A 55320-nucleotide genomic window follows, 5' to 3' on the forward strand; every position below is an offset into this window, starting at 1 on the left:
CCATGGTCAACGTGACCAATCGTGCCCACGTTCACGTGCGGCTTGGTCCGCTCAAATTTCTCTTTTGCCATTTTTCAATTCCTAAAGAACAAACCCGTGTCACGGTTTAAGGTCTGCACCACACTGCTGGTTCGCCCCGCACGGGGACAGGGCGGCGCGTGGTCGCAGACCGGCTACTGATCAGTTGGGGTCAGAGCACACAAGGTGGTCTGACCCCAATTCATTACTTTGCGCGTGCAGCCACGATGGCTTCGGACACGTTGCGCGGCGCTTCGGAGTAGTGCTTGAACTCCATCGTGTACGTGGCGCGACCTTGCGACATCGAGCGCAGCGTGGTCGAGTAGCCGAACATTTCAGACAGCGGCACTTCGGCCTTGATGGCCTTGCCGCCACCCACCATGTCTTCCATGCCCTGCACCATGCCGCGACGGCTGGACAGGTCGCCCATGACGTTGCCGGCGTAGTCTTCAGGCGTTTCCACTTCCACGGCCATCATGGGTTCCAGGATGACCGGGCTGGCCTTCTTGCAACCTTCCTTGAAGCCGAAGATGGCAGCCATCTTGAACGCCATTTCGGACGAGTCCACGTCGTGGTACGAACCGAAGTGCAGCGTGACCTTGACGTCGACCACCGGGAAGCCTGCCAGCACGCCGGCATTCAGGGCTTCGATCACGCCCTTTTCGACCGCCGGAATGTACTCGCGCGGGACCACCCCGCCCTTGATGGCGTCCACGAACTCGAAGCCCTTGCCGGCTTCGTTGGGTTCGATCTTGAACACCACGTGGCCGTACTGACCCTTACCGCCAGACTGGCGCACGAACTTCCCTTCGGCTTCGTCCACGCTCTTGCGGATGGTTTCGCGGTAAGCCACCTGCGGCTTGCCCACGTTGGCTTCCACGCCGAACTCGCGCTTCATGCGGTCGACAATGATTTCCAGGTGCAGCTCGCCCATGCCGGAAATGATGGTCTGACCGGACTCTTCGTCGGTCTTGACGCGGAACGAAGGGTCTTCAGAAGCCAGGCGTTGCAGTGCAATGCCCATCTTTTCCTGGTCGGCCTTGGTCTTGGGTTCCACAGCCTGTGCAATCACAGGCTCGGGGAAGACCATGCGCTCGAGCATGATGATGGCGTCCGGATCGCACAGGGTTTCACCCGTGGTCACGTCCTTCAGACCCACGCAGGCAGCGATGTCGCCGGCGCGGATTTCTTCCACTTCCAGGCGGTTGTTGGCGTGCATCTGCACGATACGGCCGATGCGCTCCTTCTTGCCCTTGACAGGGTTGAAGACCGAGTCGCCCTTCTTGAGCACACCCGAGTAAACGCGCACGAACGTGAGCTGGCCCACGTACGGGTCTGTCATCAGCTTGAACGCCAGCGCAGACAGCTTCTCGTCGTCGGCGGCCTTGCGGGACGTCGGCTCTTCGTTGTCGTCGGTACCGCCCACGGGAGGAATGTCCACCGGCGAAGGCAGGAAATCGATCACGGCGTCGAGCATGCGCTGCACGCCCTTGTTCTTGAAGGCGGTGCCGCAGAGCATCGGCTGGATCTCGGTGGCCAGCGTGCGCGCACGGATACCCTGCTTGATTTCAGCTTCGGTCAGGTCGCCTTCCTCAAGGTACTTGTTCATCAGCTCTTCGCTGGACTCGGCGGCGGCTTCGAGCATCTTCTCGCGCCATTCTTCCGCTTGCGCCTGCAGTTCGGCCGGGATGTCCTGGAACTCGAACTTCATGCCCTGGGACGCCTCGTCCCAGATGATCGCCTTCATCTTGATGAGGTCGACCACGCCGGTGAAGTTTTCTTCGGCACCGATGGGGATCACGATCGCCACCGGGTTGGCCTTCAGGCGCAGCTTCATCTGGTCGTAGACCTTGAAGAAGTTCGCACCGGTCCGGTCCATCTTGTTGACGAAGGCCAGACGCGGCACCTTGTACTTGTTGGCCTGGCGCCAGACGGTTTCCGACTGGGGCTGCACGCCGCCGACGGCGCAATACACCATGCAGGCACCGTCCAGCACGCGCATGGAACGCTCCACCTCGATGGTGAAGTCCACGTGGCCGGGGGTGTCGATGATGTTGAAGCGGTGCTCGGGGTAGGACAGGTCCATGCCCTTCCAGAAGCAGGTGGTGGCAGCAGACGTGATCGTGATGCCGCGCTCCTGCTCCTGCTCCATCCAGTCCATGGTGGCCGCGCCATCATGGACTTCGCCGATCTTGTGGTTCACACCGGTATAGAACAGGATGCGTTCCGTGGTGGTGGTCTTGCCGGCATCGATGTGCGCGGAAATACCGATGTTGCGATAACGCTCAAGGGGCGTGGTGCGGGACATGGAAATACTCCGAAAAGGGATCGAGCCCGCCACCCTGACTCAGGGAACGCGGGCTCTCGGTTCTGGATGCTCTTATATGGGGGCAGTGCCCCGGATCAGAAGCGGAAGTGGCTGAACGCCTTGTTGGCTTCGGCCATGCGGTGGACTTCGTCACGGCGCTTCATGGCGCCGCCACGGCCTTCGGTGGCCTCGATCAGCTCGTTGGCCAGACGCAGGGCCATGGACTTCTCGCTGCGCTTGCGGGCAGCTTCCTTGATCCAGCGCATGGACAGCGCCAGACGGCGCACGGGCCGGACTTCGACCGGCACCTGGTAGTTGGCGCCGCCCACGCGGCGGGATTTCACTTCCACCATGGGCTTGACGTTGTTGATGGCCACAGAGAAGGTTTCGACCGGATCCTTGCCCGTCTTCTTCTCGATCTGCTCCAGCGCGCCATAAATGATGCGCTCGGCAACCGCCTTCTTACCGCCTTCCATGATCACGTTCATGAACTTGGAGAGCTCGACATTGCCGAACTTGGGGTCCGGCAGGATTTCACGTTTAGGGACTTCGCGACGACGTGGCATTTCTTCACCTCAATATTGCTTCAGTTGGCGTCTTTTCAGACACCGCGAGAGCCATGCAAGACCCTCACTTACTCGACCCGCACGGACGATTCCGTGTTGTGGGCCTTGGCGCTTGCACCACCTGCCTGGGTGGAACAAACCCCGGGAACCGGGCCGATCAGGCCTTCTTGGGACGCTTGGCGCCGTACTTGGAGCGCGACTGCTTGCGGTCTTTCACGCCTTGCAGGTCGAGCGAACCGCGCACGATGTGGTAACGCACACCGGGCAGATCCTTGACACGACCACCGCGAACCAGCACGACGCTGTGTTCCTGGAGGTTGTGGCCTTCACCGCCGATGTAGGAGATGACTTCGAAGCCGTTCGTCAGACGAACCTTGGCGACCTTGCGCAGAGCAGAGTTGGGCTTCTTGGGGGTCGTGGTGTACACACGGGTGCACACACCGCGACGCTGCGGAGAGTTCTCCATGGCCGGGCTCTTGGATTTGGTCTTTTCGACCTCCCGGCCGTGGCGCACGAGTTGGTTGATGGTTGGCATTGAAAAACGTCCCTAAACGTTTGAAAAAAGCGAAAACGGAAATCTCTTCGGAGGAACCCGAAAAGCCCGCTAATGTAGCACGCGCATGGATTTCTGACAATGGAGCCCGGGCGTCGCCGGGCGTGCGCTCACTGGATCCAGAGGCGAATGGCGTCCCAGGCACGCCCGAAGACACCGCTCTCCTCAACCGTGTCCATCACGGAGAGGGGAATTTCGGCCACCGTCGCGCCACTGGCCAGGGTCACCTTGAGGGTGCCGAGGGCCTGGCCACGCGTGAGCGGGGCCACCAAAGGCTCTGGCCGGATCACTTCCGACTTCAGCTTCGCGCCCTCACCCGCTGGCACCGAGATGACCACACCTTCCGGCCGGCCCAGGCGCACCTGCTCAGCCTTCCCCTTCCAGATGCGCGGCGTGGCCACAGGTGTACCGGCAGGGAACAGACGCACCGCTTCGTAGGCCGTGTATCCCCAATTGAGCAATTTCTGGCTCTCGGCCGCGCGAGCGTTCTCGCTGGTGGCGCCCAGCACCACACTGAGCAGGCGCCGCTGGCCTTGCGCGCCCTCGCCCAGACCGGGCACCTGGCGGCGTGCGGTGGCCACAAGGCAATAGCCGGCGGCATTGGTATGCCCGGTCTTGAGACCATCCACGCTGGGGTCGCGGAACAGCAACAGGTTGCGGTTGGTATCGTTGGTCGCCGGCGTTCCGGGGTAGCGATAGCGCTGGATGGAGTAGTAAGCGACGTACTGGGGAAAGTCGGCCATCAGGCGCGTGGCCAGCGTGGCCAGGTCGCGCGCGGTGGTGGTGTGGCCCGCCTCGGTCAGCCCTTCGGGATTTCGGTAGCTGGTGCCTTTGAGCCCGAGCACCTTGCCTTGCTCGTTCATGAGCTGCACAAATCGTTCCACGGAGCCGGCCACGCCTTCGGCCAGCGCCACAGTGGCATCGTTGCCGGACTGAACAATCATCCCCTTGATCAGGTCTTCAACCGGCACCTGCATCTTGGGGTCGATGAACATGCGGGATCCCGGCATTTTCCAGGCCCGCTCGCTCACGCCAAAGGTCTGCGTGAGACTGATCTTGCCGGACTTCAGCGCGTCGAACACGATGTAGGCGGTCATGAGCTTGGTGAGCGACGCAGGTTCGACCGGCTGGTCGGCCTCCTTGGCAGCCAGCACCTGCCCGGAGGTCACGTCCAGCAACAGGTAGGCGCGGGCAGCCACCTCGGGGGCGACGGGCATCTGCGCCATTGCAGGCAGCACGGCAGCCAGAGAGAGGCAGCACATCAGAAATCGGGAGAAGAAGCGACGCAACAAAATCCGGTCCTCGAAAAAGTGGGAAAACAAATGTCCGCAACGCCTTCAGGCGCGCAGGTGACGCACGACCAGTTCCCGCAACAGGGGCAACTGGCCATGAAAGAAGTGACCGCCGCCCGGCACCACCAGCACCGGCAGCACCTGGGGCCGGGCCCAGTCCATCACGGCCGACAGCGGCACCGTGTCGTCTTGCTCGCCATGAACGACCAAGGTTCGGCCGTGGAGTTCCGCTGGAACCGGTGCCGCCTCGAAACGGCTGGCGGCCGTGCCCACCAGCAACACGCGCTGCAGGTCTCGATCAGGGTGCAGGCGCTGCACCGCGAGGGTCGTGACGAAAGCCCCGAACGAGAACCCGGCCAGGCACAACGCGCCGTCAGGTGCCAGCGCGTCCACCACCGCCAGCAGGTCGTCGAGCTCACCACGCCCCTCGTCATAGGTGCCTTCGCTGCGCCCCACTCCACGGAAGTTGAATCGCACGGCGGTCCAGCCATCGAGCACGCAGGCGCGCGCCAACGTCTGAACCACCTTGTTGGTCAAGGTACCGCCGTGCAGCGGGTGGGGATGTGCAATGACAGCGGTGCCGCGCGGCGAAGCCACCGGGCGGTCGATGGCCACTTCCAGTTGACCTGCGGGGCCGGTCAACTCGCGGGTTTCAGTCTGGGCATTCATGAGGAAATGGCAGGTGCCTTCACCGACCCACGTCGGGCGGGGTCACCAGTCGCTGCACCACGACACCATCGCGCAGGTGCGACTGCACGATCTCGTCGATGTCGTGCTCGTCGACATAGCTGTACCAGATGGCTTCTGGGTACACCACAGCGATCGGTCCGCCGGCGCAGCGGTCGAGGCAACCCGCCTTGTTCACGCGCACCTTGCCTACACCCAGAAGTCCTTGCGCCTTGGCCTGGGACTTGCAGCGATCAAAAGCGGCCTGCGCCTTGTGGTCGGCACAGCAGGCCTCGCCGTTGGCGCGCTGGTTCAGGCAGAAGAAGATGTGCCGCTCGTAGTAGGACTTGTTGTCGCTCATGCCGCAGATTCTAGGCCGCCCCGCTCCGCGGGGGCCGGGCCACGGCGCGCAGCCCGAACCACAACGCGGCAAAGGGCCACAACCAGCCGAGCCACTGAGAGAGCCCATGGAACCGGATGAACCGTCCCTGTTCCCATACTTCAAGCGACTGCGCGAAATACGGGCTGTCGGGTGCGCTGTTGAGCAGGGTCAGCGACACCGCCAGGCACAGCAGCATCACCACGTGGCACAACCGCCGGGGCAGCCACAGTGCCAGAATGCCGAGCACCAGTGCCAGGCCCATGCCCAGTTCGGCTTGCGCGTTTATCCAGGCCCAGGCATGCGTCGGGCCGTAGGTCAGCGCGGCGGAGAGGCCGGCCGCGCCAAAGGCGCACAGGAACAGCATGAGCAGGAAAACAGCACGCCGCGCCACCGAGCGCATCTCCCCCAACCCCATGAGGAGCGGCACCAGCAGGCACAAGGCGATGCAGAACGCCTCCGTCAAAGGGCTCAACGGCAACGGCAGCTCCAACCGCACAGGAACCCAGGCCAGGAAAGGTGTCTCATCGAGCACCTCGACCATTCCGGCTTCGAGCCGGTCCCATACCTGCCCGAGACCAAATGGCACGGACAGGGGATACAACAGGGCAAACGGCCACAGAGCCAGCAACACGATGCTGCCGTAAGCCGAGGGCTCGAACCAGTCGGCCCGGAACTGGCTCCATCGGCGCAGCACGCCCAGTCGCTCCATGGCCCAGGCAATCACCGCGCCGATCAAGGTGCCCGCCGAATTGAGCGCCAGGTCGACGTTGGACGGCACGCGCATCGGCAGATAAGTCTGCGTGGTCTCCACCGCCAGGGACAGCAGGCACGGCAGCCCCAGCGCCAACGGCCACGACCAGCGTCCCCAGCCGGACCGCAGCATGGCCAGCGCGAGCAGAAAACCCAGCGGGGCATATCCCAGGAGGTTGGACGCGACTTCGAAACCCGTCCAGTACTGGGGCAGGGGCGCCAACAGGTACGCGAACGGTGACACCCCCTGCACGCGCCATCCCGAAAAGGGATACAGGCTGGCATACACGACCAGTCCGGCGAACAGCAGCGCCAATGGCCAGGCAGAGGAACGGGTGTTCAAAGCGCCAGAGCCCTTGATCAGAAGGGCTTGACGACCACCAGCACCACCACCACGACCAGCAGGACCACGGGCACTTCGTTGAACCAGCGGTACCACACATGGTTGCGGCGATTGCCGTCCATTTCGAAGCGGCGCAACACGCGGCTGCAGGCATGGTGGTACCCCAATACGACCAGCACCGCCGCCAGCTTGGCGTGCATCCAGCCGTTGCCCGGCCCTTTGCCGATGCCGTAACCCAGCCAAAGCCACACGCCCAGCGCAAGCGCAGGCACGGCGAGAAGATGCGTGAATCGCATGAGCTTCTTCGCCATGAGCAGCAAGCGCTCACGTTCAGCCACGCTTTCAGGCGGCACCATGGCCAGGTTCACGAAGATGCGCGGCAGGTAAAAGAGCCCGGCAAACCAGCTGGCCACGAAGACGATGTGAAAGGATTTGACCCAAAGCATCGTGGCAGTGTAGCCCCGCCTCTTGCGGTCGGCGGCGGACCGCAAAAACCGATCGGCCAAAAAAAACCCGGCCTTTCGGGCCGGGTCAGGAAGCCTTTTTGCTGTCACACACTAAGGCACCCGCTCAGGGAGGAAAAGCGGGGAACCGCCTTGCGACGGCCCAGAGAAATGGTACACGAAATGCTCTGAAAACCCAAGAAACCTGTCAGATCTGACATTGATAAAGTTGGATTTTTGCAGTAGCTAAAAGAATTACATCATTTTGGCCAGCTCGAACATGACCGCTGTACCCAATGCTTCGCGGATGTTTCCGCGGCCCACCTTGGCCATGGAAAACTCACCAAAGCCGGACATGTCGAACGAACTGTCGTCGGGCGAGATTTCGACGAATGGAAATTCGTACACCTCACGCAGCAGATCGCGGCGGAAAACCTCGAATTCGTGATCCTTTATCTCGGAGTCGACCACGATGAGGTTGGGCATGCGGCGATGGGTGGCTTCGCGCGCCTGATTGAAGTCGACCACGCTGTCGGAGACGATGCCGATCTCGCGCAGGGCATCGCGCACGTCGGCGCGAATCTGCAACGTGGGCGAAATGGTCAGCACGTACACGCCCGAAAGCGACTTGAACATGGACGAATGGTCGTCCGACAGGTCCACCGCCGAAATGCCATCGACGGCCTGAACGGTCCGGTTGAACATCGCCGTGAAGTTCACGCCTTCTTCGCTCACCGTGCGCTCGATGTCGATGCCGCCAGCGGCCAGAGCGATCTGGCGGACCAACATCCAGCTCACACTGTCGGTAGACGCATGGCTGGAGGGCGGCGATCCGTCGTTGGACACACGCACCTGGAAGCGCGCATGTTCTGGCCAGTGGTTGAGATCCATGCGCACGTCGATCCGATGTCCAAACGGAATGCTCCAGTCGAGCACCGCGTTGACAAAGGCATAGGCCACCGTCGGATCCACCAGAACTTCCACGGGCTTGAGCTTGCGGCGAAGTTCCACCCCCAGGATGGCCAGCTCCTGCTTGCGCTCCTGAAGCACGTCTTCCAGCAAGGCGGCCATGTTCACCTTTTCGTGCGACTGCCGGATGCGACCCCCATGAAACCGGTGAATCTGCTGGGCACTGAGTCCCGCGACCTTGATGCGCTCCGTGGGAATGCTCAGTGCACGATGCTCCAGCTTGCTGATATGGCCTTTCTGCAGCAGCAGATCGATGCTGTTCTGCAGGGCACTCACACCTTCGGTGATCTGATCGGCGAGCCCGGACAAGAGGGTCGGCCAGTGTGCGTCGAGCGTCCAGTTTTCGGAGTCGCGCTCCCCCGCTGGCTGGCTGGCCGGGGAAGACGATGCGCTGGATTTTTTGGTGGGCAACATGGCTGGGGCGATCGCGTGCGGGACGAAGAAGGGTGGCGTTCAATGGGGATGGTTGGAAAATATCACCGCAGCGACTCGACCGAACAGGAACCGGTAGCAGTATTTTCTTCTTACTGTGGAGTTCGCCACACCGCCTCGAGTTTTCCGGGGGTACAAAATAGCGCCATGCACCCCCCTGCCCCCTACCCCCTGAACCGCCCCCGGCGCCTGCGCCGCGACGCCTTCACCCGCGATCTGGTGCGCGAGCATCGATTGAGCCCGGCCGACCTGATCTATCCGGTGTTCGTGCTCGATGGCCAGGGACGGCGTGAGGCCGTGGGCTCGATGCCGGGCGTGGAGCGGCTCAGCCTGGACCTGCTGCTGCCGGTGGCCGAGGATTGCGTGGCACTCGGCATTCCCGTGATGGCCTTGTTCCCGGTGATCGACCAGCGCCTGAAAACCCCGGACGGCAAAGAGGCACTGAACCCCGATGGCCTGGTGCCCCGGGTGGTGAGCGAACTCAAGCGGCGCTTCCCCCAGCTCGGGGTGATGACCGACGTGGCGCTGGACCCCTACACCAGCCACGGGCAGGACGGCCTGCTCGACGAACACAACTACATCCTCAACGATCCCACGGTCAGCATCCTGACGCAGCAGGCGCTGACGCAGGCCCAAGCCGGGGTGGACATCGTGGCGCCCAGCGACATGATGGACGGGCGCATTGGTGCCATCCGGGGCGCGCTCGAAGCCGGCGGCTTCGTGCACACGCGCATCATGGCCTACAGCGCCAAGTACGCCAGCGCCTTCTATGGCCCGTTCCGCGATGCCGTGGGCTCGGCCGCCAACCTCGGCAAGGCCGACAAGAAGGTCTATCAGATGGACCCAGGCAACACGAACGAGGCCCTGCGCGAGGTGGCACTCGATCTGGCCGAAGGCGCCGACATGGTCATGGTCAAGCCCGGCATGCCTTACCTGGACATCGTGCGCCGCGTGAAGGACGAGTTCGCCGTGCCCACCTTTGCGTATCAAGTGAGTGGCGAGTACGCCATGCTCAAGGCGGCCGCGCAGAACGGCTGGCTGGACCACGACGCCGTGATGATGGAAAGCCTGCTGGCCTTCAAGCGCGCAGGGGCCGATGGCATCCTGACCTATTTCGCGCGCGATGCTGCGCGGCTGCTGCGCGGCTGAGTCCATTCCGCCATGCGCATCTTCCACATCCAGCCCGGCTCGGTCAGCGAGTCCACCGCCCTGCCGATGGTGCTGCCCGACAAGGGCTATGTGTGGATTGCCTGCGGACGGCGCGAGTTCGAGCTGGAACAAGGCGCGGTGCAGTCCACCCTGCAGGTGCTTTGCGGCATGACGCTGGTGGACCTGCACATCTCCGATCTGCTCAACAACCAGCTGCCTTCGCACTACGACTACACCTCGCAATACGACATCCTGGTCTTTCGCCGGCTGGCTGCGGGACACAGCGAGACCGACCTGGCCCATCCCGGCGAAATGCTCACGCAGGCCACGAAGCGCGGCGGTCCGCCGGTGCTGCGCCGCATCGACACCAGCCCGGTGGGCTTTGCGGTCTTCGACCGCGTTCTGCTGACCGTGCATCCCGCCGGCTGCCTGGCCCTGGAGCACTACGCCACGCGCCTGCTGTCGGCCGCCACCGCCGCCTCGCGCGCGGCTGGCGTGCACCTGCCGCCCAGCCCGGCCGACCTGATGCTGCGCATCGTGAACCAGATGGTCGATGGCTACCTGGCGCTGCGCCGCGAACTCACGCGCCAGCTCGACCACTGGCAGACCGAACTGCTGCAACCCAAGGCGCGATTCAGCAACTGGGGCTCGCTGCTGGATGCGCGCATCTCGCTGCACCAGCTTGACGAGATCTGCGAAGACCAGCGCTCGGCCATTCAGGACTGGATCGAGGCCATTGCCACCTGGGAGCCCAACGAATCCATTGGCGGACAACGTGGGCTGGAATTGCTCAAGGTGCGTTCACGCGACGTGCTGGAGCACATCGAACGTGTGGTGCACCATGTCCGGCGGCTCGAACAGAACGCCGAGACTGCCGTGCAGATGCATTTCTCGGCACAAAGCAACCGCACCAACGACATCATGCGCACGCTCACCGCGCTCACCGCCATCTTCCTGCCGCTGAACCTGATCGCAGGCATCTTCGGCATGAATTTCCAGTTCATCCCGCTGCTGCACCAGCAGACCGGGTTCTGGTGGGCTTTGGGCTCCATGGCGCTGACTGCCGTGGTGCTCGGTGTGCTGTTCTGGCGCAAGCGCTACCTGGTGCGCTCGGCACGCTGAGGCCTCAAACAAAGGCCGGGGTCAATCCCTCATTGATCATCACGCGCTGCAGCGCCGGGCGCGCCAGCATGCGCTGCAGATAAGGCCCGAGGTGCGGCCGCTCGCGCGCGGGGCGCACCGGCGAGTCAGCCGAAAAGTGGCGCGTCCAGCGGCACAGCGTGAACACGTAGGCATCGAGCAGCGTGTACGACTCACCCATGAACCACGGTCCACCATGGCGCGCCAGCTCGGCATCGAGCAGATCGAGCTGCACGCCAACGCGCCGCTTGGCCGTTGCCTTGACCTCGTCCTTCGTGGCGCTGCCGTCGTCGACCCACCTGTGGGGATAGAAGTAGACGATGAGCGTGGCTTGCAGTGTGTTGGTGAGCCACATGAGCCATTTGTAGGCGTGCGCGCGCTCGACACTGCCCAGCACCGGCATGAGTCGCGCCTGCGGATGCGTGTCGGCCAGGTGCAGGCCGATGGCCGCGGTTTCGTATAGCACCAGCCCGCCGTCCACCAGCACCGGGATGAGGCCGTTGGGGTTGAGCGCGCGGTAGGCCGGCGAATCGAGTGCGCCGTTTTCACGGTCGATCAGCACGCGTTCGTAGGGAACACCCAGCTCTTCGAGCAGGATGTGCGGCACCATGGCCGCCGTGCTGGGGTAGAAGTGCAGCTGGATCATCGGGGGGACGGAGTCGGAACGCCAAAGAGCGCGGCGCCATTGTCCCAGGCGATCTTGCGCGCCACGTCCGCCGGCAGCCCACCGAGCCAGGTGCGGTAGCCCTTCATGAGGTCGTCGTAGTACAGCCAGCGCTGGTTGACCCAGGTGTCCGAGCCGATCATGAAACGGTCCGGGTACTTCAGCAGCAGCGTGCGCCACTCCGGGCAGAGCTGGCCGTCGCCGCAAGTGAGCCCCGGGCGGTAGGAGAGTTCGCCCATGAGTTTCGGGTAGCGCGCGAACAAGGCGTCCACGCGCGCCACCGGGCTGCCTCCTATCCCCGTGTGCGCCCAGATCAGACGCATCTTCTGACCCTTGGACGGCGTGTTGGCCATCAGCAGGTCGATCGCCACGTCGTCCACGTGCGCGAGGATCGCCAGGTCTTTTTCCTCGGCCAGCGCCATGAGCTGTTTCGCCACCGGGCCGTTGGCGTTGGCGCTGTCGTACAGGTGGAATTCGCCCAGGCCCCGGTACGGCCCGGCGGGGGTCCCGCGCTTGAGCTCGGTGTTCACCATGTCGACGATGGTCGGGTCCCGGAACCAGTTGTTGTAGTCGGTGCGGTCACGGTAGAGGCGCACGAAGGGTACTACTGCCACGCCGGCCGCGCGGGTCTGATCGCGTGCGTTGGCCAGCGCCTTGGTGCCTTCGTTGGGTCGCGAATTGGCCACGATGGCACGCACGCCATTGCGCTTCATGCGGTCAAGCACGTCCGCCATGGGGTGCGGGCAACCCGGCGCGGGCGCGTCGTGCACACAGGCTTCGTCGTTGTAGTGCAGGTGGGCGTCGAACAGCGGACCGTTGTAGTCGGCTGCTGCTGCAAACGAGCAAGCTCCGGTCAGCAACCCCAGCGAAGCGGCGGCGCGCCACATGGCATCAGCTCAGGTGCTGCGCGAAGAAGCCGATGGTCCGTTCGCGCGCCAGCTTTGCCGCGGCCTCGTTGTAGGACCCCCGTTGGTCGCAGTTGAAGCCGTGGTTGGCGTTGTACACGTGCACCACCACCTCGGGGTGCGCCTTCTTGAACGCTTCCACGGTGTCCAGCGGAATCCAGTGGTCCTGGTCGCCAAAATGCACCATCACCGACACGGTGGGCTGGCGCTCGGCGTCCGCGCCCACGGTCATGCCGCCACCGTAGTAAGGCGCCGCGGCCGACAGGCCCTTGAGCGCGCTGGCCGATCGCCAGGTGAGCAGGCCACCCCAGCAATAGCCGACGATGCCGACCTTGCCGCCCTGCGCCGCGTGGTTGATGGCGGCCTGGATGTCGGGCAGCACGCCGGGGGCGGGAAGCTCTTCCACGGCGGCTTTCAGCGCCATGCCGGCTTTCATGTCGTCTTCCTTGTAGCCCAGTTCCACGCCGGTCTTGACGCGGTGGAAGGTGTGCGGCGCAACCACGAAATAGCCATCGGCGGCGTAACCGTCGGCCACCGAGCGGATGTGCGAGTTCACGCCAAAGATCTCCTGCAACACCACCAGGCCGCCGCGCGGCTTGCCGCTGGGTTCGGCGATGTAGGCCGGGAAGGTGAAGCCGTCGGCGGATTTGAGTTCGGTCGTCTGTCCCATGGTGGTGTGCTCCTGTGGTGATGTGAAAAGATCAGGCCTGCAAACGGCGGGCCACAAAGTCGAGGCGGTCCTGGCCCCAGAAAAGCTCGCCTTCGATCACGTAGCTGGGCGCGCCGAACACGCCGGCGTCGATCGCCGCCTGCGTCTGCTGGTCGTAGCGTGTCTGCACGTCGGGCTGAAGGGAATCGTCCAGTCGCGCCGCGCTCAGGCCGGTCTCCGCCAGCAGCGCGGCGAGCACGGACAGGTCGGCGATGTCGCGCTCCTGTGCCCACACCGCGGATGTGACGGCACCGGTGAGGCGCATGGCGGCATCGGCCCCATCGCGCAGGGCCACCGCCGTGATCAGGCGCGCAGCCGGGTCAGCGACCACGGGGAAGAAACGGGGCTCGGGGTTCAGCGGCACGTCCAGCGCCTGGCTGAATCGGCGCAACTCGAGCAGCCGGTACGCCTGGCGCTGCGGCGCGCGCTTGTGCAGCGGCAGGCCGCCTGAAATGGGAAACACCTTGCCCAGGTCGGCGGGCAGCACGCGCACGGTGGCGCCGGTTTCGCGCACCAGGGCGGCGAAACGTTCGTGGCCGAGGTAGGTCCAGGGGCTTTGCGGGGCGAAGTAGTAGTCGACTGTGCGACGCATGGCGGTCTCCTGACGCTGTTGTAATGGCGCGCTGGATGCGCGCCCCGTGTTGTACGCGATGCCACCACATTCTGCAGGAGAGAGGTTATGGACAAGGCGAAGGGCGAAGTGCTGTTGGTCACCGGCGGCGGGCGCGGCATTGGCGCTGCCACCGCGAGGTTGGCCGCGCGACAGGGTTGGGCGGTGGCGGTGAACTACTCGGCGAATTCACTGGCCGCCGACGAGGTGGTCCGCGCGATCCGTGCCGAAGGCGGCAACGCGATCAGCGTGCAGGCCGACGTGGCCGATGAAGACCAGGTGATGGCGATGTTCGCCCGGATCGACGCCAAGCTCGGCCACATCACCGGCCTGGTCAACAACGCCGGCGTGGTGGACGTGACCCTGCGGCTGGACCAGCAGAGCGTGGCGCGCTGGCGCCGCATGTTCGACATCAACGTGATCGGCTCCTTCATCTGCTCGCGGGAGGCGGTGCGGCGCATGAGCACGAAGCATGGCGGAGCGGGTGGCGCCATCGTGAACCTCTCCAGCGCCGCCGCACGCCTGGGGGCACCGGGGCAATACGTGGACTACGCGGCGGCCAAAGGCGCCATCGACACGTTCACCATCGGCCTGGCGAAAGAGGTGGCCACCGAGGGCATCCGGGTCAACTGCGTGCGCCCGGGTTTGATCGACACGGACATTCACGCCTCGGGCGGCCTGCCCAACCGGGTGCGCGACCTGAGCCCGGAGATCCCCATGAAACGCGGTGGCGATGCCGACGAGGTGGCCCAGGCCATCGTGTGGCTGCTGTCGGATGTATCGAAGTACACCACCATGTCGTTCATTGATGTGTCAGGAGGCCGTTGAATGGGACAAGACATCACGATCTGGTGGGAAGACCTGCAGGTCGGCGAAACGCGCGATCTGGGCACCATCACCCCCACCGAAGAAGAGACGGTGGCCTTCGCGCGCCAGTTCGACCCCCAGCCTTTCCACCTCGACCACGAGGCGGCCAGGGCTTCCGTGTTCGGTGCACTCAGCGCCAGCGGCTGGCACACCTGCGCCATGGCCATGCGGCTGATGGTGACCAACTTCCTGGTGCACACCTCCAGCCTGGGCTCACCCGGTCTGGAAAGCCTGAAATGGCTCAAGCCGGTGTTCCCTGGCGACACCCTGCGCCTGCAGCACACCATCACCGAGAAGCGGCCCATGAGCAAGCGGCCAGACGTGGGCCTGGTGCGCACGATCTGGGAAATGCACAACCAGCACGGCGACAAAGTTCTGCACATGGAGGGATACGGGATGTTCAGGTTGAAAGAGCCCCCACGCTCCGCCGCTGCGCGGGTCGCTGCCCCCCGAGGGGGCTGATCCGGCTTGGGGCGGCCCGGCACCGGATCGTCCGTGCGGTCGCGCCATCCCTCACAATCCCGCCCATGGATTTCAAGCCGCTCATCACCCTGCTCGCCATCGTCAACCCGCTGGCGATCGTGCCCTTCTTCATCCACTACACGCAGGGTTTCTCGAAAAAGCAGCGACGGCGCACGGTGCTCATTTCGGCATTCAGCGCCTTCGCGGTGATCGCCACCTGCGCGATCATCGGCCTGCAGATCCTGGAGTTCTTCAGCATTTCACTGGCGAGCTTCCAGGTGGGCGGTGGCATGCTGCTGCTGACCTCGGCACTGTCCATGCTGAACGCACAGCCGGCCGAGGCCAAGACCACGCCTGGCGAGGTGGAGGACGCATCGGCCCGTGCATCGATTGCCGTGGTGCCACTCACGATCCCGCTGCTTACCGGCCCGGCCACCATGTCCACCGTGGTGATCTACGCCGACCAGGCCAAGACCTTCTTTCAGCACGCGGCGCTGGTGGGCTACGGCGTGGTCATTGCCCTGGCCACCGCCGTCTGCTTCACGCTGGCCGAACCTATCGCGCGTTTCCTGGGCCAGACCGGCATCAACGTGATGACGCGGCTGATGGGCCTGATCCTGGCGGCGCTGTCGGTGGAGGTGATGGCCACCGGCCTGGTCAAACTGTTCCCTGCCCTGCTGGGCTGATCATTTGACCTTCTGAATCTCGGCGCGGAACTCCGCCAGCACGGCGCGCGCGTTCTTCAGACCACGCCCTTCCGCCGCCGCCACCCATTTGTCTTCCAGCGCTGCCTGCTTGGCCTTGACGTCGTTCACGAAGGCGTCGTTGGCCATCTGGCGCTGCACGCCGGTCTGCTTCTGGATGTCGCGCGAGGCGGAGTCGGTGCGGTCCCAGCCGGCGCCGAACATGCGCGCCGCTGCTTCACCGGACACCTTGTCGATCGCGGCGCGCTCCTCGGGCTTGAGGCCCTTGTACTTGGCCTCGTTCATCATGAAGACAAAGCTGGTGTTGTACAGACCACCCGGGAAAGTGGTGGCGTACTTCACCATCGACAGGCGCATGGATTGCAACGACTCGTCCGGGAAGAAGGTGCCGTCCATCACGCCGGTGGAGAGCAGTTCGAACGACTCGGTGGCCGGCTTGAGCGTGGTGTTCCAGCCCATGGCTTTGGAGAGTTCGTTGATGTTGCCCCCACCGATGCGGAACTTGAGCTTGCTGGCATCGGCCGCTGAGGCCACCGGCTGCTTCACGGTGAAGATGATGCCCGGGCCGTGCGTGAACACCGCCAGCGCCTTCACACCACGGTGCTCGCCGAGAGGCGCGAAGTACTTGTCGTAGATGCGCTGGTAGGCCACCGAAGTGGTGGTGGAGCTGTCGCCCAGAAACGGGAACTCGGCCACCTGGGTGAAGATGAAGCGCCCCGGGGTGTAGCCGTCGACCGTGAAGGACACATCGGCCAGACCGTCGCGCACGGCGTCGAAAGTGCCAGGTGGCGCGGACACCGCCTTCGGCAACAGATTGCACTTCACGCTGCCCTTGGTTTCCTTTTCCACCGCTTCGCACCACTGGTTCTGCGCCATGGTGGCGCCGTGCGCGGGTGGCAGCCAGGTCGAAACGCTGAGCACGGTCTGTGCGCTCGCCAGGCCGGTGGTGGCCAGAAGCGTTGCAGCCATCGGGGCGAGCAGGAAGTGTTTGCGGGTCATCGTCTGTCTCCGTTGTGGTCAGGCCGTCACGGCCGTGGGGGGTGAAGCGGTGGTGGCACGCTGCTCAGCCTGTACCCGACCTTCGAGCAGACGTCGGAACTGCATCAATGCGGCGTCCATGGCCAGCGGCATCATGGGCAGCTTGGGGTTGAGCTGGATGTTGCGGTGTTGCGCCGTGATCATGTCGCGGTCTTCGTTGAAAGCGCCCAGCAGGCTGCTGTAGATGCTCTCGGTGACCGTGTCGTCGCCTTCGTCCACCGGGTGCGACTGCTGAAAGAAGTAGTGCGTGGTGGTGGCGGTTTCGGGCGTGAGCGTCTGGCAACTGTGCAGCCGCACCGATGGGCCGGGCGCGTCGGGTGAAGCGCCCGTGGGGCGGCCACCCGAGTGCATGAGCAGCGTGCCTGGCAACAGGAATTCGTAGACGAACCAGCGGTCCAGGTTCGTGTCGAAGCGGCGGAATCGCTGGTAGAACGGCGGCGCCGGTACGTCATTCACATGCCGGGAAACCTTGATGCCCATCTGCGGCCAGTCGGCCGTGGCGCCGGGCACGGGCTCGATGACCGGACGCGATTGGGCGATGCGTGCAGAGCCACCGAGCGATTTCTCGTGCACGTAACTCAGGTGCGAGAAGTCGAGCAGGTTGTCGCAGATGAGCAGGTAAGGCGTGTCGTAGTGCAGGTAACCCGGCTTGTTCTTCCACTGCGGGCTATCGCAGCTGAAGTTGTCGGGCAGCAGGGCCGTGTCGGCCTTTGCGGCATCGCCCATCCACACGAACACCCACTGGTTCTTCACGGCCACCGGATAGCGGCGCACACATGCCTTGGCGGGCACGATCTCGATCCCCGGCGCCTCCACACACCGGCCTTCCGAATTGAACTTCAGACCGTGGTAGCCGCAGCGCACGCAATCGCCCTCACGCCGCCCCACCGACAGCGGCGCGTGGCGGTGGCAGCAGCGGTCTTCCAGCGCCACGATCTCATTTGCCTGCGTGCGGTAGACGAGCACCGGCTCGCCCAGCACGGTGCGTGTGAAGAGTTGCGCCGCGTCGGCCTTCGGGACCTCATGGTCCCAGGCGATCACATACCAGCAGTTTCGCAACCACATGGTTTGTCTCCTGCTCGGGGGAAGGGAGACCCATGCTAGGCGGTGGCTGGATGAGGGCCGTCCCCTTCGAAGGGGATGGACAAGGGAACCCCTTACTTCGTCAGCGCGCGCCGGAAATCGGGGTCGTCAACAAGTTTGGCAACGAGTGATTTGTACAAGGCGCCATACTGGTTCATGGCGGCCGGGATCGCCACCGCGCCGATGAACGAAGACTCCCATTGGGCATCGACCGTGAGCTCCTTGTCGTACGCCACCCGGCTTCCGTTTTTCACAATGAAGCGAGCGGCCAGGCGGCCGGTGCCCGTGCCGATGGCGGCATCCACTTTGCTGTCGGTGAGCAAGCCTTCGATGACGAGGCTGGAGGCCGGGTCGACAAGGCCTGCGGCCGTGAGTTCGGCCAATACCGTGTCCTTGAGCAACTGCGACCAGCTGCCCTTGGCCGGTGCCAGCGAATTCCCCCTGAGGCCGCTCAGAGAGGTGTCCATGGCCGGATCCTTGCCCGGCGCCAGGCGGAAGGCCCCAACCTGGGCTGGTGCCAGCTTGGCAGCACGCAGCTTCTCGACCGTGGCGGGTGTGGCGCCCGTGGCATCGAGTTTGACGTTGGCGCAACCCGCGAAGACGAGCACGGCCAACAAGGGAGCGAGGCGAAGGGAAAGAGAAGTCATGGAAATGCGGGGTCCTGTGACAAAGGGTTGAGGGTTCGACTGATCAACTGGCGCAGCATGGTGGTGACAGCTTCTTCAACATTGGCCACTTTCTGCGCACCCGGCGGTGGTCCGGCGGCACCGATGTTGGTGTAAATGACGTGCTTGCTCTTCTGCTCCAGAGGGGCCGCGCCGCTGCGTCCCGGTGTGTAGCGCAGGGTGCATTCGTAGCCGTCTCCCACGGTCTGCCCTGCAATGCCGAAGGTCAGACCGGCGACAAAGCCCTTGGAAGCCGCGTCATCGGTGAGTGGTACGTTGTTCACGGTGGCGGTCAGCAGTGCGCCGCTGGCGACGGGCGCATCGCTCACCTTGGCGAACAGGCCACTGGTGGCGAGTTGGTCCAGAACACGGGCCTTCAGGTATTCCGTGGCCTTGGCGTTCGCCACGCCCTTGGTCTGGAATTCCCAGATAAGCTGCACGTCGGCCGGCGCGGCCGGCTTCCTGTACTGCGCGGCCGGCACCTCCGGCGCATTGCCATCGACGTAAAAGGAAGCACAGCCGCCCAGATAAACCAGTGTTGCGGCCAGCAACAATCCGCGCAATACGCGCCATGTCTGTCTCATGAATATTTCTCCGCCTCTCAGGGTGCGCGAATTCTATTCGCCGCAAACACCGCGACCGTCCTCATCTTCCACGGAGAAACCCTAGCCCAGCCAATGCGCCAGGCGCATCCTGTCCGCGGGCAAACCCGCTTCGGTCAGCTTCAGGTAGGCGCGCTTGCGCAGCGTGACCACGGTGGACAGGGCGACATCGAGATCAACAGCGATGCCGTCGGCACTGAGGCCGCAGGCGATGCGGGCGCAGACCTCGCGCTCGCGTGGCGAGAGGGTGGGCGCCAGCCGGGCGAGGCGCTGCGCGGCCTGTGCCACCTGGGCGTGACGATCGGCCACCGCCGATCCCACCTGCAACGCTGCATGGTGGGCCTGGCGCAGCAGCGGGGCAAGCGCCAGCAACTGGGCGATCTCGTGCGGCTGGAAGAAACCCTGGCGATCGTCTCGGTAGAGGTGAATGGCCTGCACGGCACCAGGCGCAGGGGCATGCAGCAGGGTGAACCGCTCGGTGAGGCGTTCGCGCACGTAGATGTCGTCGCGCCAGCCGGCCACCGGCAGTTCGTCGGCCCGGCAGTGCAGCACCGCCACTTCGCGCGCCGGTCGTGCGGCCACGTGATCGGCCAGTCGCATCACCGAGTCGCTGCGAAAGTAGCTGCGCCGGTAGATGGCGAAGCACTCGGCGACCACGTCGCGGCCCTGTGTGTCGCGCGAGCTGCCTTCGATGAGCTCTGGCGTGTCGCGGCAAAAGGAGACCAGTGAGAGGTACTGCACCGGCACCGCCAGCTGGATGGCGCGCAGCAGACGGACCGCGCTCAGCGGTGCGCTGGCGACCTCCAGCAGGCCATGGACCACCGACGACGACACGGCGTGGCTTGCAGCGGGGGCGTCCAGGGTCCAGGTCGAGGGCATGACGGATTTTTCTGCCCCCGGCTGCCAGCCGGTAGGGGGCTAACCCTGCCGGGCTGGCGGTTCGGGGTACAGGCCCAGCGTCTGCGCCTGCAGGCGCGAGAGGCCGAGCAGGGCATCGGTGAACGGTGTGGGCACGCCGGTCAGCTGGCCAAGTTCGCGCACCACGCTGACCAGTGCGTCGAGCTCCACCGGCTTCTTCGCCTGCACGTCCTGCAGCATCGAGGTCTTGAAGGCGCCGAGTTTGAGTGTGACGGCGTGGCGGTCTTCAGGTTGCTGGTCGATCGGGATGCCGATGTGTGCGCCAATGGCCTTGGCTTCGAGCATGACGCTGCTGATGAAGCCACGCACCAGCTCGTCACCCATGATGCGGTCGGTGGTGGCCCCGGTGAGCGCGCTCACCGGGTTGACGGTCATGTTGCCCCAGAGCTTGTACCAGACGTCTTTCTGGATCTGCGGCGAGATGCTGGCGTTGAGGCCGGCGCGCTGCAGGAGCTCGGCGAGTGCCACCACACGCGCACTGCGTTCGCCCGAGGGCTCGCCGACGATGAGGCCGTTGCCGAAGTGGTGGCGGATCACACCCGGGGCATCGACCGAGCAACTGGCGTGGACCACACCACCGACCACGTTGCGCGCGGGCACGGCTCGGTCGATCGCGCCGCCCGGGTCCACCGCCTGCAGGCGTGTGCCCGAACGGGGTCCGCCAAATTCGTTGAAGAACCACCAGGGCACGCCGTTCATGGCGGTGAGCACCACCGTGTGACGCCCGATCAGCGGCGCGATGCTGCGCGCCACTTCGGTCATGGCCGGCGCCTTCACCGCCACGATCACGAGGTCCTGCACACCCAGCGCCACGGCACTGGAAGAGGCTTCCACCGGAGCACCCATCGTCTTGCCGTCCTGGTGCAGTTGCAGGCCGTCGCGTTGCAGCGCGGCGAGCGTATCGCCGCGTGCGAGCGCACTGACCAGGCAGCCGGTGTGCGAGAGCAGCACACCGAGCCAGCCGCCGATGGCGCCTGCGCCGACGATGGCAACGCGTTGAAAATCCGGTGGGGACAAGGGCTTACTCCAGGTAACTGCAGTCCAGGCGGTTGACCTGCCGGACCAGGGCGTCGAACACATCGCGGCCGGCGCCGTGGTGGGGGTTGAACTGCAAGGCGTCGCGGGTGCATTTTGCGGCAATGGCCTCGGGCACGGGAATGGCCGCCTCGGCGCCGCCCATGGAGAAGGTGGCCATCTGGATTTCGCAGGCGCGTTGCAGGGTCCAGAGGATGGCGAAGGTCTGCGGTAGCGTGGCACCCCAGGCCAGCAGGCCGTGGTTGCGCAGGATCACCGCCGGCTTGCTGCCAATGCTCTGGAGCAGGCGCGGCGCCTCGTCGGCGTGGATGGTGATGCCCTCGAACGCGTGGTAGGCCACCATGTCGTGCAGCTGCGCGGTGTAGAAGTTGGTCTGCTGCAGGCCACCCTTGAGACAGGCCACGGCCACGCCGGCCGTGGTGTGGGTGTGCATGACGCAATGCGCGCCTTCGATGCCGTCGTGAATGGCGGCGTGCACGGTGAAGCCCGCCGGGTTCACCGGGTGCGGTGAACCGTCGAGCACCTCGCCTTTCAGATTGATCTTCACCAGATTGCGTGCCGTCACTTCGCTGTAGTGCAGGCCGAACGGGTTGATCAGGAACTGCTTTCCGCCCGCCCCCACGCTCCCCGCTTCGCGTGGTTCGCTGCCCCCCGAGGGGGCTGCCCCGCCTAGGGGCGGCCCGGCGGCGGGGCGGTCTTCGCCTTCCCCCGTCACGCTGGCGGGCAGCCGCAGCGTAATGTGGTTGTAGATCATCTCCGTCCAGCCCAGCATGGCGAAGACGCGGTAGCAGGCGGCGAGCTCGATGCGCGCGGCCCATTCGTCTGCGTGCATGCCAGCGGGCGTGGCGGTGGTGGTGGGTTGCATGGCGGCGTTCATGGGGTGGCTCCTCTTCCTGCCTAGTACACACTGCCCCGGGCCTGCACGGGCGCCGGGGAAACATCGTTCTTGAAGCGCGCGGCCAGCGCACTGGTCTGCCGCGCGAGGATTTGGGTATCCAGGCCCACAGCCACGAACACCGCACCCAGCGCAAGGTAGTGGCGCGCCATGGATTCGTCGGGCGTGAGGATGCCGGGCGCCTTGCCCGCGCGCAGGATGCGCGCGATCGCATCCTCGATCGCAGCCTGCACGTCCGGATGCCCCGGATTGCCGATGTGGCCGAGCGAAGCAGACAGATCGGCCGGACCGATGAACACCCCGTCCACGCCTGGCGTGGCTGCAATCGCATCGAGTTGCTGAAGGGCCTCGCGCGTCTCCACCTGAACCAGCAGGCAGACCTGGGCGTTGGCCTCTTTCGCGTAGTTCGGGTAGCGGCCCCAGCGCGAAGCGCGCGCGCCGGCCACGCCGCGCACGCCCCCCAGCCCATCGGCCTGGGGATAGCGACAGGCGCGCACCAGGTGGGCCGCTTGCTCGGGCGTGTCCACCATGGGCACCAGCAGGGTCTGCAGGCCGATGTCGAGGTATTGCTTGATGAGCACCGCGTCGCCCACCGGCACGCGCGCAATGGCGTGCGTGCCGGGGTAGGCAGCGATGGCCTGGGCCTGGCCCAGCAGGTTCTGCAGTCCGTTGGGCGAGTGTTCGCCGTCGATCAGCAGCCAGTCGAAACCGGCGCCAGCGCAGATCTCTGCGCTGTAGGCATGGGCCAGGCCCAGCCAGAAGCCGTACTGCACACGGCGTTCGGCCAGCGCCTGTTTGAAAGGGTTGGTGGGGGTCTGCATAAAAGGAAAGTTCAAACGAAACGGAACCGCAGGCAACCCAGCGGGCCGTAGTCGGCCTCGAACAGATCACCCGCCCTGGCGGCCACCGGCCGAGTGAACGAGCCGGCCAGCACGATCTGGCCTGGTCGAAGCGATTCGCCCCAGGGCGCGAGCTTGTGCGCCAGCCACGCGATACCGATGGCCGGGTGACCCTGCACACCCGCGGCCAGGCCGGTTTCCTCCACCGCGCCGTTCTGGCGCAGGATGGCGCCGCACCAGGGCAGGTCGGTGAGGCGCGGATCGGCGCGGTAGCGTGGGTCGCCTTCGCCGACCACGATACCGGCGTTGGCTGCGTTGTCGCTGATGGTGTCGAACACCTTGCGCATGACTTTGGTGTGGCGGTCGAACTGTTCGATGCGGGCGTCGATGATTTCGATGGCGGGCGTCACATACTCGGTGGCGGCCAGCACGTCATCCACCGTCACGCCCTCGCCTTGCAGCGGAGCCTTGAGCACGAATGCCAGTTCCACCTCCACACGCGGGGCGATGAAGCGCGAGGCTGGAATCTCCAGCACCTGGTCGGCCTGTGCGGTGAAGCGCATGCTGTCGAGCAAGGTACCGAAGTCGGGCTCGTCGATCTGGCTGGAGATCTGCATCGCACGGCTGGTGAGACCGATCTTGTGGCCGATGGTTTTTTTTCCGCTGGCGATCTGCAAGGCCACCCAGGCACGGCCCACGCGGTAGCCGTCTTCGATGGTCATGCCGGGAAAGCGTTTCGAAAAATGCTCCAGCGATACACGCGTCTGCTCGGACTGCTCGAGTTCGGCGGCCAGTTGCTGGATGAGGACGTCGTCGAGCATGGTGTCAGCTCCGGTTGAAGAGCGGGTGCAAGGAGCTGGTCTTGGCATCAAACACTTCATGCCCTTCGTCCACCTGCACGGTGATGCCGATGGGGTGCGCGGCGAGTTGCGCAGCAAAGCGCGCCTTCACCACGGCCTGCAACGCATCGCCCACGCGCTGGTGGACGACGGCGCTGCGGCCTTTGGCCATGCGCACGTTCATGTAGACAAAGGCGTAGTCGCCGCCCAGGCCGGCGGCCATGCCGGCCGCGCCGCCATCGGAGACCGCGCTGTGCGCCGCCGGGTAGGCGAGCACGCGCGTGCCACCGGTGGGAAACACCTGCCGGTCGGCCTCGTCGCGCACGGCGAGCATGGCGTCGCAGAGTTCGCGGCACAGAGCGCTCATGTCGACGCCGCCTTGCGCAGCGGGTTGATCGAGGTTGGGGGTGTAGAGGATGACGAGGTGAGGCATGGTGTTCGGGCTCAGAGTCGGCTGACGGCCTGGTAGCCGGCGGCGGAAGAGGCTTGCGAGGCGGGAATGGCCGCACCCGTCTGCGGCGTGACCGGGAACACGGCGTTGATCTGGCCGGTGCCGGAGGCGCCGAAATACGGGGTGATGACTTCGGCACGGCCGTCGTATTCGCTCCAGCCCAACGCGCCGAGCATCATGGCGGTATCGTGCATGAAGCCTTCGCCATGGCCCTTGGAAGCGTATTCGGGCAGCATCTCGCAGAAGGCCTTCCATTCGCCCTGCTCCCACATGTTGACAACGCGGCGGTCCAGCGTTTCGAGGAAAGGGCTCCAGATCTTGAAGGCGAACTCGGGCGCAAGACCGTTCTGCGCGAAGCGGTGGCTGAGCGAGCCGCTGGCAAAGAAGGCGACGGTGCCGTCGTAATGGTCTTCAACCGCTTTGCGCATGGCCCAGCCGAGGCGCACGCTGTCGTTGAGGTAGTGGGATTGGCAGAGCGCGGAGACGGAGATGGCCTTGAAGTGCCGGTCTTCGTTCATGTAGCGCATGGGCACGAGGGTGCCGTATTCAGGACCGAGGGTGGTGGCATGGTGGGCGAGGGTTTCCACGCCATGCTGGTTGCAGACCTTGGCGAGCAGCTGGCCGAGCTCGGGGTTGCCCGGGATCTCGTAGGCCATGTTGCTGATGAAGTGGGGCAATTCGTTGCTGGTGTAGGTGCCCTGGAAGTGGGGCGCGCAGTTGAGGTGGTAGCTGGCGTTGACGAGCCAGTGGGTGTCGAAGACGACGATGGTGTCGACACCCAGTTCACGGCAGCGGCGGCTGATTTCCTTGTGGCCGTCGATGGCGTCCTGTCTCGTGCCCTTGCGGGGTCCGTCGACTTCGCTGAGGTACATCGAGGGAACGTGGGTGATCTTGGCGACCAGGGCTAGTTTTCCCATGTCGTGTTCCTTGATGTTTGTGGGTTGCGCCGTGGTTTACTGGCTTGGGGTGCCCACCTCCGCGAATGTCCCCCGGGGCCTGCGGCCCCTCCTCCTTTATTTCGCTGCGGTGGACACCCCAAGCCAGCAAACCACTCCGGACCGCGCATGCAAGAAAAAGAAGACCGCACACACGCCATTGCAGATCGAGCGGGCATGGCGCTCTGCGCAGCGAAATAAAGGGGGAGGCGGCTCCAGCCGCCGGAGGACATTCGCGGAGCAGAGCGCCGTGCCCGCTCGATCCCGCCAACCCGGTGGAGAGAAATGGAGCGCAACAAATCACACCCCCCAATGCGGAATGTGGTGCGACCCCAGCGAAACAGCAATGTTCTTGGGCTCCAGGAACACCTCATAACTCCAGGTCCCGCCCTCACGCCCCGTGCCACTCGCCTTGGTACCGCCAAAGGGCTGGCGAAGATCACGGACGTTCTGCGAATTCACGAAACACATGCCCGCCTCGATCGACGCCGCCACCCGGTGCGCACGCCCCAGGTTCTCCGACCACACATAGCTGGAGAGACCGTACTGGATGTCGTTGGCCAGTTCGATCGCGTGCGCTTCGTCCCTGAACGGAATCAGGCAGGCCACCGGGCCGAAGATTTCCTCTTGCGCGATGCGCATGCGGTTGTCCACATCGGCGAACACAGTGGGCCACACGTAGTTGCCCTTGGCCACGCGGGCGGGCAGTTCGGCAGCGTAAGAGGGTCGATCAAGCCCACCGCAGAGCAGCGTGGCGCCCTCCTTCGGACCCAGCTCGATGTAGCTGCGCACCTTCGAGAGATGCGCCTGGCTGATCATCGGCCCGACGATGGTCTTCTCATCCAGCGGGTCGCCCACCGTGATGCGCTTCGCGCGCTCGGTGAACTTCTGCACGAAGTCCGCGTAGATGCTTTGCTGCACCAGGATGCGGCTGCCCGCCGTGCAGCGCTCGCCGTTGTTCGAGAAGATCATGAACACCGCCGCGTCCAGCGCTCGGTCCAGATCGGCGTCGTCGAAGATCACGAACGGGCTCTTGCCGCCCAGCTCCATGCTGAACTTCTTCAGCCCTGCACTCTGCACGATGCGGTTGCCGGTGGCGGTGGACCCGGTGAACGAGATCGCCCGCACGTCCGGGTGCGCGCACAGCGGCTCGCCCGCTTCCTTGCCGTAGCCATGCACCAGGTTCAGCACACCGGCGGGAATGCCCGCCTCCAGCGCCAGCTCGCCCAGCCGCGCTGCCGTGAGGGGGCTGAGCTCGCTCATCTTGAGCACCGCCGTGTTGCCAAACGCCAGGCAGGGCGCGACTTTCCACGTGGCCGTCATGAAGGGCACGTTCCACGGGCTGATGAGGGCACACACGCCCACCGGGTGGAACAGCGTGTAGTTCAGGTGCGTGGGCGTGGGGTAGGTGTGGCCGTCCACGCGGGTGCACATTTCGGCGAAGTAATGGAAGTTGTCGGCAGCGCGCGGGACGAGCTGCTTGCCGGTCTGCGAGATCACCTGGCCGCTGTCGTTGGTCTCGGTGCGCGCGATATCAGGTACGTTGGCGGCAATCAGTTCGCCGAGCTTGCGCATCAGTCTGGCGCGCTCGGTGGCCGGCAGACCGGCCCACTTCGGAAACGCGGCTTTCGCTGCGGCCACCGCGGCGTTCACCTCGTCTTCGCCGCCCGTGGAAACTTCGGCCAGCACCTCCTGGGTGGCCGGGTTGATGGTCTCGAACGTGGCGGAACCTGGGACGGACTTGCCGTTGATGAGGTGCTGGATCGTCGTCATGCAGATGCGGGGGAATGTGGAGTGATGGTGTTGACGAGGTCGCCGACGCCTTCGATGGACGTGACGATCACATCGCCGGGCTGGCAGTCGACCACGCCGTCGGGCGTGCCGGTGAGGATGAGGTCACCGGGTTGCAGCGTCATGAAGCTGCTGAAGAATTCGATCAACGTGGGCACGTCGAAGATCATGTCGCGCGTGTTGCCCTGCTGCGTCAGCTTGCCGTTCACCGTGGTCTTCAAGGCGAGGTTCATGGGGTCGGGCACATCCGCCGCGTCCACCAGCCAGGGGCCGATGGGCGTGCAGGTGTCGCGGTTCTTCACGCGCAGGTTGGGGCGGTACCAGTTCTCCAGGTAGTCGCGGATCGCGTAGTCGTTGGCCACGGTGTAACCAGCCACGAAGTCCAGCGCGTCGGCCTTCGCCACGCGCCGGGTGGTGCGGCCGATCACCACCGCGAGCTCGCATTCGTAGTGCATGTGGGTCACGTCAACGGGTCGCACGGTGAACGACCGGTGGCCGATGAGCGTGGCCTCGCCTTTCACAAAAGCGAGCGGCTCTTCGGGTGCCTTGAAGGCGAGTTCCTTGGCGTGGTCGGCGTAGTTCAGGCCCAGCGCCAACACCGTGCGCGGCCGATGGGCTGGCACCGGTGCCAGCGGTGGCAGCCAAACCACCTCGTCGAACGAGAGCCGTCGGCCCCGGTGCTCGCCCGAACGCAGTTCAAGCTGGCCATTGGCCTCGATGGCGTCGTGAACCTGCCCGCCCCATTCAATGCGTGCGCGCTTCATGTCAGTTCCTCCGCCACGAAGTGGTGCACCACCGACTGGAAGCCGGGCGCAATGATCTCCACCGAGTCCCCCGCATGCACCAGTTCACGCCCGCCTTCGGGCAGGCAGTCGGTGCCCGTCATGAGCACATCACCGGGACGCAGCGACATGAACTCGCGCACATCGGTGAGCAGCGTAGCGGCATCGCGCACCCAGTCGGCGAGCCGAGTGGTCTGCTTGTGCACGCCGTTGCGGTGCAATTCGATCTCCAGGTCTCGCAGGGCATCCAGCCCTCCCAGGCGGTCCAGGGGAACGCATTCAGGGCCGAGGCCAAGGAAGCCGTCGACGCAGCGCGTCTTCACCGGCGGGCGGTAGTAGCTTTCGTGCGCGATGGCCACGTCGTTGAACAGCACGACGCCCGCCACGCCGCCCGCGCCCATCACCAGCCCCAGCGAGGCCGCGACTTCCACCGAAGCGCCCGCCGGCAATGCAATGGGCTGGCCGGATGGCGTGAAGGTGTTGGCGGTTTTCACATAAAGCACGGGAGCCTTGGGGGGCGCCTTGTAGGGCGCTTCGTTCATGCGTGGCGCCCACAGATCCATCTCGTGCCGGAAGTTCAGCAGCGCACCGTACACCGTGCCTTCGGGCCGCCAGCCCACCCTCGTTGTGGTCGTGTTCATGCTTCCAGCACCTCGGCATTCAGGGGTTGTTCCAGCGCGATCACTTCGTCGAGCAGGGTGTAGAGCTGCGCCAGCCGGGCCTTGCCCAGGCGCTGCTCCATCCACGCGTAGTGCGCTTCGATGGTGCCGGACAGGGCTTTGACCAGCTTCAGACCCGCCGCGGTGGCGCGCACCACGGTGCGGCGCGCGTCCTGCGGGCAGCGGCTGCGCTCGATCAGGCCGTCGCGCTCCATGCGGGTGAGCACGCCGGTGAGGCTGGGACCGAGCAGAAAGGCTTCGCGCGCCACGCGCCCGGTTTCCACACCGCCGGGCGCCTGGGCGTGCTCGCCCAACACGCGCAGCACGCGCCACTGCTGGTCCGACAGGCCGTGCTCGCGCAGGCTGGGGCGGGTGTGCAGCATCACGGCCTCGCGGGCCTCGAGCAACAGCCGTGGCAGGTTGCGGTGGACGAAGGGGGTATCGGTTCCGTTCATTTATTTAATATGTTAAATGATTTTTTTGGAAACACATTCAGGGTTTACCCACCCAGATACCCCGGCGAGAATGCCGTGCATGAACGCACTCACCCAACTGCTCGGCACCGAACATCCACTGATCCAGGCGCCGATGGCGGGTGTGCAGGGGGCAGCCCTGGTGACGGCGGTGAGCAATGCGGGTGCCTTGGGCTCGCTGCCCTGCGCCATGCTCACACCGGAAGCCATGGAGCGCGAGCTCAACGCCATCGCAGCGGGTACCACGCGGCCTTACAACGTCAACTTCTTCTGCCACACGCAGCCCGAACCCGACGACGCGCGCGAAGCGGCCTGGCGCTTCTGGCTGGCGCCTTTCTATGAAGAAGCGGGCATCGATATCAACGAAGTGCCCACGGGTGCCGGGCGGGTGCCGTTCAACCGTGCGGCGGCCAACATCCTGGAGCGCTTCCGGCCCAAGGTGGTGAGCTTCCATTTCGGCCTGCCCGACATCGACCTGCTGGAGCGCGTGAAGGGCTGGGGCAGTGTGGTGATTTCATCGGCCACCACGATCGAAGAGGCGCGCTGGCTGGAAGCCTTTGGCGTGGACGCCGTGATTGCGCAAGGCGTGGAAGCTGGCGGCCACCGCGGCATGTTCCTCACCGACGACCTGAGCACGCAGATGGGCACGATGGCCTTGCTGCCACAGATCGTGGCGGCGGTGAGCGTGCCAGTGATCGCAGCCGGCGGCATCGCCGACGCCACCGGGGTGGCCGCCGCGATTGCGCTGGGCGCTTCGGGCGTGCAGGTGGGCACGGCCTACCTGTGCAGCCTTGAGGCCACCACCAGTGCGCTGCACCGCGCCGCCCTGCAGAGCGAGGCGGCGCACCACACCACCCTCACGCACATCTTCACCGGGCGGCCGGCGCGCGGCATCGTCAACCGCGTGATCCGCGAACTCGGCGCCATGAACCCGGCCGCACCGGCTTTCCCGCTGGCCACGGCCGCCATGGCACCGCTGCGCGCACATTGGGAAGCGCACGGCAGCGGCGATTTCTCACCGCTGTGGTCGGGGCAGAACGCCGGTGGTTGCCGCGAACTGCCGGCCGCAGAAATCACGCGCGAACTGATCCGGGGCTTCAACGGCGGGCGTTGAGCCAGCGCTTGAGCCTTCGTTCGTCGCCCACCTCGTCGAGGTCGTGCGACAGCCCGGACAACTCGGACTCCAGCGCCCGCACCTGGTCGATGCGTTGTTGCAGCAGGCTGTTGGCGTTGGGTGAAATGCCCTCGGGCAGATCGAACTCGGCGGCCAGCGAGCCCTGCCGAGCCGCCCGCTCGCGCTCCAGTTCAGCCACCTGCGCCTTGAGCAGCAGCGTGAGCGCGGCCAGGCGCTCATCGGGCAGGCGGTGCACCGCCTCGGGGTCGGCCAGCTCGGCGCGGGACTGGATCTGCAACAGCGTGACCAGATCTCGTTTTTCGTAAGCGGCATTGGCCTCGCTCATCAGCGCGGTCTTGCGCAGGCGAGCGGCGGGATCGATCTCGCGATCCGGATGCAGGGCGCTGGCCAACTGGCGGAACAGTCGGCGCAGCAGCGTATCGGCGCCATGCTGTTCGGCTTCGCGCCGAGCCAGGCCCGGCTGCTTGCGCACTTTTCGGGCCTGCGCGGCATCGCGCCGGCGGTCCTGCGCTTCCTGTTGCGAACGCCGCAAACGCTCCATGCCGGCGCGCACCAGTTGTTCGGCGCTCAAGTCCTGCCCGTCGTCGGCGAGTGGTTCACCCAGCACGGCTTCGAGGCGCTGGCGCATGGCATCGGCGTGGTCCTGCCGCAGTTGCGCCAACGTGCGTGGGCTGTGGCGATCGTGCAGCTTGCGCATGGCGTCGTCGCCTTCTTCTGCGAGCGTGCGCGCCAGGCGGCACAAGACTTCGCGCGCCACCGCGGCCTGTCCCTGGCTCAGCAGCTTGCCCTGCAAATGTGCGTCCAGGGCCAGCGCCAGTTCACGCCGGCGTTGCGCCACCTGCAAGCGCAAAGGCGCCACAGCTTCGTGCAGAGCGAGACGGTGCTGCTGGCCCAGCGCATCAAGTTCGGCGAGCTGGGTGCGCAGCTTGTCGATGCGGGCGAGCTGCAGGTTGTAAGCGCGCGCGGCGGCCGAGAGCGGCTGTTCGCCAGATGGCAGCACGCGCAAAGCGGTGGCGTCGGATGGGGGTCGGGACATGGGGTCTCGACTATATTGCCCAGCAACATGGCCAAAGACAAAACCCAATACACCTGCACCGAGTGCGGCGGCAGCAGCCCGAAGTGGCTGGGCAAATGCCCGCACTGCAACGCCTGGAACACCTTGATCGAGTCGGTGGCCGAATCGACCGCACCCGCAAAGAATCGCTTCGCTTCGCTGGCGAAGACGGCCGAGGTCACGACCCTGGCGGACATCGACGCCACCGACGTGCAGCGCACGCCCACCGGCCACGACGAACTCGACCGCGTGCTGGGCGGCGGCATCGTGGAGGGCGGCGTGGTGCTGATCGGTGGCGACCCGGGCATCGGCAAGTCCACCTTGCTGCTGCAGGCGCTGGACTCGCTGCAGCGTGCCGGCCTGAAGACGCTCTACGTGACCGGTGAAGAAAGCGGCGCCCAGGTGGCGCTGCGTTCGCGCCGGCTCGGGCTGGACGGTTCGCAGGTGAGCGTGCTGGCCGAGATCCAGCTGGAGAAGATCCTGGCCACGCTGCAGGCCACGCAACCCGCCATCGCGGTGATCGACTCGATCCAGACCGTGTATTCCGAGCAGCTCACCTCGGCGCCAGGGTCCGTGGCACAGGTGCGCGAATGCGCCGCGCACCTGACGCGCTCGGCCAAGGCCAGCGGCACGGCCATCGTGCTGGTGGGCCACGTCACCAAGGAAGGTGCGCTGGCCGGCCCGCGCGTGCTGGAGCACATGGTCGACACCGTGCTGTATTTCGAGGGTGACACACACAGCAGCTTCCGATTGATCCGCGCCATCAAGAACCGCTTTGGCGCGGTCAACGAGATCGGCGTGTTCGCCATGACCGAAAAAGGCTTGAAGGGCGTGAGCAACCCGAGCGCGATCTTTCTCTCGCAGCACAGCGAGCCCGTGCCCGGGAGCTGCGTGATGGTGACGCTGGAAGGCACGCGCCCCATGCTGGTCGAAATCCAGGCGCTGGTGGACAGCGGCGGCCCGTCTCCCCGTCGGTTGAGCGTGGGCCTGGACCGCGACCGTCTGGCCATGCTGCTGGCGGTGCTGCACCGCCACGCGGGTGTGGCCTGCATGGATCAGGACGTGTTCGTGAACGCCGTGGGGGGCGTGCGCATCAGCGAACCGGCGGCCGATCTCGCCGTCATGCTGGCCATCACCTCCAGCCTGCGCGGCCGGGCGCTGCCCAAGGGCTTCATTGCCTTTGGCGAGGTCGGCCTGGCGGGCGAGGTGCGTCCTGCGCCACGCGGTCAGGAGCGGCTGAAGGAAGCCGCCAAGCTGGGCTTTTCGGTGGCCGTGGTGCCCAAGGCCAACCTGCCGCGCAAGGGCGACAAGGCCTTCGAAGGGCTCACCGTGCATGGTGTGGAACGCATCGAGGAGGCCATGGAAGTGGCCAGAGAACTCGGCTGACCCCCCGCGTCTGCGTAAAACCCGCAGGAAAAGGCCTCTTCTACCCCTGGACAATGTCGGCATGCAGAAGCTACAGAAACCCTTCGTGATCCTGGCAGCCGGTGCGCTGCTGTACATGGCGCACCGCGCCTACGGCTGGCCAGGCCTTGCTGCGGCCGGCGGCGGCCTCATGATGTGGCTGCTGCTGCATGTGACCCGCCTCATGACCGTGCTCAAGCGCGCGGCCAATCAGCCGATCGGCCATGTCGGCAGCGCCGTGATGCTCAACGCCAAGCTGCGCCCGGGCGTGACCCTGATGCATGTGACGGCCCAGACGCGATCGCTGGGCGAGCGGCTCTCGGAAGAAGGCATCGAGCCGGAGGTGTACCGCTGGACCGACAACGGCCACTCGAGCGTCACCGCCGAGTTCCAGGGTGGCAAGCTGCAGCGCTGGAAGCTGGACCGACCGGCCACCGAATAGCCGGCGCCGGGGTTCGGCGGGTGCCGCACGGCACCGTAAAATCGGCGGTTTTGGCAGCTCGGTCTGCCCTGTTGAAACCACCAAAGGACCCCCATGAGCCCCATCGTTCCCTCGATGTCCGACCGCGACGGCAAGATCTGGATGGACGGCCAGATGGTCGACTGGCGCGACGCCAAGATCCATGTGCTGACGCACACCCTGCACTACGGCTGTGGCGCTTTCGAGGGTGTCCGGGCCTACAACGCGGTGGGTGGCACGGCGATTTTCCGACTGGAAGAGCACACCGAACGGCTCTTCAACAGCGCCCGCATCCTGCGCATGAAGCTGCCCTTCACCATGGCGGAAGCCATGGAGGCCCAGAAGGCCGTGGTGCGCGAAAACAAGCTGGAGAGCTGCTACATCCGCCCGCTGACCTGGATCGGTGACAAGAAGCTCGGCGTTTCCCCGAAAGGCAACACCATCCACCTGATGGTGGCGGCCTGGGCCTGGGGCGCCTACCTGGGCGAAGAAGGCCTCAAGCGCGGCATTCGTGTGAAAACCAGCAGCTACACACGCCACCACGTCAACATCACCATGACGCAGGCCAAGGCGGTGAGCAACTACACCAACAGCATCCTGGCCAACATGGAAGTGACCGACGAGGGCTACGACGAAGCCCTGTTGCTCGACGCCTCGGGCTTCGTGAGCGAGGGCGCTGGCGAGAACATCTTCGTGGTGAAGAACGGCGTGATCTACACCCCCGACCTCTCGGCCGGCGCACTCAATGGCATCACCCGCAACACCGTCTTCCACATCGCCAAGGACCTGGGCCTGGAGATCGTGCAGAAGCGCATCACGCGCGACGAGGTGTACATCGCCGATGAGGCGTTCTTCACCGGCACTGCCGCCGAAGTCACGCCCATTCGCGAGCTCGACCGCATCGAACTGGGCAAGGACGACTACGTGGGCAGCCGAGGCCCCATCACGGAGAAGATCCAGAGCGCGTTCTTCGACATCGTGAACGGTCGCAACCCCAAGTACGCCGCCTGGCTGTCCAGGGTCTGAGGAGCACGCCATGAGCCAAGCCGCCGCCATCGAACTCAAGGCCACCGACCTCAATGCCCACGGCGGGGTGTTCTGCCCCAGCCCGCTGGCGGACATGAAGCTGTGGAACAGCCACCCCAAGGTCTATCTGGACGTGGCTGCCACGGGGCAGGCCAAGTGCCCGTATTGCGGCACGGTGTACCGCCTGGCGGCTGGCGAAACGGTTTCACACGGTCACTGAATGTGACAGCACCGCCCGCGAACCGGGCGTCGAAGCGAAGATAATGCGCGGGGATACCCAACCGGGCATCCTCCTCCACGCAAATACAGGGACGACTCATGATTCTGGTCACTGGTGGCGCCGGCTTCATCGGCGCCAACTTCGTGCTCGACTGGCTTGCGTTGAATGACGAGCCGGTCATCAACCTCGACAAGCTGACTTACGCCGGCAACCTGGAGAGCCTCTCCAGCCTGCAGAGTGACTCGCGCCACGTGTTTGTGCAGGGTGACATCGGCGACAGCGCCCTGGTGTCGGGCCTGCTCGCCACCCACCAGCCTCGCGCAGTGGTCCATTTTGCGGCCGAAAGCCACGTCGACCGCTCCATTCACGGGGCCGAGGATTTCATCCAGACGAACATCGTCGGCACCTTCCGGCTGCTGGAGGCGGTGCGCGCCCACTGGGCAGCGCTGCCCGAGGCAGACCGTGCCGCATTCCGGTTCTTGCACGTCAGCACCGACGAGGTGTACGGCAGCCTGACGCCCGACGCGCCGGCCTTCACCGAGACCCATGGCTTCGAGCCCAACAGCCCTTACTCGGCCAGCAAGGCGGCCAGCGACCACCTGGTGCGCGCCTGGCACCACACCCACGGCCTGCCGGTGATCACCACCAACTGCAGCAACAACTACGGCCCTTACCATTTCCCGGAAAAGCTCATCCCGCTGATGATCGTCAATGCCCTGGCTGGCAAGCCCCTGCCGGTGTACGGCGACGGCATGCAGGTGCGCGACTGGCTCTACGTGAAAGACCATTGCAGCGCCATCCGCCGTGTGTTGCAGGGCGGCCAGCTGGGCGAAACCTACAACGTGGGCGGCTGGAACGAGCAGCCCAACATCGAGATCGTACGCATCATCTGCAGCTTGCTTGACGAGTTGCGCCCGCGCGCTGATGGCGCTTCCTACACCACCCAGATCACCCACGTGAAGGACCGCCCCGGCCACGACCGGCGCTACGCCATCGACGCGCGCAAGATCGAGCAGGAACTGGGCTGGAAACCCGCCGAGACCTTTCAGACCGGCATCCGCAAGACGGTGCAGTGGTACCTGGACCATTCTGATTGGGTGGAACGTGTGCAGAGCGGGGCTTACCGTCAGTGGGTGAAGGCGCAGTACGGCACGCCGGCCACCGCATGAAGATACTGCTGCTCGGCAAGAACGGCCAGGTCGGCTGGGAGCTGCAACGCAGTCTGGCCCCTTTGGGTGAACTGGTGGCGCTGGATCGGCGCGATGCCGACCTCTCTCACCCTGAGCCACTGCGCGAGCGCGTGCGGCAGTTGCGTCCCGCCGTGGTGGTGAACGCAGCCGCCTACACCGCGGTGGACAAGGCCGAGAGCGAGCCCGTGCTGGCCCATGCCATCAACGCGCTGGCACCTGGCGCGCTCGCCGAAGTAGCCCACGAGGTCGGCGCCTTGCTGGTTCATTTCTCCACCGACTACGTGTTCGATGGCAGCGGAGATGCCCCGCGCGCAGAGGCTGCTCCCACGGGACCACTCAGCGTGTACGGCCAGACCAAGCTCGAAGGAGAGCAACGCATCCAGGCCGCCTGCGACCGCCACCTGATCCTGCGCACCAGCTGGGTCCACGCCGCGCGCGGCGGCAACTTCGCCAGGACGATGCTGCGCCTGGCCCAGGAGCGCGAAGAGCTCAAGGTGATCGACGACCAGATCGGTGCACCCACCGGGGCCGACCTGATCGCCGATGTGACGGCGCATGCCATCCGCCAGGCTGTGCGCGACCCCGCCTGCATGGGCGTCCACCACCTGGCGGCGGCGGGCGAAACCTCGTGGCACGGCTATGCCCGCTTTGTGCTCGACATGGCGCGCGAACTGCAACCTGGGCTGGTGTTGCGCGCACGCGAGGTCCTGCCCATTCCCACCAGCGCCTATCCCACGCCGGCCCGGCGTCCGCTCAATTCCAGGCTGGACACCACCCGCCTGCGTCAGACTTTCGGCCTCAACCTGCCGCACTGGAAAACGGGCGTGCAGCGTATGCTTTCTGAAATCCTGGGACCCAAGGCAACAACATGACCCTGCAGCGCAAAGGCATCATCCTCGCGGGCGGCTCCGGCACCCGTCTGCACCCGGCCACGCTGGCCATCAGCAAGCAACTGCTGCCGGTGTACGACAAGCCCATGATCTACTACCCACTGACCACACTGATGCTCGCCGGCATCCGGGAAGTGCTGGTGATCAGCACGCCGCAGGACACACCACGCTTCCAGCAGTTGCTGGGCGACGGCAGCGCCTGGGGCATGACCCTGCAATATGCGGTGCAGCCCTCTCCCGATGGACTGGCACAGGCCTTCATCATTGGCGCCGACTTCCTGGGCAACCACCCCAGCGCGCTGGTGCTGGGCGACAACATCTACTACGGCCACGACTTCACCACGCTGCTGGCCGATGCCGACCGCCAGGCGAGCGGTGCGACCGTGTTCGCCTACCACGTGAACGATCCTGAACGCTATGGCGTGGTGGCGTTCGACGCCGCTGGCAAGGCCCGCAGCATCGAGGAAAAGCCTACCGCCCCGCAAAGCAACTACGCCGTGACCGGTCTGTATTTCTACGACGAGCAGGTGGTCGACATCGCGCGCGCGGTCAAGCCCAGCGCGCGCGGCGAACTGGAGATCACGGCGGTGAACCAGGCCTACCTGGATCGCGGGCAACTGAGCGTGCAGATCATGCAGCGTGGCTACGCCTGGCTGGACACCGGCACGCACGAGAGCCTGCTGGAAGCCAGCCAGTTCATCGCCACGCTGGAACACCGCCAGGGACTGAAGATCGCCTGCCCCGAAGAGATCGCATGGCGCAATGGGTGGATCAACCGTGCGCAGCTGGAAAAGCTGGCGCAGCCTCTGGCCAAGAACGGGTACGGGCAATATCTGTTGCGACTGCTGAAAGAACCGGTGCTGCGATGAAAGTCACACCCACTCAAATTCCTGAGGTGCTGATCATCGAACCGAAAGTGTTTGGCGACGAACGGGGCTTTTTTTTCGAGAGTTTCAACGAACGTGCCTTTGAGCAGGCCACTGGCCTCAAGCATCGTTTTGTTCAGGACAACCACAGCCGCAGTACCAAAAGCGTCTTGCGCGGCATCCACTATCAGATACAGCAACCGCAAGGCAAGCTGGTGCGCGTGGTACGAGGCACGGTGTTTGATGTGGCGGTGGATCTGCGCAAAAGCTCACCCAACTTCGGCCACTGGGTTGGTGTTGAATTGAGCGAAGCCAATCACCGTCAGTTGTGGGTACCTCCTGGCTTCGGGCATGGGTTCCTTGTCACCAGCGAGTCTGCGGACTTTCTCTACAAGACCACGGACTACTACGCCCCCGAACACGAGCGATGCGTGGCCTGGAACGACCCATCCATCGGCATCGAGTGGCCGCTCCATGGTGGCGAACCCTCACTTTCGGGCAAGGATCGACTCGGGGCCTTTCTCGATAAAGCGGAGTTGTTTGAGTAGGCCGTGAATGCAGTGCGTTGTTGACATAGGGGGTACTTTGGAGCGAAATCTGGAAGAGGCGGATGAAGTGGGACTGCTGGACCTGCTGATCCTGGTGGCAGAAAACATCAAGTTGCTCATCGCAGGCTCGTTGCTCGCGGGAGTCATTGCGGCTGGTCTGGCCTACATCGCTCCGAAAAGCTACGTCAGCCATGCTTCTCTGACTTTGCCTGTGCCGACCGTGGCGCCAGCATTGGAGCACGTTCACGCCGTGTTGAAGGATCAAACACCGCTGCAGGCAGCGGAATTGATGACCTCCCCACGCGTACTCGATCCCTTGATTCAACGCCTCAATCTGAATGAAGCGCGCTCGATTGAACTGGCGCAGAATGAAGTTTTGAGCCGGTTCAGAGTGACAACTGACCTGCAAGGCGTGTTGAACCTTGAAGTCACCGGAAAAACACCCGAGCAGGCACAGACCCTGGCGAACGCCATTATCGACAGCTGGCTGGCCAGCACCACCCCCAGCCCTTCGCAGCGCGAAGAACTTCAGAAACTGCTGACCTATGCGGAGTCGTCTCTGGAGACCTCGCGTCGGATGATCGAAAAACTGTCGGTTGAAGCCACGACCCCGGCAGTCGATGAAAGCGGCCTTGAGCAAACCTATGTTCGTGCCACGCTGATGACTGCATTCGAATTGCAAGCCCGCTACCTGAGCGAGACGACAGAAATCCTGCGCCTTCTCCAGGGATACTCACGTGAAGTCGTCAAGCGGCCTCCTAGCCTGCCCGTCCAGTCAGAGTCCCTGCCCATAGGCTTGATTGCCCTGCTCGGTGCGATGGCAGCAGCCCTGTTGCTGATGCTCTGGATCTTCCTCGTCCACGCCTGGCGCAGCGCGGCGCGGGATCCGAGAGTCGCACCCAAGCTGCTACGTCTTCGGTCCGCGCTGGGTCTGAAGTAGGCAATCCCGACGTCGAACGCGTGAAGGCGCGATTCGAGAACCGCAACAGAGAACATCACATGAACAACAAGATTGCACTGATCACAGGCGTGACCGGCCAGGACGGCGCCTACCTGGCCGAGTTCCTTTTGAAGAAGGGCTACATCGTGCATGGCATCAAGCGCCGTGCTTCGATGTTCAACACCGCCCGCATCGATCACCTGTACCGAGACCCGCATGAGGCCGGGGTCCGCTTTTTTCTGCACCACGGCGACCTGACCGACTCCAGCAGCCTCATTCGCATCATCCAGCAGGTGCAGCCCGACGAGATCTACAACCTGGCCGCTCAGAGCCATGTGGCCGTCTCTTTTGAGGAGCCGGAGTACACCGCCAACTCCGATGCCTTGGGCGCCTTGCGCGTTCTGGAAGCGATCCGCATCCTGGGCATGGAGAAAAAGACGCGCTTTTACCAGGCCTCCACCTCCGAGCTGTACGGTCTGGTGCAGGAAACGCCGCAGAAGGAGACCACGCCCTTCTATCCGCGCTCACCCTACGCGGTGGCCAAGCTCTACGCCTACTGGATCACCGTGAACTACAGGGAAGCCTACGGCATATACGCGTGTAACGGCATCCTGTTCAACCACGAATCGCCGGTTCGCGGTGAGAACTTCGTGACGCGAAAGATCACACGCGCGCTGGCGCGAATCAAGCTGGGTCTTCAGGAGCGGCTTTACCTCGGCAATCTGGACGCCAAACGGGATTGGGGACATGCCAAGGACTATGTCGAGATGCAATGGTTGATGCTGCAGCAGCAAACGCCTGAAGACTTCGTGATCGCGACAGGTGAGCAGTACAGCGTCCGCGATTTCGTCAATGCGGCTGGCCAGGAATTCGGCATGTCGATCCGTTGGGAGGGATCCGGCGTGGACGAAAAGGGGTACTGGGACGAGGTCCCAACTGGTCAAAACCCCCTCATTGTTGCGGTCGATCCCCGGTACTTCCGCCCCACCGAGGTAGAGACCCTGTTGGGCGACGCCACCAAGGCCCGAGAAAAACTGGGGTGGACCCCTCGCACCACTTTTGCCGAACTCGTGGCTGAAATGGCCCGAGAAGACTTGCGCTCTGCGGAGCGGGACGAACTGGTGAAGCGGCACGGCTACCAGACGTTGCACCAGCACGGCTGAGTCCGATCTTTTTCATGGAAGATATCAAGCGCGCACTTGCGATTTCAATCCTTGCCCGGGGATGGACCGCAGCGCTGGGCCTGCTTGCAGTGCCAGTTTATCTTCGTTTCCTCGGGATTGAGGCCTATGGCCTGGTCGGCCTGTTCACAAGCTTTTCGGTGCTGGTGGGGTTTCTGGATCTTGGCCTAGGCGCCACCCTGGTCAGAGAGCTCGCGCGCCTCTCCGCCCACGGCCACGAAATGGCTCATAGCCGAGACGTGACGCGAACTTTTGAGACAACCTATGGGCTGATCGCGATCGTGATCTGTGTTCTTGGCCTGGCAGCCTCATGGCCTATCGCACAGCACTGGATTCAGGTTGATCAACTGGACCGCAAAGAGGTGGCGGCTGCGCTTGCCCTGGCAAGCGTGGCTCTCGCATGCCAATGGCCAACCAATCTCTACACCTCGGGACTGGCAGGCAGGCACAGGCAAACACAGTTGAGCATGGCCACAATGCTGTTTGCTTCATTGCGCGTCTTGATTACATTGTTGGTGATCTGGCATACACCCACCTTGCAAGCGTTCTTCTGGGCTCAGATCGGCACCGCTCTGCTTCATACGTTTGGTCTGCGATTCCTTTTGTGGCGATCACTGATCAGCGAACAGCATCGCCCCGCCTTTCGCTTGTCCATCTTGCGCACCTCCATCAGCTTCGCAGGAGGAATGACCGGGATTGCCATCACGAGCATCGTATTGACTCAGGCAGATAAGTTGATTCTGAGCAACGCCTTGAGTTTGAGTGATTTTGGCGTGTATGTGATCGCAGGGACACTGGCCACAGGCCTCTACATGCTGATCACCCCACTGTTCTCCATCATGTATCCCCGGTTCTCCGCCCTGAGTCAACAGCAGGATCAAAGCAAGTTGATCGACCTGTATCACACGAGCAGCCAGACTCTGACCTTACTCGTCGTTCCCGTAGCCGCCGTTGTCGCGGTCTTTTCGGAGCAGGTCCTCTATGTCTGGACAGGCAACCCGACGCTGAGTGCGCAGGGGGCTTGGATTCTGGCGTTCCTCATCATTGGAAATGCCTGCAATGGCCTCATGAACATGCCATTTGCACTTCAACTGGCCGCAGGATGGACTCAGCTTTCCATCTGGATGAATGTGGGGGCCATCGCAGTGCTGGCACCTGCCGTCTGGTGGTCTGCGAACCGCTATGGAGCAGCGGGTGGCGCCGCCGTCTGGGCTTTGCTCAACTTAGGCTACATCGTGTTGACGCCGCACATCATGCACCGACGTCTGCTGAAGAAGGAAAAACTCACCTGGTACTGGGCAGACGTCATTCTTCCTGCCCTTACCTGCGCGGCTGCACTGGCGGTTCTGTATTCATTGCCCATGATGGATACCTCACGGATATCCATTGCCCTCACCCTCATCGGCTACTGGACCTTCGCTGCGCTTGCAACCGCGTTCACGCTGCCCAGGGTTCGCACGCGCGCGCTAGGAATGGCACGAGCGTCATGGGCTCGCGGTCGCATCCATCAGCTGCCGAAGTGATCCCTACGAATACCCATCCATTTGGAGTTAAAAATCATGTTTGAAGTTCTGCAAAGCAAACAGGCAATCAAAGAGGCCCGCGCGGCCATGGTTCGCCAAGGACGCTCTGTCCTCGAGGGCGGGCTGTCGAACGTCATGAGAAAGCTTCGCCTTTCCGACTCTCTTGCTGTCGGAGACATGGTGAAGAGTTGGGATGTAGATCGTACGCTCACATTCATTGAGCAAAAGCTCCCCAAAGACGCGCGCATCCTGGACCTGGGCGCCTTCTGTTCGGAGGTCCCGGTGGCATTGGCGCGCATGGGCTTCAAGGGCGTTCATGGTGTCGACCTGAACCCAGCCGTCTCCTCGATGCCACATGCTGATACCGTGAACTACAGCGTGAGTGATTTCATGCACACGCCATTCCCGGCGGCCAGCTTCGATGCCATCACATCGATCTCCGTGATCGAGCACGGCTATGACCCAGAACGCTTGTTTGCCGAAGTGGGCCGCTTGCTCAAACCGGGAGGCTATTTCATCGCTTCCTTTGACTACTGGCCCGAGAAGATCAATACCGGAGACACCCGCTTCTTCGATATGAGCTGGCTGATTTTTTCGCGAGAAGATGTGGACGCCATGCTGAGGGTTGCCCAAACGCATCAGCTCAGTCCGGATGGTGACGTTTCAGCTCAGGCGAAGGACCGGGCCATCCATTGCGCCGGATACGACTACACCTTCGGTTGGCTGGTGCTCCGAAAGGATGCCTGATGCGCATCTTGTTGGTGGTCGGTGCTTTTCCTCCGGCGCACTGCGGCGTTGGAGATTACTCGGAGAAGCTTGCAATGGCGCTGGCGAAGGCTCCGGGCATGACGATCGGCGTCCTGACCACTCAGCAGACCAACCCCACCCGCGCTGATGGCGTCGTGATCTTGAACAAGGCGACCTCATGGCGAATGGTGGAGCTGTTCGCATTGATCCGGAGTATCCGGGCGTGGGGTCCTGACATCCTGCACATTCAATACCCCTCGCAGGGGTTTTTCGAACGGGTCCTGCCACATGTTCTCCCCATCATCTGTCGCCTGCTGAAAATCAAGGTGGTGCAGACTTGGCACGAGCCGTACCGATTGCGTCGTTTCCCTCAGTTGTTCTTGAACCTCTTCGGTGCGAATGGCCTGATTTTTGTGAGGCCGAACTACCTGGAGCTGCTGCCACTAAGCTTCCGAGCCTTCGTTAAGCGTTTCCGTTTCTTGGTTATCCCCAATGCCAGTTCATTGCCGATGAGCAGTCTCTCGGCCCGTGAAGTCGCTGACTTGCGATTCCGCTACTTGAACGGCAAGACGAGGTTGATTGTTTTCTTCGGCTTTCTTTATCCAAGCAAAGGTGTTGAGCAATTGTTCGAGATTGCAAACCCTCTGTCGGACCGTCTGGTTCTCGCCGGCCCTGTTGCCGATCCAGCATATCAAGCGCAGTTGAACTCCCGGGCGGCGTTGCTTGGCTGGGAAAAAAATGTGCAATTTGCCGGCTTTTTGCCCTCCGAAGCAGCTGCCAATCTACTGGCGGCGGCGGATGCCGTGCTACTTCCGTTCTTGAGTGGTGGAGGCGAATGGAACACGTCCATCCATGCCGCCCAGTCTCAAGGCACTCTGGTCATCACCACATCAAAAAATGCAGTCGGCGATGATCCTGTGGGAAACATGTACACAGCTGCGCCAGGTTCCATTGACGAAATGCGGGATGCTCTCGATAGGCTCTCCGGACGACGCAGTCCACCTCGATCTCCGGATGCCCAATGGGACCAGATCGCAGAGGCCCACCTGATTTTCTATCAAGGCATCCGATGAGCATCGTGCAGCGCCTGCCCGCAGAAACCGGCATTCAGTTGTCGATCTGCATCACCACCTACAAACGGGGACCGTTCATTGGGGAAACCTTGGACTCCATCCTCCCGCAGGTCGGAAACGGTGTGGAACTCCTGGTGGTGGATGGTGCGTCTCCGGACAATACGCCAGAAGTGATGGCGGAGTACGTGTCGAGACATCCCGAAATTCGGTATTTCCAAGAGCAGAAGAACTCAGGAATTGATGGTGACTACGACAAGGCTGTTGGGTATGCCCTGGGGAAGTACTGCTGGCTGATGACAGATGATGACCTGCTCAATGAAGGAGCCGTAGCGACATTGTTGAAGGTGCTGGAGGAAGATCCGGACCTCGTCGTGGTGAACTCGGAACTCAAGACGGTGGATATGTCCACGGTGCTTGCAGGCAACATGCTGGACCTCACTGGCCAGGAGAGATACGAACCTCAAGAGGCCGAGCGTGCGTTTGGCGATGTCGCGAAATACATGTCTTTCATCGGCGGAGTGGTCATCAAACGAAGTGTGTGGCTCGATCGGGATCGCGTTAGCTACTACGGTAGTCTATTCATCCATGTAGGGGTAATTTTTCAGCGGCCCGTGGGAATGATTCGGGTCATTCGCAGGCCATTGATTGCCATTCGCTACGGCAATGCCATGTGGACGCCTCGTGGCTTCGAGATCTGGATGTTCAAATGGCCGGGCTTGATCTGGTCTTTGGCCAACTACAGCTCAGACGCAAAAGCCAGAATCTGCATTCGAGAACCATGGCGGGTGAAAAAGAAAGTTCTCCTGTACAGGGCGCTTGGCGGGTATGGCCGTGAAGAGTTCCGTCGGTTCATTGCGCCGAGAGTCAGTGGATTCTCACGTCTGGCCTACGCCACGATCGCCGTGCTGCCTCCTGCATTGATGAATTCCCTCGCCAGCGTTTACTGCGCATTCATCAATCGCAAAGCGCGCTCAGACCTCTATGACCTCTCCCGGAGCAGGCATTCGACGTGGCTGAGCCGGGCCCTGGCTCGAATGCTGTGATCGATTCATGAAAACAGCATTGATCACCGGCGTGTCGGGGCAGGATGGTTCCTACCTGGCGGAGCAACTCCTTGAGCGTGGATACCGCGTCCTGGGAGGCTCGCGGAATGTCGACTTGACGGCGGAGACCATCCCAACAGAGCTGCGCGGAAAACTTGAACTCGTCTTCTGGGACATGCGCGACCTCTCTGGCATGAAAGAGCATCTGTCGCGTCTGCGCCCCAGCGAGATCTACAACTTCGCGGCGCACTCCACCGGCTCCGGCATGTACGACGATCCGCTGGACATGTCCGACATCAATGGCATTGCTGTCACCCGCATTCTGGAGGCCATCAGAACGGTGGACCCGAAGATTCGGTTTTGTCAGGCGTCGAGTCGAGAGATCTTCGGGGAAGCGCTGGAAAGTCCACAGACGGAAGTCACACCGCCGAACCCCAGAAGCCCGTACGGCGCGGCGAAGCTTTATGCAGATTGCATGATCCGCATCTACCGGCTTCGCCATGGGCTGCACGCCGGCTCGGCCATCCTGTTCAATCATGAAAGTCCGCGCCGCAGCCGCCAGTTTGTGACGCGAAAGATCACCCACGAAGCTGCAAGAATCAAGCTGGGCTTATCGCACGAACTGCACCTGGGCAATCTGGACACCCAACGGGATTGGGGATTTGCTGGAGATTACGTCCGTGCCATGTGGCTGATGCTGCAGCAGGACAAGGCCGACGATTACCTGATCGCCACGGGCCAAGCCCATACCGTGCGTGAGTTCTGCGAAGTGGCGTTCGCTCGTCTCGACCTGGACTATCGCGACCATGTGCGTGAGGATGCCGCTTCTTACAGACCCTCTGAACCGGCGCCACTGGTGGGGTCCTCCACCAAGGCCCGACGAGATTTGGGCTGGGAACCGAAAGTGAGTTTTCGAGAGCTGGTCCACATGATGGTGGATGCCGATCTGCACGACTTGCGTTTGTCGACTAACTGATGGAATAAACATGACCTACAAGAAAATCGAACGGTGCCGGATCTGCGGCAATCACCAGCTCGAGCGTGTGCTGGACTTGGGTGAACAGATGCTCACGGGCGTCTTCCCTCGTGAGAAAGGCGCTGATGTCACCAGGGGCCCTTTGCACCTCGTCAAGTGCACGGGGGGAGGCGAGACCTGCGGTCTGCTCCAGCTAGAGCACTCTTACGACCTTGGCGAAATGTACGGAGAGAACTACGGGTACCGCTCCGGCCTGAACGCCAGCATGGTGGCGCACCTGCACAACAAGGTGAAACGCATCCAGGGCCTGGTTGAATTGCGCGATGGCGATCTGGTGATCGACATTGGCAGCAACGACAGCACCACGCTGCAGGCTTATCCCTCCCAAGGTCTTTCGCTGGTAGGCGTGGACCCGACCGGCGTCAAGTTCCACTCCTATTACCCGCCCCACATCCAGTTGATTCCCGATTTCTTTTCCTCCAAGCTGGTTGAAGCTCGCTTCCCGGGGAAGAAGGCGAAGGTCGTCACATCGTTCTCCATGTTCTACGACCTCGAAGATCCCATGGGATTCATGCAGCAGGTCTTCGACGTGCTGGCCGACGATGGCATCTGGGTGTTCGAGCAGAGCTACATGCCCACCATGCTGGACACCAATTCCTACGACACCGTGTGTCACGAGCATCTAGAGTTCTACGCATTGCGGCAGATCCAATGGATGGCCGACCGTGTGGGTTTCAAGATCGTCGATGTCGAATTCAACGACGTGAATGGAGGCAGTTTTTCGATCACGGTATCCAAGTCGAACGGCGACACGTCCACGGTGCCTGCCGTGCAGGCAATTCTCGACAACGAGCGCGCCAGGGGGCTGGACACCTTGCAACCCTTCCGCGATTTTTCGGACCGCGTACAAGCATCACGAAGGAAACTGCTGGCGTTCTTGGCTGAGGCACGAACGCAGGGCAAGCGCGTAGCAGTGCTCGGCGCATCCACCAAAGGCAATGTTTTGCTGCAGTACTGCTCGCTCACCACTGGCGACGTGGAATGTGTAGGCGAAGTGAATGCTGAGAAATTCGGTTGCTTCACTCCAGGAACCTGGCTTCCCATCGTCGACGAGAACGAACTCCTGACCAACGAGCCGGACTACCTTCTGGTGCTCCCCTGGCATTTTAGGACGTTCTTCATGGCAAACCGGAAGTGGAAAACTGCCAAGTTGGTGTTTCCGCTGCCGCACCTGGACGTGGTGTGACACCACGACCTGTCACCACGACCTGAGTTCTCCCGCGCGCTCCATCAGCAGCAGCATGGCCATCTCTTCACTCACCCAGTTCTCCATGGCGACCTTGATGATGATGATCTTCATCATCCCTCAGTCGTTCCTGTGGCTGAAGGTGCCGTGCCTGAGCGTGGTGCTGGTCTGGATGCTGGTGGAAGGAACGCGGGATCGCTGGAAAATCCGGTCGCACGCATTCCTGCCTTACTACCTCATCTTCGGCTTCCTCTCCGTCGCATGGTGCATCGTTGGCTTGGCGAGAGGGAACCCAGAGATCGCAATCGTGGAAGCGCTGCGGGTGTACGTGGTCTACATGGCAATCTTCTGTGCTTTGACTCTCTACGTCTCCAATCTCGAGTATCAGGCCCATGCAGACCGTATCGTCATCGCTGGCGCCTTCGGCATTGGCGTGGTGGCTTTATACGCTTTGCTGGATCACATCTTCCGGCTCGGCTGGCTTCCCCAGTCCATCAAGGATGACATGTACCTCCAGGTCGGACTGCATCCCGGGTATGTGCAGATGAACAACGTCAACATCGGCATGTTGACGTTCATCGTCCCCTATCTGTTGAGCAGGGTGTTGCTGGGCGAACGGAATGAGCGTCAAGCCTGGCTGCTCCTAGGCCTCGCGGTCGCGGTGGTATCTGCCGTACTGGCTTCACGGCGTGTGGTGCTGGTGCTTCTGGTGCTCACGCCACTGCTCGCCTTCGCGCTCACGGTGCTGGCGGGCCACGCCAGACAACATCATTTGCGACGATTCGTCCAGTTCTACTCTTTCCCATTGCTGGTCGCAGGATTCGGCGGTCTGATGGTGGTGTACGGGGGATTTGATTTTTTTGATGGCTTTGCGGGGCGTGTCGCGGCCGCTTTCAATACCGACGCGGACGCCCCCCGGCCACAGCAGCATGTCGCCTTGATGGCGGCCTTCGCCGACAGCTACTTCTGGGGTTCGGGTTTTGGCGGCCTCACGTCGGTGGTCCGTTCTGACGAGAGGCCCTGGACCTTCGAGCTCACCTATTCGCGGCTGTTGTTCAATGCAGGCCTCCTGGGCATGGGCATCTTGCTGCTGTTCTTCTGCACATATCTGTACCTGACGCTGCGCAAGATCCGCCGCAGTGCCCACACGTCCATCCAGGTGTCGCTGCTGACAGGGTTTCTCACTGTGCTGATTGCCGCGGCGTCGAACCCTTACCTTTCTTCCTTCGACTTCTTGTTCGCGCTATCTATCATTCCGCTCATCCTGAACAGCAGAGACCAGCCCCGACCAGCGCGCGCGCCGGGTGAAGGAGTTCTGCAGTGACCGCAACCCGAAAGGTGGCGGCCGTCGTCACGACCTTCCAGGGCGGCGAATCCCTCCGGCTCCACCTGGAGCGAGTCGTCGAACAGGTCGAGGTGGTGGTCATCGTTGACGACTCTGGCGATCCATCGAGGAAAGACGCCTTCACCTTCATTGGCATGGAGAAGGCCATCGTCTTGCGAAACGAAGATAACCTGGGCATCGCTGCCGCCTTGAACCGGGGCATTGCACAAGCGGGCGCCATGGGATGCGACTGGATCATCACGCTGGACGACGACACGCTGGTCTCCAGGACCTACCTGGACGACGTGTTCCACTTTGTCCAGACAGGCGCCCAGCCCAGAGCAGGGCTCATCGCGTGCTCGCGCGAGGGCAGCGAGCCGTCCGCCAGCGACGACCCCTACGGCTACAGGATCAAACGCACGCTGATCACGTCGGGCTGTGTGTTTGAATTCCGCTCCTTCCAGGAGATCGGTGGCTTCGACGAAGGCTTGTTCATTGACCTCGTGGATTTCGACTTCTGCACCCGGCTGAGACAATCTGGTCGATCATTGGTCTTGCTGAACAAGCCGGGCATGGCGCATCGGGTGGGGAGCGCGCGCACAGTACGCCTGGCGGGATTGGCCATCGTGGTCTACCACCACGCGCCGTTCCGGCTGTATTACCAGATGCGCAATGTGTTTCTTTTTGCCAGAAAACACCTGGCCTTTGACCCGGTGCTCAGTCTTTACCTGCTGCTCGATGCGTTCCGGCTACCGCTCAAGGCGCTGTTCTTCGAGCAACAGAAGTGCGTCCGCTTCTTCTACCTCGGCACCGGTCTGCTGGACGGGCTGCGGGGCCGCGATGGCCGGCTGACTCGCCGGTTTGCCGAGTCGTCCTGAAGATGCCACCCATGAAAATCGGATACGTCTGCACCAATTACAACAACAGCGAGTACACCGCCAAGGCGGTGCGCACGCTGAAGGCAGGTGCGGGCCACGAATACGCGATCGCAGTGGTGGACAACAATTCCAATCCGGCAAGCGTGCGGCAGCTCAAGGCACTGGAGGCGGAATTTCCCGACATCCACTTGATCCTCAACGCCGACAACGTGGGCTATTTCCGCGGACTGAACATCGGCATCCGGCATGTGCGCGAGCAACATCCCGCCGTGGAGTGGATGGTGGTGGGCAACAACGACCTCGAGTTTCCGGTGGATTTCGCGGACAAGCTCTCTGAGCACGCCCCGCGCCTGCGCGAGCATGCGGTGGTGTCGCCTGATGTCGTCACCGTGGAAGGTGAGCACCAGAATCCCCACGTCATCAGCGGCATCAGTCCGCTGCGGGAGCTTACTTATGACCTCTATTACGCCAACTACTACCTGGGTCTGGCCATCCTGAAGCTGGCCAAGCTCATGCCTTCGCTCTCGGAGCGAAGCGACGAAGAAGAATGGCAGACTGCCAGGCCGATCTACCAGGGGCATGGCTCGTGCTACCTTCTGGGGCCTCGCTTCTTCGAACAGTTCAATGAGCTGTGGGCGCCCACGTTCATGATGTCGGAGGAGTACTTCCTCAGCAAGCAGCTCAGCGATGTGGGTCAGCGCGTCTACTACGAGCCCGCCATCCAGGTTGTGCACCACTGGCATGGCTCGCTGGAGAATCTTCCCAGCGAGAAGCGCTGGAGCATGGCCCGCGATGCGCACAGGGAGTACCGCAAGCATGTCGGGATTTTTCGCGGAAGGCGCCCCACCCCATGAAACCCAATGAAGATGCCATGAGGGCAACCCAATGAGAGCTTTTCAAGTCTGCAGCCGCTGTGTCATGGACACCAGCGACAGCCAGATCGTGTTCGACCAGAACGGCGTCTGCGACCATTGCCTCACCTATGAACGCGACGTCATGCCCAATTGGCACACGGACGAACGCGGGCACCAGGAGCTGCAAGCCCTGGTGGCGCAGATCAAGGCCCAGGGCAAGGGCAAGGAGTTCGACTGCATCATCGGGCTGAGTGGCGGCATCGACAGTTCCTACCTCACCCACGTCGCGACCGAATACGGCCTGCGTCCGCTGGTCTTTCATGTGGATGCGGGCTGGAACTCGCAGGTGGCGGTCAACAACATCGAGAAACTGGTCGACAAGCTGGGGCTGGATCTCTACACCGAGGTGATCGACTGGGAAGAAATGCGCGACCTCCAGCTCGCCTACTTCAAGTCGGGCGTGCCGCACATCGATTCGCCGCAGGACCACGCGTTCTTCGCCACGATGTACAAGTTTGCCGAGCAGCACGATGTGAAGTACATCCTGACGGGCGCCAACTTTTCCACCGAGTGCATCCGGAATCCGATCGAGTGGATGTACTACCAGTCCGACGCGATCCAGCTCAAGGACATCCACCGCCAGTTCGGCACCCGGCCGCTGGTGAATTACCCGACCACCTCGATCCTTCGCCACAAGATCTGGCTGCCGTACGTCAAGGGCATCAAGGTGGTCAGGCCTCTGAACTGCGTGCCTTACAACAAGGCACAAGCGATGCAGCTGCTGGCCGATGTGTACGGCTGGCAGCCGTACCCCCAGAAACACTTCGAGTCGCGCTTCACCCGGTTCTACGAAGGTTTCTGGCTGCCGCGCAAGTTCGGCTACGACACGCGCAAGGTGCAGTTCTCCAGCCTGATCGTTACGGGGCAGATGACGCGCGAGGAAGCGCTCAAGCTGCTTGAGCAGCCAGCGCTGGATGATGCGACCGTGCGGCAAGAGTTCGAGTATGTGGCCACCAAACTGGGCATCTCGGTGGAGGAATTGCAGGGCTACTTCGACGCACCAAACAAGACCTACCGGGACTACCGGTCCCAACAGAGTGTCTACAACTTTGGCGCGCGCGTGATGAAGTTGCTGGGGCTGGAGCGGGGGGGCAAGCGTTGATCGCCATCGTCGACTACGGGCTGGGGAATGTGCAGGCCATTGCCAACATCTACAAGCGGCTTGACCTGCCCTGCACACTGGCCCGCCAGGCCAGCGACCTCGCACCTGCCTCGCACATTGTGCTACCCGGTGTCGGCGCGTTCGACTGGGCCATGTCCCGGCTCGAACAGTCGGGCATGCGCGCGGCGCTCGACGATGCCGTTCTGCAACAGCAGAAGCCCGTGCTTGGCATCTGCGTCGGCATGCAGATGCTGGCGCGCCGAAGCGACGAGGGCACGGCTGCAGGTCTGGGCTGGATCGATGCAGAAGTCAAACGCCTCGATGCCGGGCCGGCGGACAACCCGCGGCAACTGCCCCACATGGGCTGGAACGACGTGAAGCCTCAGAGCAAGGAAGGCTTGTTCGCAGGCTTTGACGACCTGCCACGGTTCTATTTCCTGCACTCCTACTACTTTGCGCCGAACGACCCGGCCGACCGACTCGCCGAGTCGGACTATGGAACGCCGTTCGCCTGCGCGGTGCGCCACGGACACATCCATGGGGTTCAGTTCCATCCGGAGAAGAGCCACGCCTGGGGCATCCAGCTCCTGAAGAATTTCGCCACCCTTTGACGCCATGCTCAGACCGCGCATCATTCCCTGCCTCCTGGTCCACAAGGGCGGCCTCGTCAAGACGGTGGGCTTCGATCAGCCGAAGTACGTGGGTGACCCTTTGAATGCGGTTCGCATCTTCAACGAAAAAGAGGTCGACGAACTGGTGGTGCTGGACATCGATGCCACGCGCGAAGGACGCGAACCCGACTACAAACTGATTGCCAGTCTGGCCGCCGAATGTCGCATGCCGCTGGCCTATGGCGGTGGCGTGAAGAGCGTCGAGCAGTTCGAGCGACTGGTCAGCCTGGGTGTCGAGAAAGTGTCGATCGGCGCAGCCGCCGCGCTGACGCCGGACCTGATCGCAGAGGCAGCGAGCCGCGTCGGGAGCCAGAGCGTGGTGGTAGTGATCGACGTGAAGCTGCACAAGAGCCAGTACCAGGCCTGGACTCACAACGGGACCCGTATGGTGTCGAGTGGGCCGGTCGAATTGGCACGCCTGGCGCAAGCGAAAGGGGCCGGCGAGATCGTACTCAACGACATGGATCGCGATGGCCGCATGCAAGGCTACAACCTCGATCTGCTCCGGCAAATGCGGGCGGCGGTGTCGCTGCCCATCACCTGCCTGGGTGGTGCAGGATCGCTGGCCGACATGGCGGGGTTGATCAGGGAGTTTGGCGTCATCGGTGCGGCAGCGGGCAGTCTGTTCGTCTTCAAGGGCAAGTACCGAGCGGTTTTGATCAACTACCCGTCCCGCGCCGACAAGGATGCCCTGGTGGCGGCCGCAAGGAGTTCCGCATGAAGCAGGTGCTGCAAGACCTGTCCAACGGACAGACCACGGTGGTGGAAGCCCCCACGCCCCTCCCAGGTCGTGGGCAGTTGCTGCTGCAAACCACTCGCACCCTCATTTCGGCGGGAACGGAGCGCATGCTGGTGGATTTCGGCCGCGCCTCCTATCTCGACAAAGCGCGGCAACAGCCCGAGAAGGTGAAGCAGGTGCTCGACAAGGTGCGCACCGATGGGCTGCTGACCACAGTGGAAGCGGTGCGTTCCAAACTGGGTCAGCCCATCCCCCTGGGCTATTGCCATGTAGGCGTGGTGCACGCCCTGGGCGCTGGCGTCGACGGTTTCCAGCTGGGTGATCGGGTGGTGTCCAACGGGCCGCACGCGGACATGGCAGTGGTTCCGAAAAACCTGTGCGCCCGCATACCCGATGCCGTAAGCGACGATCAGGCCGCGTTCGTCGTGCTGTCCAGCATCGGCCTGCAAGGTATCCGCCTGGCGCAGCCGACGCTGGGTGAATCGGTGGCGGTGATCGGCGCGGGCCTCATCGGCCTCATGACGATCCAGTTGCTCGTTGCTCAGGGCTGCCGCGTGCTGGCCATTGATCTGGACGACAGCAAGCTCGCGCTCGCGCGTGGCTTCGGTGCCGAGACCTGCAACGCCGGTTCGGGAGAAGACCCCGTTGCAGCCGGGTTGGCGTTCAGCCGGGGCCAGGGCATGGACGCCGTGCTCATCACGGCCTCCACCTCGTCGAACGAGCCGGTGACACAGGCCGCACGCATGAGTCGCAAACGCGGGCGCATCGTGCTGGTTGGCGTTACGGGCCTGGAGCTCAACCGCGCAGATTTCTACAACAAGGAACTCAGCTTCCAGGTCAGTTGCTCCTACGGCCCGGGACGGTACGACCCCATCTACGAACAGCAAGGACACGACTACCCCTTGCCATTCGTTCGCTGGACAGAGCAGCGCAACTTCGAAGCCGTGCTCGACCTCATGGCCAGTAGCCGGCTACAGGTCGAGCCTTTGATCTCGCACCGGTTCGCGTTCGAGGATGCGCCCGCAGCCTACGCCGCACTCACCACCGACCGCACCGTGCTGGGCATGTTGCTGGACTACGCGTCGGACCCGGCCACGCGCCTGCGGACCCGTATCCAGGTGGCGCCGTCACCTGCCAGCCCGCGGGAGGATGCACCCGTCGTGGGTTTCGTCGGCGCCGGCAACTATGGCGCGCGCGTCCTGATACCCGCCTTCGTGGCCGCCCAGGCACGGCTGCACACCATCTGCTCCTCCGGGGGCGTCAGCGCGGTGGTGCACGGCCGCAAGTCCGGCTTCGAGGTCGCCTCCACCGATGTGCAGGCCATGCTGGACAACCCAGAGATCAACATCGTCGTGATCGCCTCACGCCACGACAGCCATGCCAAGCTGGTCACACGTGCCTTGCAAGCCGGCAAATCGGTCTTCGTTGAAAAGCCGCTGTGCCTGACCCTCTCCGAACTCGATGACATCGAAGACGCTCTTCAATCTCGACCTGACGCCAGCCGCGGGGTGTTGATGGTCGGATTCAACCGTCGGTTCTCGCCGCACGTGGTGAAACTGAAATCGCTGCTCGACACCGTGCACGAGCCCAAGTCGTTCGTTGTCACCGTCAACGCCGGGCGCATCCCCGCTGACCACTGGACGCAGGATCCGGAAGTGGGGGGTGGCCGCCTGATTGGTGAGGCCTGCCACTTCATTGATTTGCTTCGCTTTCTGGCGGGACACCCCATTGCCGCCATCCGCGCCACGGGCATGGGCGTGCGCGCCGGCAAGGCCATCACGCGGGACACGTTCACCATCACGCTTGAATTCGAGGACGGTTCGCTGGGGACCATCAACTACCTGGCCAACGGTTCTGCGGCATACCCCAAGGAACGCATCGAGGCCTTTGCGGCGGGCCGTGTTCTGCAGATCGACAACTTCCGCTCCCTCAAGGGTTACGGCTGGCCGGGCTTCGGCACCATGAGAAGCTGGCGCCAGGACAAGGGCCAGAACGCCTGTGTCGCCAGTTTTCTGACTTCATGGCGCAATGGGCAGGCACCGATCCCGCAGGATCAGGTTCTGGAAGTGGCTCGCAAGACCATCGAGGCTGCCGGGCAGATCCAGGCGGGCGGAGATGCGCAACTGGGCTGACATGTCCACCCTTCAGAAAGTCCGCCGCTACTGGGAAACCTTGCGCCATCTGCGCTCACCTCAGATATGGGGTCGCGTCGCCCATCGATTTCACGTTCCGAGTCCACCGCCAAAGTTGCCGGCGCCGCCACGCGCTCTGCCGGGCCACTGGACCGCTCCAGCCCGCCGCAAACCCAGCGTCATGGAAGCGGGGCGCTTTGTCTTCCTGAATCACGCGGGCACCCTGAACCGTGACGGATGGGATGGCCCCGGGCAGGAAAAACTCTGGCGCTACAACCAGCACTATTTCGACGATCTCAATGCCATGGAAGCGGCCTCTCGCCTCGACTGGCACCGCGAACTCGTGACCCACTGGATCGAGCAGAACCCGCCTGCCCTGGGCACGGGTTGGGAGCCGTATCCCACGTCGCTGCGCATCGTGAACTGGATCAAATGGTCGCTTCACAACGAAGTGTCGGACCGTGTATTCCTCGAAAGCCTTGCCACACAGGTTCGCTGGCTTGCGCGTCGGTTGGAGACCCATCTGCTGGGCAATCACCTCTTTGTGAACGCCAAGGCACTCGTCTTCGCAGGCGCCTATTTTTCTGGTGACGAAGCCGCTTCATGGCGACGCGTGGGCTTCGACGTCCTGCGTCGCGAAATTCCCGAGCAGATCCTGCAGGACGGCGGACAGTTCGAACGCTCCCCGATGTACCACGCGCTCGCGTTCGAGGACATGCTGGATCTCTACAACCTGCGCCAATGCTTCGACCCCGAAGAAGCGTGGCCCGAAAGCGCCGGCTGCGATCTTGGCCAGCAAACATTGACGCACATGTGGGCCTGGCTCCACACGATGAGCCACCCCAATGGCGAGCTTGCGCTGTTCAACGACACGGCAGAAGACATTGCGCCCGCGGTGAAGGAGCTAGACGCCTATGCGCAGCGCCTGGGACTGGCGCCAACGCCTGTACCACGAGCAACGCATCTGAAAGCCAGCGGCTACATTCGCCTGCAGGAGGGCGCAGCGACGGTGTTGTTCGACGTGGCACCGGTGGGCCCGGACTATTTGCCTGCCCATGCGCACGCGGACACGTTGAGTCTTGAACTGTCCCTGGGTCTCAC

At 63.4% G+C, this 55320-nt stretch carries 59 protein-coding genes and 1 pseudogene (1 of these 60 only partly in view); 30 read left to right on the forward strand and 30 right to left on the reverse strand.

Features of this window, described 5'->3' with window-relative positions:
• The 10 genes and pseudogenes from ACTIF6_RS19300 to ACTIF6_RS19345 all read right to left on the reverse strand — a co-directional run.
• Nucleotides 1–71: pseudogene (locus ACTIF6_RS19300) on the reverse strand (GTP-binding protein); the annotation flags it as partial.
• A gap of 152 nt (nt 72–223) precedes the next feature.
• Nucleotides 224–2326 (reverse strand): elongation factor G, encoded by a 2103-nt coding sequence (gene fusA / locus ACTIF6_RS19305; protein WP_439589555.1) that lies wholly within the window; start codon nt 2324–2326, stop codon nt 224–226.
• 95 nt (nt 2327–2421) lie between these two features.
• Nucleotides 2422–2892 (reverse strand): 30S ribosomal protein S7, encoded by a 471-nt coding sequence (rpsG, locus tag ACTIF6_RS19310; protein WP_086126948.1) that lies wholly within the window; start codon nt 2890–2892, stop codon nt 2422–2424.
• 157 nt (nt 2893–3049) lie between these two features.
• On the reverse strand, nt 3050–3427 hold the full coding sequence (gene rpsL, locus ACTIF6_RS19315; protein WP_068169701.1) for a 30S ribosomal protein S12: 378 nt from the start codon (nt 3425–3427) through the stop codon (nt 3050–3052).
• A 128-nt stretch (nt 3428–3555) separates the two neighbouring features.
• Nucleotides 3556–4707 (reverse strand): D-alanyl-D-alanine carboxypeptidase family protein, encoded by a 1152-nt coding sequence (locus ACTIF6_RS19320; protein WP_439589556.1) that lies wholly within the window; start codon nt 4705–4707, stop codon nt 3556–3558.
• Between the two features lie 75 nt (nt 4708–4782).
• Nucleotides 4783–5406 (reverse strand): alpha/beta hydrolase, encoded by a 624-nt coding sequence (locus tag ACTIF6_RS19325; RefSeq protein WP_439589557.1) that lies wholly within the window; start codon nt 5404–5406, stop codon nt 4783–4785.
• A gap of 19 nt (nt 5407–5425) precedes the next feature.
• The gene (locus ACTIF6_RS19330) at nt 5426–5764 is read right to left on the reverse strand and encodes a (2Fe-2S) ferredoxin domain-containing protein (protein ID WP_439589558.1); all 339 of its coding nucleotides are present in this window, start codon (nt 5762–5764) and stop codon (nt 5426–5428) included.
• A gap of 10 nt (nt 5765–5774) precedes the next feature.
• Nucleotides 5775–6878 carry a VanZ family protein gene (locus ACTIF6_RS19335; RefSeq protein WP_439589559.1) on the reverse strand — a complete coding sequence of 368 codons (1104 nt, stop codon included), beginning with the start codon at nt 6876–6878 and terminating at the stop codon, nt 5775–5777.
• A gap of 17 nt (nt 6879–6895) precedes the next feature.
• Nucleotides 6896–7324: a CopD family protein gene (locus tag ACTIF6_RS19340; protein ID WP_439589560.1), complete on the reverse strand. Its 429-nt coding sequence runs from the start codon at nt 7322–7324 to the stop codon at nt 6896–6898.
• A 252-nt stretch (nt 7325–7576) separates the two neighbouring features.
• The gene (locus ACTIF6_RS19345) at nt 7577–8704 is read right to left on the reverse strand and encodes a hypothetical protein (RefSeq protein ID WP_439589561.1); all 1128 of its coding nucleotides are present in this window, start codon (nt 8702–8704) and stop codon (nt 7577–7579) included.
• 165 nt (nt 8705–8869) lie between these two features.
• Here ACTIF6_RS19345 and hemB point away from each other — a divergent pair, with 165 nt between their 5' ends.
• Nucleotides 8870–9871 carry a porphobilinogen synthase gene (gene hemB / locus ACTIF6_RS19350; RefSeq protein WP_439589562.1) on the forward strand — a complete coding sequence of 334 codons (1002 nt, stop codon included), beginning with the start codon at nt 8870–8872 and terminating at the stop codon, nt 9869–9871.
• A 12-nt stretch (nt 9872–9883) separates the two neighbouring features.
• Entirely contained in the window at nt 9884–10993 is a 1110-nt protein-coding gene (locus tag ACTIF6_RS19355; protein ID WP_439589563.1) for a magnesium transporter CorA family protein, read from the forward strand.
• Between the two features lie 4 nt (nt 10994–10997).
• Here the strand turns inward: ACTIF6_RS19355 and ACTIF6_RS19360 are convergent, their stop codons facing one another.
• The 4 genes from ACTIF6_RS19360 to ACTIF6_RS19375 are packed head-to-tail and all read right to left on the reverse strand — an operon-like array spanning nt 10998 to nt 13881.
• Entirely contained in the window at nt 10998–11657 is a 660-nt protein-coding gene (locus ACTIF6_RS19360) for a glutathione S-transferase family protein (RefSeq protein WP_439589564.1), read from the reverse strand.
• Entirely contained in the window at nt 11654–12562 is a 909-nt protein-coding gene (locus tag ACTIF6_RS19365) for an amidohydrolase (protein WP_439589565.1), read from the reverse strand. The genes ACTIF6_RS19360 and ACTIF6_RS19365 overlap by 4 nt, the downstream gene beginning before the upstream one ends.
• Before the next feature lie 4 nt (nt 12563–12566).
• Nucleotides 12567–13250, reverse strand: coding sequence for a dienelactone hydrolase family protein (locus ACTIF6_RS19370; protein WP_439589566.1), 684 nt, complete (start codon nt 13248–13250; stop codon nt 12567–12569).
• Between the two features lie 31 nt (nt 13251–13281).
• A complete protein-coding gene (locus tag ACTIF6_RS19375; protein ID WP_439589567.1) occupies nt 13282–13881 on the reverse strand; it encodes a 2-hydroxychromene-2-carboxylate isomerase in 600 nt (199 codons plus the stop codon).
• 87 nt (nt 13882–13968) lie between these two features.
• On the opposite strand from ACTIF6_RS19375, the gene ACTIF6_RS19380 reads away from it, so the two are divergent.
• The 3 genes from ACTIF6_RS19380 (at nt 13969) to ACTIF6_RS19390 (ending at nt 15914) form a co-directional block, all read left to right on the forward strand.
• Nucleotides 13969–14727: an SDR family oxidoreductase gene (locus tag ACTIF6_RS19380; protein WP_439589568.1), complete on the forward strand. Its 759-nt coding sequence runs from the start codon at nt 13969–13971 to the stop codon at nt 14725–14727.
• Nucleotides 14728–15228 (forward strand): MaoC family dehydratase, encoded by a 501-nt coding sequence (locus tag ACTIF6_RS19385; protein ID WP_439589569.1) that lies wholly within the window; start codon nt 14728–14730, stop codon nt 15226–15228.
• Between the two features lie 65 nt (nt 15229–15293).
• The gene (locus tag ACTIF6_RS19390) at nt 15294–15914 is read left to right on the forward strand and encodes a MarC family protein (RefSeq protein WP_439589570.1); all 621 of its coding nucleotides are present in this window, start codon (nt 15294–15296) and stop codon (nt 15912–15914) included.
• On the opposite strand, the gene ACTIF6_RS19395 is transcribed toward ACTIF6_RS19390, so the two are convergent.
• From ACTIF6_RS19395 to hpaR, 15 genes are all read right to left on the reverse strand, one after another.
• On the reverse strand, nt 15915–16931 hold the full coding sequence (locus ACTIF6_RS19395; RefSeq protein WP_439589571.1) for a TRAP transporter substrate-binding protein: 1017 nt from the start codon (nt 16929–16931) through the stop codon (nt 15915–15917).
• Between the two features lie 18 nt (nt 16932–16949).
• Nucleotides 16950–18035 (reverse strand): Rieske 2Fe-2S domain-containing protein, encoded by a 1086-nt coding sequence (locus tag ACTIF6_RS19400; protein WP_439589572.1) that lies wholly within the window; start codon nt 18033–18035, stop codon nt 16950–16952.
• 92 nt (nt 18036–18127) lie between these two features.
• Nucleotides 18128–18700, reverse strand: a complete 573-nt coding sequence (locus tag ACTIF6_RS19405; RefSeq protein WP_439589573.1) for a hypothetical protein — start codon at nt 18698–18700, stop codon at nt 18128–18130.
• Nucleotides 18697–19302, reverse strand: coding sequence for a hypothetical protein (locus tag ACTIF6_RS19410; protein WP_439589574.1), 606 nt, complete (start codon nt 19300–19302; stop codon nt 18697–18699). Before ACTIF6_RS19410 ends, ACTIF6_RS19405 begins: the two co-directional genes overlap by 4 nt.
• 81 nt (nt 19303–19383) lie before the next feature.
• Complete coding sequence (locus ACTIF6_RS19415) at nt 19384–20199, reverse strand: helix-turn-helix transcriptional regulator (RefSeq protein ID WP_439589575.1); 816 nt, start codon at nt 20197–20199, stop codon at nt 19384–19386.
• A gap of 39 nt (nt 20200–20238) precedes the next feature.
• On the reverse strand, nt 20239–21255 hold the full coding sequence (locus ACTIF6_RS19420) for a 2-dehydropantoate 2-reductase (RefSeq protein WP_439589576.1): 1017 nt from the start codon (nt 21253–21255) through the stop codon (nt 20239–20241).
• Between the two features lie 4 nt (nt 21256–21259).
• Nucleotides 21260–22150, reverse strand: a complete 891-nt coding sequence (locus tag ACTIF6_RS19425; protein WP_439589577.1) for a class II aldolase/adducin family protein — start codon at nt 22148–22150, stop codon at nt 21260–21262.
• 20 nt (nt 22151–22170) lie between these two features.
• Nucleotides 22171–22989 (reverse strand): aldolase/citrate lyase family protein, encoded by an 819-nt coding sequence (locus ACTIF6_RS19430; protein ID WP_439589578.1) that lies wholly within the window; start codon nt 22987–22989, stop codon nt 22171–22173.
• Nucleotides 22990–23000: 11 nt separating this feature from the next.
• A complete protein-coding gene (gene hpaH, locus ACTIF6_RS19435; RefSeq protein ID WP_439589579.1) occupies nt 23001–23828 on the reverse strand; it encodes a 2-oxo-hept-4-ene-1,7-dioate hydratase in 828 nt (275 codons plus the stop codon).
• 4 nt (nt 23829–23832) lie between these two features.
• The gene (locus ACTIF6_RS19440) at nt 23833–24279 is read right to left on the reverse strand and encodes a 5-carboxymethyl-2-hydroxymuconate isomerase (protein ID WP_439589580.1); all 447 of its coding nucleotides are present in this window, start codon (nt 24277–24279) and stop codon (nt 23833–23835) included.
• 11 nt (nt 24280–24290) lie between these two features.
• Entirely contained in the window at nt 24291–25214 is a 924-nt protein-coding gene (gene hpaD / locus ACTIF6_RS19445; RefSeq protein ID WP_439589581.1) for a 3,4-dihydroxyphenylacetate 2,3-dioxygenase, read from the reverse strand.
• A gap of 318 nt (nt 25215–25532) precedes the next feature.
• A complete protein-coding gene (hpaE, locus tag ACTIF6_RS19450) occupies nt 25533–27005 on the reverse strand; it encodes a 5-carboxymethyl-2-hydroxymuconate semialdehyde dehydrogenase (protein ID WP_439589582.1) in 1473 nt (490 codons plus the stop codon).
• On the reverse strand, nt 27002–27787 hold the full coding sequence (locus tag ACTIF6_RS19455; protein ID WP_439589583.1) for a fumarylacetoacetate hydrolase family protein: 786 nt from the start codon (nt 27785–27787) through the stop codon (nt 27002–27004). Before ACTIF6_RS19455 ends, hpaE begins: the two co-directional genes overlap by 4 nt.
• Nucleotides 27784–28446, reverse strand: coding sequence for a fumarylacetoacetate hydrolase family protein (locus tag ACTIF6_RS19460; protein ID WP_439589584.1), 663 nt, complete (start codon nt 28444–28446; stop codon nt 27784–27786). The genes ACTIF6_RS19455 and ACTIF6_RS19460 overlap by 4 nt, the downstream gene beginning before the upstream one ends.
• Nucleotides 28443–28919 carry a homoprotocatechuate degradation operon regulator HpaR gene (hpaR, locus tag ACTIF6_RS19465; protein ID WP_439589585.1) on the reverse strand — a complete coding sequence of 159 codons (477 nt, stop codon included), beginning with the start codon at nt 28917–28919 and terminating at the stop codon, nt 28443–28445. Before hpaR ends, ACTIF6_RS19460 begins: the two co-directional genes overlap by 4 nt.
• A gap of 79 nt (nt 28920–28998) precedes the next feature.
• On the opposite strand from hpaR, the gene ACTIF6_RS19470 reads away from it, so the two are divergent.
• Nucleotides 28999–30051 (forward strand): NAD(P)H-dependent flavin oxidoreductase, encoded by a 1053-nt coding sequence (locus ACTIF6_RS19470; protein ID WP_439589586.1) that lies wholly within the window; start codon nt 28999–29001, stop codon nt 30049–30051.
• Here the strand turns inward: ACTIF6_RS19470 and ACTIF6_RS19475 are convergent.
• Nucleotides 30035–31108: a hypothetical protein gene (locus ACTIF6_RS19475; protein ID WP_439589587.1), complete on the reverse strand. Its 1074-nt coding sequence runs from the start codon at nt 31106–31108 to the stop codon at nt 30035–30037. The genes ACTIF6_RS19470 and ACTIF6_RS19475 overlap by 17 nt on opposite strands.
• A gap of 27 nt (nt 31109–31135) precedes the next feature.
• On the opposite strand from ACTIF6_RS19475, the gene radA reads away from it, so the two are divergent.
• From radA to ACTIF6_RS19595, 24 genes are all read left to right on the forward strand, one after another.
• Nucleotides 31136–32512, forward strand: coding sequence for a DNA repair protein RadA (radA, locus tag ACTIF6_RS19480; protein WP_439589588.1), 1377 nt, complete (start codon nt 31136–31138; stop codon nt 32510–32512).
• Between the two features lie 61 nt (nt 32513–32573).
• Nucleotides 32574–32972, forward strand: coding sequence for a glycerate kinase (locus tag ACTIF6_RS19485; RefSeq protein ID WP_439589589.1), 399 nt, complete (start codon nt 32574–32576; stop codon nt 32970–32972).
• A gap of 93 nt (nt 32973–33065) precedes the next feature.
• Nucleotides 33066–34016: a branched-chain amino acid transaminase gene (locus ACTIF6_RS19490; protein WP_439589590.1), complete on the forward strand. Its 951-nt coding sequence runs from the start codon at nt 33066–33068 to the stop codon at nt 34014–34016.
• A gap of 10 nt (nt 34017–34026) precedes the next feature.
• Complete coding sequence (locus tag ACTIF6_RS19495; protein WP_439589591.1) at nt 34027–34236, forward strand: zinc-finger domain-containing protein; 210 nt, start codon at nt 34027–34029, stop codon at nt 34234–34236.
• Nucleotides 34237–34334: 98 nt separating this feature from the next.
• Nucleotides 34335–35405 carry a dTDP-glucose 4,6-dehydratase gene (gene rfbB / locus ACTIF6_RS19500; RefSeq protein WP_439589592.1) on the forward strand — a complete coding sequence of 357 codons (1071 nt, stop codon included), beginning with the start codon at nt 34335–34337 and terminating at the stop codon, nt 35403–35405.
• Nucleotides 35402–36298 carry a dTDP-4-dehydrorhamnose reductase gene (gene rfbD / locus ACTIF6_RS19505; RefSeq protein ID WP_439589593.1) on the forward strand — a complete coding sequence of 299 codons (897 nt, stop codon included), beginning with the start codon at nt 35402–35404 and terminating at the stop codon, nt 36296–36298. Before rfbB ends, rfbD begins: the two co-directional genes overlap by 4 nt.
• The gene (rfbA, locus tag ACTIF6_RS19510) at nt 36295–37185 is read left to right on the forward strand and encodes a glucose-1-phosphate thymidylyltransferase RfbA (protein WP_439589594.1); all 891 of its coding nucleotides are present in this window, start codon (nt 36295–36297) and stop codon (nt 37183–37185) included. The genes rfbD and rfbA overlap by 4 nt, the downstream gene beginning before the upstream one ends.
• Nucleotides 37182–37730 carry a dTDP-4-dehydrorhamnose 3,5-epimerase gene (rfbC, locus tag ACTIF6_RS19515; RefSeq protein ID WP_439589595.1) on the forward strand — a complete coding sequence of 183 codons (549 nt, stop codon included), beginning with the start codon at nt 37182–37184 and terminating at the stop codon, nt 37728–37730. Before rfbA ends, rfbC begins: the two co-directional genes overlap by 4 nt.
• A gap of 67 nt (nt 37731–37797) precedes the next feature.
• On the forward strand, nt 37798–38670 hold the full coding sequence (locus tag ACTIF6_RS19520; RefSeq protein ID WP_439589596.1) for a hypothetical protein: 873 nt from the start codon (nt 37798–37800) through the stop codon (nt 38668–38670).
• Nucleotides 38671–38729: 59 nt separating this feature from the next.
• Complete coding sequence (gmd, locus tag ACTIF6_RS19525; RefSeq protein WP_439589597.1) at nt 38730–39833, forward strand: GDP-mannose 4,6-dehydratase; 1104 nt, start codon at nt 38730–38732, stop codon at nt 39831–39833.
• A 14-nt stretch (nt 39834–39847) separates the two neighbouring features.
• Entirely contained in the window at nt 39848–41374 is a 1527-nt protein-coding gene (locus tag ACTIF6_RS19530) for a lipopolysaccharide biosynthesis protein (RefSeq protein WP_439589598.1), read from the forward strand.
• 36 nt (nt 41375–41410) lie between these two features.
• The gene (locus ACTIF6_RS19535) at nt 41411–42121 is read left to right on the forward strand and encodes a class I SAM-dependent methyltransferase (RefSeq protein WP_439589599.1); all 711 of its coding nucleotides are present in this window, start codon (nt 41411–41413) and stop codon (nt 42119–42121) included.
• The gene (locus ACTIF6_RS19540; RefSeq protein WP_439589600.1) at nt 42121–43194 is read left to right on the forward strand and encodes a glycosyltransferase; all 1074 of its coding nucleotides are present in this window, start codon (nt 42121–42123) and stop codon (nt 43192–43194) included. The genes ACTIF6_RS19535 and ACTIF6_RS19540 overlap by 1 nt, the downstream gene beginning before the upstream one ends.
• On the forward strand, nt 43191–44237 hold the full coding sequence (locus tag ACTIF6_RS19545; RefSeq protein WP_439589601.1) for a glycosyltransferase family 2 protein: 1047 nt from the start codon (nt 43191–43193) through the stop codon (nt 44235–44237). Before ACTIF6_RS19540 ends, ACTIF6_RS19545 begins: the two co-directional genes overlap by 4 nt.
• A 7-nt stretch (nt 44238–44244) precedes the next feature.
• Nucleotides 44245–45213, forward strand: coding sequence for a GDP-mannose 4,6-dehydratase (locus ACTIF6_RS19550; protein WP_439589602.1), 969 nt, complete (start codon nt 44245–44247; stop codon nt 45211–45213).
• Nucleotides 45214–45223: 10 nt separating this feature from the next.
• On the forward strand, nt 45224–46459 hold the full coding sequence (locus ACTIF6_RS19555; protein ID WP_439589603.1) for a class I SAM-dependent methyltransferase: 1236 nt from the start codon (nt 45224–45226) through the stop codon (nt 46457–46459).
• A gap of 97 nt (nt 46460–46556) precedes the next feature.
• Nucleotides 46557–47783: a hypothetical protein gene (locus tag ACTIF6_RS19560; RefSeq protein WP_439589604.1), complete on the forward strand. Its 1227-nt coding sequence runs from the start codon at nt 46557–46559 to the stop codon at nt 47781–47783.
• Nucleotides 47780–48661, forward strand: coding sequence for a glycosyltransferase (locus ACTIF6_RS19565; RefSeq protein ID WP_439589605.1), 882 nt, complete (start codon nt 47780–47782; stop codon nt 48659–48661). The genes ACTIF6_RS19560 and ACTIF6_RS19565 overlap by 4 nt, the downstream gene beginning before the upstream one ends.
• Before the next feature lie 11 nt (nt 48662–48672).
• Nucleotides 48673–49515, forward strand: coding sequence for a glycosyltransferase family 2 protein (locus tag ACTIF6_RS19570; protein ID WP_439589606.1), 843 nt, complete (start codon nt 48673–48675; stop codon nt 49513–49515).
• 31 nt (nt 49516–49546) lie between these two features.
• Nucleotides 49547–50677 carry an N-acetyl sugar amidotransferase gene (locus ACTIF6_RS19575; protein WP_439589607.1) on the forward strand — a complete coding sequence of 377 codons (1131 nt, stop codon included), beginning with the start codon at nt 49547–49549 and terminating at the stop codon, nt 50675–50677.
• On the forward strand, nt 50674–51288 hold the full coding sequence (gene hisH / locus ACTIF6_RS19580) for an imidazole glycerol phosphate synthase subunit HisH (RefSeq protein ID WP_439589608.1): 615 nt from the start codon (nt 50674–50676) through the stop codon (nt 51286–51288). Before ACTIF6_RS19575 ends, hisH begins: the two co-directional genes overlap by 4 nt.
• 4 nt (nt 51289–51292) lie before the next feature.
• Nucleotides 51293–52069: an AglZ/HisF2 family acetamidino modification protein gene (locus tag ACTIF6_RS19585; RefSeq protein WP_439589609.1), complete on the forward strand. Its 777-nt coding sequence runs from the start codon at nt 51293–51295 to the stop codon at nt 52067–52069.
• Entirely contained in the window at nt 52066–54219 is a 2154-nt protein-coding gene (locus tag ACTIF6_RS19590; RefSeq protein WP_439589610.1) for a bi-domain-containing oxidoreductase, read from the forward strand. Before ACTIF6_RS19585 ends, ACTIF6_RS19590 begins: the two co-directional genes overlap by 4 nt.
• Before the next feature lie 181 nt (nt 54220–54400).
• Nucleotides 54401–55320: the 5' portion of a heparinase II/III family protein gene (locus ACTIF6_RS19595; RefSeq protein ID WP_439589611.1), read on the forward strand. The gene runs 565 nt beyond the window's last position; the window shows 920 of its 1485 coding nt (coding positions 1–920); it begins with the start codon at nt 54401–54403; its stop codon lies off the right edge, out of view.

The organism is Hydrogenophaga sp., from assembly GCF_051860785.1.
In the GTDB taxonomy this organism is placed as follows: domain Bacteria; phylum Pseudomonadota; class Gammaproteobacteria; order Burkholderiales; family Burkholderiaceae_C; genus Hydrogenophaga.

Excerpts from the sequence above, each read along its gene's own strand:
- fusA (WP_439589555.1), bottom strand. The coding sequence starts at position 2,326 with ATGTCCCGCACCACGCCCCTTGAGCGTTATCGCAACATCGGTATTTCC.
- rpsG (WP_086126948.1), bottom strand. The coding sequence starts at position 2,892 with ATGCCACGTCGTCGCGAAGTCCCTAAACGTGAAATCCTGCCGGACCCC.
- rpsL (WP_068169701.1), bottom strand. The coding sequence starts at position 3,427 with ATGCCAACCATCAACCAACTCGTGCGCCACGGCCGGGAGGTCGAAAAG.
- ACTIF6_RS19320 (WP_439589556.1), bottom strand. The coding sequence starts at position 4,707 with ATGTGCTGCCTCTCTCTGGCTGCCGTGCTGCCTGCAATGGCGCAGATG.
- ACTIF6_RS19325 (WP_439589557.1), bottom strand. The coding sequence starts at position 5,406 with ATGAATGCCCAGACTGAAACCCGCGAGTTGACCGGCCCCGCAGGTCAA.
- ACTIF6_RS19330 (WP_439589558.1), bottom strand. The coding sequence starts at position 5,764 with ATGAGCGACAACAAGTCCTACTACGAGCGGCACATCTTCTTCTGCCTG.
- ACTIF6_RS19340 (WP_439589560.1), bottom strand. The coding sequence starts at position 7,324 with ATGCTTTGGGTCAAATCCTTTCACATCGTCTTCGTGGCCAGCTGGTTT.
- ACTIF6_RS19345 (WP_439589561.1), bottom strand. The coding sequence starts at position 8,704 with ATGTTGCCCACCAAAAAATCCAGCGCATCGTCTTCCCCGGCCAGCCAG.
- hemB (WP_439589562.1), top strand. The coding sequence starts at position 8,870 with ATGCACCCCCCTGCCCCCTACCCCCTGAACCGCCCCCGGCGCCTGCGC.
- ACTIF6_RS19355 (WP_439589563.1), top strand. The coding sequence starts at position 9,884 with ATGCGCATCTTCCACATCCAGCCCGGCTCGGTCAGCGAGTCCACCGCC.
- ACTIF6_RS19360 (WP_439589564.1), bottom strand. The coding sequence starts at position 11,657 with ATGATCCAGCTGCACTTCTACCCCAGCACGGCGGCCATGGTGCCGCAC.
- ACTIF6_RS19365 (WP_439589565.1), bottom strand. The coding sequence starts at position 12,562 with ATGTGGCGCGCCGCCGCTTCGCTGGGGTTGCTGACCGGAGCTTGCTCG.
- ACTIF6_RS19370 (WP_439589566.1), bottom strand. The coding sequence starts at position 13,250 with ATGGGACAGACGACCGAACTCAAATCCGCCGACGGCTTCACCTTCCCG.
- ACTIF6_RS19375 (WP_439589567.1), bottom strand. The coding sequence starts at position 13,881 with ATGCGTCGCACAGTCGACTACTACTTCGCCCCGCAAAGCCCCTGGACC.
- ACTIF6_RS19380 (WP_439589568.1), top strand. The coding sequence starts at position 13,969 with ATGGACAAGGCGAAGGGCGAAGTGCTGTTGGTCACCGGCGGCGGGCGC.
- ACTIF6_RS19385 (WP_439589569.1), top strand. The coding sequence starts at position 14,728 with ATGGGACAAGACATCACGATCTGGTGGGAAGACCTGCAGGTCGGCGAA.
- ACTIF6_RS19390 (WP_439589570.1), top strand. The coding sequence starts at position 15,294 with ATGGATTTCAAGCCGCTCATCACCCTGCTCGCCATCGTCAACCCGCTG.
- ACTIF6_RS19395 (WP_439589571.1), bottom strand. The coding sequence starts at position 16,931 with ATGACCCGCAAACACTTCCTGCTCGCCCCGATGGCTGCAACGCTTCTG.
- ACTIF6_RS19400 (WP_439589572.1), bottom strand. The coding sequence starts at position 18,035 with ATGTGGTTGCGAAACTGCTGGTATGTGATCGCCTGGGACCATGAGGTC.
- ACTIF6_RS19405 (WP_439589573.1), bottom strand. The coding sequence starts at position 18,700 with ATGACTTCTCTTTCCCTTCGCCTCGCTCCCTTGTTGGCCGTGCTCGTC.
- ACTIF6_RS19410 (WP_439589574.1), bottom strand. The coding sequence starts at position 19,302 with ATGAGACAGACATGGCGCGTATTGCGCGGATTGTTGCTGGCCGCAACA.
- ACTIF6_RS19415 (WP_439589575.1), bottom strand. The coding sequence starts at position 20,199 with ATGCCCTCGACCTGGACCCTGGACGCCCCCGCTGCAAGCCACGCCGTG.
- ACTIF6_RS19425 (WP_439589577.1), bottom strand. The coding sequence starts at position 22,150 with ATGAACGCCGCCATGCAACCCACCACCACCGCCACGCCCGCTGGCATG.
- ACTIF6_RS19430 (WP_439589578.1), bottom strand. The coding sequence starts at position 22,989 with ATGCAGACCCCCACCAACCCTTTCAAACAGGCGCTGGCCGAACGCCGT.
- hpaH (WP_439589579.1), bottom strand. The coding sequence starts at position 23,828 with ATGCTCGACGACGTCCTCATCCAGCAACTGGCCGCCGAACTCGAGCAG.
- ACTIF6_RS19440 (WP_439589580.1), bottom strand. The coding sequence starts at position 24,279 with ATGCCTCACCTCGTCATCCTCTACACCCCCAACCTCGATCAACCCGCT.
- hpaD (WP_439589581.1), bottom strand. The coding sequence starts at position 25,214 with ATGGGAAAACTAGCCCTGGTCGCCAAGATCACCCACGTTCCCTCGATG.
- hpaE (WP_439589582.1), bottom strand. The coding sequence starts at position 27,005 with ATGACGACGATCCAGCACCTCATCAACGGCAAGTCCGTCCCAGGTTCC.
- ACTIF6_RS19455 (WP_439589583.1), bottom strand. The coding sequence starts at position 27,787 with ATGAAGCGCGCACGCATTGAATGGGGCGGGCAGGTTCACGACGCCATC.
- ACTIF6_RS19460 (WP_439589584.1), bottom strand. The coding sequence starts at position 28,446 with ATGAACACGACCACAACGAGGGTGGGCTGGCGGCCCGAAGGCACGGTG.
- hpaR (WP_439589585.1), bottom strand. The coding sequence starts at position 28,919 with ATGAACGGAACCGATACCCCCTTCGTCCACCGCAACCTGCCACGGCTG.
- ACTIF6_RS19470 (WP_439589586.1), top strand. The coding sequence starts at position 28,999 with ATGAACGCACTCACCCAACTGCTCGGCACCGAACATCCACTGATCCAG.
- ACTIF6_RS19475 (WP_439589587.1), bottom strand. The coding sequence starts at position 31,108 with ATGTCCCGACCCCCATCCGACGCCACCGCTTTGCGCGTGCTGCCATCT.
- radA (WP_439589588.1), top strand. The coding sequence starts at position 31,136 with ATGGCCAAAGACAAAACCCAATACACCTGCACCGAGTGCGGCGGCAGC.
- ACTIF6_RS19485 (WP_439589589.1), top strand. The coding sequence starts at position 32,574 with ATGCAGAAGCTACAGAAACCCTTCGTGATCCTGGCAGCCGGTGCGCTG.
- ACTIF6_RS19490 (WP_439589590.1), top strand. The coding sequence starts at position 33,066 with ATGAGCCCCATCGTTCCCTCGATGTCCGACCGCGACGGCAAGATCTGG.
- ACTIF6_RS19495 (WP_439589591.1), top strand. The coding sequence starts at position 34,027 with ATGAGCCAAGCCGCCGCCATCGAACTCAAGGCCACCGACCTCAATGCC.
- rfbB (WP_439589592.1), top strand. The coding sequence starts at position 34,335 with ATGATTCTGGTCACTGGTGGCGCCGGCTTCATCGGCGCCAACTTCGTG.
- rfbD (WP_439589593.1), top strand. The coding sequence starts at position 35,402 with ATGAAGATACTGCTGCTCGGCAAGAACGGCCAGGTCGGCTGGGAGCTG.
- rfbA (WP_439589594.1), top strand. The coding sequence starts at position 36,295 with ATGACCCTGCAGCGCAAAGGCATCATCCTCGCGGGCGGCTCCGGCACC.
- rfbC (WP_439589595.1), top strand. The coding sequence starts at position 37,182 with ATGAAAGTCACACCCACTCAAATTCCTGAGGTGCTGATCATCGAACCG.
- gmd (WP_439589597.1), top strand. The coding sequence starts at position 38,730 with ATGAACAACAAGATTGCACTGATCACAGGCGTGACCGGCCAGGACGGC.
- ACTIF6_RS19530 (WP_439589598.1), top strand. The coding sequence starts at position 39,848 with ATGGAAGATATCAAGCGCGCACTTGCGATTTCAATCCTTGCCCGGGGA.
- ACTIF6_RS19535 (WP_439589599.1), top strand. The coding sequence starts at position 41,411 with ATGTTTGAAGTTCTGCAAAGCAAACAGGCAATCAAAGAGGCCCGCGCG.
- ACTIF6_RS19540 (WP_439589600.1), top strand. The coding sequence starts at position 42,121 with ATGCGCATCTTGTTGGTGGTCGGTGCTTTTCCTCCGGCGCACTGCGGC.
- ACTIF6_RS19545 (WP_439589601.1), top strand. The coding sequence starts at position 43,191 with ATGAGCATCGTGCAGCGCCTGCCCGCAGAAACCGGCATTCAGTTGTCG.
- ACTIF6_RS19550 (WP_439589602.1), top strand. The coding sequence starts at position 44,245 with ATGAAAACAGCATTGATCACCGGCGTGTCGGGGCAGGATGGTTCCTAC.
- ACTIF6_RS19555 (WP_439589603.1), top strand. The coding sequence starts at position 45,224 with ATGACCTACAAGAAAATCGAACGGTGCCGGATCTGCGGCAATCACCAG.
- ACTIF6_RS19560 (WP_439589604.1), top strand. The coding sequence starts at position 46,557 with ATGATGATGATCTTCATCATCCCTCAGTCGTTCCTGTGGCTGAAGGTG.
- ACTIF6_RS19570 (WP_439589606.1), top strand. The coding sequence starts at position 48,673 with ATGAAAATCGGATACGTCTGCACCAATTACAACAACAGCGAGTACACC.
- ACTIF6_RS19575 (WP_439589607.1), top strand. The coding sequence starts at position 49,547 with ATGAGAGCTTTTCAAGTCTGCAGCCGCTGTGTCATGGACACCAGCGAC.
- ACTIF6_RS19585 (WP_439589609.1), top strand. The coding sequence starts at position 51,293 with ATGCTCAGACCGCGCATCATTCCCTGCCTCCTGGTCCACAAGGGCGGC.
- ACTIF6_RS19590 (WP_439589610.1), top strand. The coding sequence starts at position 52,066 with ATGAAGCAGGTGCTGCAAGACCTGTCCAACGGACAGACCACGGTGGTG.